Consider the following 56,640-nt stretch of genomic DNA (forward strand, 5'->3'; position numbering starts at 1 on the left):
TCCGTTGGCGGCGCCAGCAATCCTTCAATCGCGCCCCAGCCGCCGGCCACGGCCGCCACCGGTGAGCTACCGTCCAGATGGGCAAGCAGTTCCAGTGCAGCATCGACGCTTTTGTCAGTATCGGCAGAGAAGATCCGATCTTCCCGATACAGCTCCTTGACTTCGACACCACGACGATCATGGTCCAGATCGAACGGCGCAGCGGCGCCTGCCACCCATAGCTTGGGTAGCCGTTTCAATTGCTGGCCGGTCGCCAGCAATGCGCGGGCCGCGTAACGGTCCGATTCGCTACGCGCAAGCTGTGCCGCCCCTTCCAGGTCGCGCGCGCGCACTTTGAGAACGAGCGCCACCGGGGCACGGATTGCGGCGGTGTCGAAGCCGTGCGCCCTCAGCCAGTTGGTGACCTGCGGTCCTTGCAGCCAGCATGGCGGCACCCCGCTTACCAGCCGGGGGGGCGTCCCGAACGCGAGCAGCACGTCCCTATCGCGTGGCGGGCAGGCGATCATCTCCCGATGCAGATCGCTGCAAAGCTGCGCAAGCGAAAAGGGCGTGCTCTCCCGAATGCGTGCGTTGATGAAGTTGCGTAAGTGCTGTCCAGAGAATCCGGCATCAAGCAGGTGGCCTGCAACGCTGCGCGCAAAGAATTCCACAGTAAGATTGCCTGAAGCGACGACCCGCCCCCACCTCAGCAAGTAGTCGGCCGAGACCAAGGCGGACATCTGCCGGATGGTGTAATGGGCAACGCTTTCAGGGCGAGGAACCTGCTGAAGCTGCTGATGAAGCAACTTCTTCTCCGCACCCGTGAATCCCGGGTGCAAGCCAACGCGCTTGTTCAGCGAAGAGATAAGCCGCTTGACGGCAGCTTCGCTGAGATGCCCTTGGGCCATCACGGCACAGGCCTCATATAGCTCGTCGAGTGCCAACACGACGCCGATACCCCAGAGGGAGCGGTTCCACGGACTGCTGTCGGACAGGAACTCGAGCAGCCGTACCAGCGCGAGGTTTTCAAGTGGATTGACAGAGCTTGTCATCGGATGGAAAATAGGGATTCGGCGAGTCAGCTACCGACAACTTTCTTGCCCACCGTCTATGTGGGGTGCGACCCAAACCAGGGTGATAGTTTAACTGATCATTGTCATTGGCTCGTTCCCCCAGCTATAAAAAAGCCCTGCATCGCAGGGCTTTTTTGCGCGCTGCCGTCGGCTAGAAGCCCGACAGCACAATCTTCCCGATCGTGCTTCCCGCCTCCAGCGCCGCATGGGCGCGCGCCAGATTGGCGGCGTCGATCTTGCCGCCGCTTTCGCCCACGGTGGTTTGCAGGACACCGGCGTCGACCAGCGCCGCCACCTCGTTCAGCAAGTGGTGCTGCTCGATCATGTCGGCCGTGCCGAACATCGAGCGCGTAAACATCATCTCGAACACCACGGTGACGCTCTTGGCGAACACCAGGTCCATCGGCAGCGGCCGTTCATTGCGCACGATCGCGCAAATCTTGCCCTGCGGCGCGATCGCGGTCGCCATGGCCGCGAAATGCAGGTCGATATCGTTCAGGCACAAAATATAGTCGACTTGCGCCAGCCCCAGCGCGGCCAGTTGCGCCGGCATGTCGCCGTGGTGATCGATCACATGGTCCGCCCCCAGCGCCGTGCACCACTGGCTTGAGGCCGGGCGCGAGGCCGTCGCCACCACGGTCAGCCTGGCCAGTTTCTTGGCCAGCTGGATCGCGATCGAGCCCACCCCGCCGGCGCCGCCGATAATCAAGACCGACTTGCCCTCGTCGGCCCCGCTGCGCGAGACGCCCAGGCGCTCGAACAGCGCTTCCCAGGCGGTGATGCTGGTCAGCGGCAGGGCGGCGGCCTGCTCGGCGTTCAGGCTGGCCGGCTTGCGCCCGACGATGCGCTCGTCGACCGCATGGAACTCGCTGTTGGCGCCCGGACGCACCACGCTGCCCGCGTAATAGACCGCATCGCCCACCTTGAACAGGCTGGCCTGCGGACCGACGGCGCTGACGGTGCCGGCCACGTCCCAGCCGAGCAGCTGCGGTTCGCCATCGTGGGCGGCCCCCTGGCGCTGCTTGTAGTCGACCGGATTGACCGAAATCGCCTCGACCTTGACCACCAGGTCGCGCCCTTGCGGCTGCGGCTCGGGCAGGTTGACGTCGTGCAGGGCTCCGTTAATGACGGCGATGGCTTTCATGTTGTTTCCTTGTCTGGTTGCGAGAAGAGCCAGTGTAGACCGCCCCGATTCGATTGATAATTGGCATAATGATTGAATATCTCTTCACCAAAACAGAACAATGCACCTCGACCTGACCGATGTGGCGCTGTTCGTGCGGGTCTGCGCCACCCGCAACCTGTCGGCCGCCGGGCGCGAGTTCGGGCTGTCGCCGGCGGCCTCGAGCGCGCGCATGGCCCAGCTCGAACGCCAGCTCGGCGCGCGCCTGCTGCACCGGACCACGCGCCAGATCGCCCTGTCGCAGGATGGCGAAGTCTTTCTCGAGCGCGCCGTGGCCCTGCTCGACGCCGCCGAACAGGCGCGCGCCTCGGTCGGCGCCGGGCGAGAACCGCAGGGCTTGCTGCGGGTGGCGGCCTCGGTCTCGTTCGGGCGCCTGCACCTGATGCCGTGGCTGCCGCAATTCCTGGAACGCTATCCCGGCTTGCAACTCGACCTGCGCCTGTCGGACCGGGTGATCGACCTGGCCGCCAACGGCATCGACGTGACCATCCGCAACGGGCCGCTGCACGATTCGGCCCTGATCGCGCGCGTGCTGGCGCCCAGCCGCCTGCTGCTGGTGGCCTCGCCCGATTACCTGGCGCGGCACGGCACCCCGCAACGCCCGCAGGAGCTAAGCGAGCACCAGTGCCTGGTGCTGGAAGGCCTTAATCCATGGAATTTCAGGGATACTGACGGCAGCCTGATCAGCGTGCGGGTGGGCGGGCGGATGCGCAGCGATAACGGCGAAGCGATGCGCGACGCCGCCCTGGCCGGGCTGGGCATCGCGCTGCAATCGACCTGGGCGGTGTACCAGCAGCTCAAGAGCGGCGCCCTGCTGCCCCTGCTGGCGGCGTATCCGATGGCCTTGAATTCGGTGGTCTCGGCCCAATACCTGAACCGCAATTTCTTGCCGCCCAAGACGCAAGCGTTCATCGATTATTTTGCCGCCCGCTTCGGGCCGACCCCGTATTGGGACGAGGGCTTGCCCGGGATCGGCAATTAGGTGGCGACCTTGTTGTCCGCGCACAGGGCGTTGAGCAGGCGCAGCTGTTCATGCTGCATGTCGAGCAGTTGCTGCTTGAAGCCATCCATCTTTTCGTGCAGGGCTATGATTTCGAGCTCGGCCTTGAGGTTGATCTCGTAATCGTTCTGGGCGTTGAGGCGGTCGATTTCGCCCTGGCGGTTCTGCGACATCAGGATCACCGGCGCCTGGATCGAGGCCAGCATCGACAGGAACAGGTTCAGCAGGATGTAGGGATAGGGATCGAAAGGTTTGGCGCCGCCGCGCGTAAGCAGGAAGGAATTGAGCGCCACCCAGCACACCAGCACCAGCGCGAACAGCATGATGAAGGTCCAGGAGCCGCCGAAGCGGGCCACGGCGTCGGCCGCGCGCTGGCCGAAGGTGGGGTCGTCTTCCGGATCGGGCTGGCTGGGGGTGAGCGCGCGCCGTTCGGCGATGTGCTTGGCCACGGTGTCGTCGCTGCGTTTTTGCAGCTCTTCGATGTGCGCCAGATAGTCTTTGCGGGTGGTCCTCATGCTGTGTTCTTCGCTGGTGGTGCAGACCGGTTGTCTGCTCGATAACAGTGTATCCGCAAGTCACTTTTCAGCGCGCACAGATCGCTTGCGTTACCATCGCACTATCCGGGCTGCCATGCCCTTTACCGACGAGTCAGAGCACCATGAAATTTGAACACTTAATTGAAATTAACGATCCCTTGAACCCGCTGATCGACACCTTGACGCGCGAGCAACTGTGGCGTGGACTGGTGCTGTGCGCCGAAATGCCCAAGCTGTTCGTGCCGCATCTGGACGAGTGCACGATCGACGAGCGCGAGAGCGGCAGTTTCCGGCGCAGCCGGCGTTTCGGCGAGCTGGTGGTGCTCGACCGCGTGCTGCTCACGCCGCTGCAGGAAGTGCGCTACGAGGTGCCGGAACAGGGCGAGATCGCCGCCTCAAGCCTGACCGTGACCATCGAAACGCCGGCCGAGCACACCCTGTTCGTGCGCTTCAAGTACGACGACGGGCATGATGCCGAAACCGACAAGGTGAATGCCATGTATGACGAGTACAAGAAGTCGGCGTATCAGGAAGCCGATATCGACACCATCCGGATCGTGCGCGAGATGGCGGGGGCGGGACGGCTCGATGCCAGTTATTTGAACTAGGGGGCGACGGCCCCCAGGCTCACACGCCCGGCGTCGTGTCCGGCGCGCCACTGGCCTTCGGCGCGCCTTTTTCCAGCTCCAGCGCCAGGTCGCGCAGCGCGGTGCGCACGCCCTCCTCGATCACCGGATGGTAGAACGGCATGTCGAGCATCTGCGCCACCGTCATGCGCGCCTGGCAGGCCCAGGCCAGCAGGTGCCCCAGGTTCTCCGCGCGCGGCCCGATCATCTCGGCGCCCAAAAAGCGGCCGGTGCCGTACTCCCCATACACGCGCAGCATGCCGTGGTTCTGCAGCATCACCCGGCTGCGCCCCTGGTTCTCGAAGGACACCTTGCCGAGCGCAAACTTGGGCTTGCCTTCGGCACACAACTCCTTGTAGCTCTCGCCCAGGGTCGCGATCTGCGGCTCGGTAAACGCAATCGTGAGCGGCGTGCGGCGCAGGCCCGGGCGCACGTCGGGATAGCGGCCGGCGTTGTCGCCCGCAATCTTGCCGTGGTCGGCCGCCTCCGGCAGCACCGGACGCTCGTTGTTGGCGTCGCCGGCGATGAAAATGTGGCTGGTGCCGCACTGCATGGTGGTGGCGTCGAACAAGGGAATGCCGCGCTCGTCCAGCGCCAGGCCGGTGTGCTCGATGCCGATCCGGTCCACATTCGGCGTGCGCCCGGCCGCCACCAGCACATACGAAAAGCGGTCGGTATGCTCGGCGCCGGCGGCGTTACGCGTTGTCAAGACGACTTCCTCTCCCTGCTGCTCGGCGCCGATGATCCGTTGCTGGAAGCGCAGGTCGAGTTCGCGCCCGAGGGCCTTGGCGGCCACGTGCAGCACTTCCGGGTCGCTCAGCTGGGCCACGCTGCCGCCGCGCGCGAACACGCTCACGCGCACCCCCAGGCGATGCAGGGCCTGGCCCAGTTCCAGGCCGATCACGCCGGTGCCGATCACCGCCACCGATGCCGGCAGGTCGGTCCAGTCGAACACATCGTCGCTGACGATGACGCGCGTGCCCACCTCCTTGAGCTGGGGCAGCATGACCGGGGTGGAACCGCTGGCGATGACCACCCGCGACGCCTCGACCGTGGTGTGCTCGCCGACCTGCAGCGACTGCGGGCCGGTGAAGCGGGCGTGGCCGCGCAGCTTGTCCTGGTCCGGGATGTTGTCAACGCTCTCGAGCACGAAGCCGACGAAACGGTCGCGTTCGCTGCGCACGCGCGCCATCACGGCCTTGCCATCGATGCGCACGCCATCGGGATGGACCCCGAATTGCGGCGCCAGCGCCAGCATGTGGGCCGCCTCGCTGGCGGCGATCAGCAATTTGCTGGGCATGCAGCCGACGCGGGCGCAGGTGGTGCCGTAGGGGCCGCTCTCGATGAGGAGCGCGGTTTTCCCCTGGGCGCGGGCGGCGCGGTAAGCGGCGAGACCCGCGGTTCCGGTGCCGATGACGGCAACGTCGACGTGTAACTTGTTCATGGCGGACTCTTTTTCAACTGGACGTACAAAGGATGCGGGCGGGTGCCGTTTTCAGGCGTCAACGATACGCCAATTTTCGGTTTTCCGTGGGCTGGGGCTGTTGCGCGTTGGCAGCATGAGGCGAAGCGTATTAGTATCGCTAATCAATTTCACCATGGATAAGCTTAGCTGATGAGTAATCTCGACTATCGCGGCCTGGCCGTACTCGACGCGGTGGCGGCGAGCGGCAGTTTCGACAAGGCGGCGCTGCTGCTGGGAATAAGCCAGTCGGCTGTATCACAGCGCATCAAGGCGCTCGAAGACAGCTGCGGCCGCCTGCTGGTGGTACGCGGCGCACCCTCGGCGCCGACCGGGCTGGGGCAGCGGCTGGTGCTGCATTTCCGCCATGTGAAGCTGATGGAAGCGGCGCTCGACATCGACCTCGGGCGCGACACCAGCCTGCCGACCCTGGCCCTGGCGCTCGACGCCGACAGCCTGGCGACCTGGTTCGCGCAAGCGCTGCCGGCGCTGCTGTCACCGCCGCGCTGCCAGTTCAACATCGAACTGGCCGACGGCGAGCGTGCGCTGCGGCTGGTACGCGAAGGCGCGGCGTTCGCCTGCGTGGCCGAGGCCGATGGCGGCGGCGCCGGCGAAGCGGCGGTCGGCACCACCGCCACGGCGCTGGGATTGCTGCGCTACACCTGCGTAGCCACGCCCGCGTTTGCGGGGCACTGGTTCGGCGACGGCTTCATTGCCGAGGCGGTGGCGCTGGCGCCGGCGGTGGTCAGCGAGCGCAAGCAACTGGCGCGCTTCCTGGCGCGCGAGTTCGACGGCGAGGTCGCCTTCCCGCACCACACCATGCCGGTCTCGGCGGCGCTGGAGAACTGCATCCTGCACGGCGTGGCGTACGGCCTGATGCCGGAACTGAGCGCGCTGAGCAGGATTGCCGCCGGACAACTGGTCGACCTCGCACCGGGCCGCACCTGGAGCACGGCCCTATCGTGGCACGCCTGGAACATCGACACCCCCTTCACCCGCGCCTTGACCGAGCACATCGTCACCAGCGCCCGCCGCTACCTCCCGCAACCGGGGTCTGACCTCTGATTAGCAATTACTTGCCCAAAAGCCCTAAACACCCCCACCGGGGTCAGAGCTTTAACTTGCAATAGTTGCTGAACGGATCAACGTTACAGAGAAAACGGACGAATGCCGGTTCAGTTGCGGCAAACGGCGTAGAGAGCCACCGAAGCCGTCGTGATAAGCCAACAAAACGGTTGCGGCCAAGCTGTTTGTTGCTAGTTAAAGCTCTGACCCCGGTGTGGGGTTTGTTGCCGGCTGGATTTTTATTGCTAATCAGAGGTCAGACCCCGGTGGTGGGGGAACTGTTGCTTCAGATGTCGAGGGGGTCGACTTCGAGCGACCATTTGACCCGGCTTTTCATGGCGCGCAACAGGGCCAGCCATTCTTTGAGGAAGGCTTGCAGCGCCGGCCGCGAGGGACTTTCCACCAGCAGCTGCGCGCGGTCGACGTTGTGCACCCGCGTCATCGTCATCGGAATCGGGTCATTCAAGGTGATGCCGTCGAATACCAGCGCGTCGCGCGCACTCTCCAGGAAGCCAATCGCCGTTTCCAGCTCCGGCGCCTCGGCCCGCAACAGCGCCTGGTACAGGTACGGCGGCAGCGCGGCGGCGCGCCGCTCTTCCAGCAAATCGGTGGCGAAGCGGTCGTAGTCGTGGTTCACCACCGCCGTGTACAGCGGGTGGCTGGCGTAACGCGTCTGGATCAGCACTTCGCTCACGCTGCCGCCTTCCGTGCGCGCCGCCCTGCCCGCGCGCCCCGCCACTTGCATCAACTGCGCGAACAGGCGCTCGCTGGCGCGGTAATCCTGCGAGAACAGCGCGGTGTCGGGATTCAAAATCCCCACCAGGGTCAGTTTCTTGAAGTCGTGCCCCTTGGCGACCATCTGGGTGCCGATCAGGATATCGACTTCGCCCCGGTGCACCGTGTCGAACGCGGCTTGCGCACTGCCCTTCAGGCGCGTGGAGTCGGCGTCGATGCGCAGGATGCGCGCCTCGGGAAAAACCTGCTGCAAGCCTTCTTCCACGCGCTGGGTGCCGCGCCCGAGCGGCTGCAGGTCGACATTGCCGCAGTCCGGACAATGCCGGGGTATGCGCAGCTCCAGGCTGCAGTGGTGACAGCGCAGCCGGTGCTCGGGCTTGTGCAGCACCATGAACGAGGTGCAGCGGGTGCAGTTGCTGATCCAGCCGCACGATTCGCAGCAGATCACGGGCGCATACCCGCGCCGGTTCAAAAACAGCAGCGATTGTTCGCCGCGCTCGAGGCGCTGGCGCAGCGCCGCCATCAGGTGCGAGGTGATCCCGTCGACCGGCTTGTCGCGCTCCATGTCGAGCAGCTTCACGCGCGGCAGCACCGCGTCCTTGACGGCGCGCTCGCGCAGTTCGAGCTTGCGATAGCGCCTGGAGCCGGCATGGTGCCAGCTCTCGAGCGATGGCGTGGCCGATCCGAGCACGATCGGAATGCCGAGCTGGCGCGCGCGCCACACCGCCAAGTCGCGCGCGGAGTAGCGCAGCCCTTCCTGCTGTTTGTACGAGGGGTCGTGCTCTTCGTCGATGACGATCAGCTTCAGGTTCGGCAGCGAGGCCAGGATCGCCAGCCGGGTGCCGAGGATGATGCGGGCCTGCCCCTGGTGCGCGGCCAGCCAGTGCAGCATGCGTTCGCCCTCCGACAGGCTGCTGTGCAAGGTGGCCAGCATCACGCCCGGAAAGCGCGCGCGGATGTTCCCTTCCAGCTGCGGGGTGAGGTTGATCTCGGGGACCAGGATCAGGATCTGGCCGCCCTCTTCGCGCGCCAGCACCTGGGCGCAGGCCTGCAGGTACACCTCGGTCTTGCCGCTGCCGGTCACGCCATACAGCAGGATCGGCGTAAAGCCCCGGGCGCCGCCGATGGCGTCGGCCGCTTGCTGCTGCGCCTCGTTCAGGAGCGGCATGTCGAGCGGCGTGTGGTCGTGCGCGGGCGCGCTCTTGGCCAGCTTTTTCAGCGCGCGATCGAGCGCCACGGTGGTGAGCACGCGCAGGTTCTTGGGCAGCCCCGGCAAGGCCACTTCGCCGAGCGGACGCTGATAGTAGTCGGCCGCAAACGCGGCCAGCGCGATCCATTGCGGCGACAGGGGCGAGAGCTGGCTGCGCACGGCCAGCGCGTCTTTGAGCTTGTCGGCCGGGACCTCGGTGTCGTGCTTGATGGCGACGATGAGCCCGACTACCTCGCGGCGCCCGAAGCTGACCAGCGCCAGCTGGCCCACGCGCGGCTCGTCGCCGGGCGCGCACGGCCAGCGGTAATCGAAGCAGCTGGTGAGCGGCGTGTCGAGCGCGATGTTGAGGATGCAGTACGCCATCTGGGTCGGTTCGGTCAGGTTGAAGGAGGCGCGCAAAGCCCATCGCCATGAATGTCCAGGACATCGTTTCAAGCACGCTCAGCTTGTGGACAACTTTGTGGACAAACAATTTGTGCGAGGCCAAAAGCTTTGTGCTTGCACAATAGATGAGCCTAACAACTGAAAATCAAAGAAATTTAATCCTTAAGAATCAATCACTTGCGAAAAGAGCCTTGGGAAGGCGGGAAAACCAGGTTTTACCGCCGTTCTGTGCATAAGTAAGGCGCGGAGCACTGAAAATGTAGTCGGATTGGCCGCTTGCGGCTGTGTATAAACAGCTCCCGCAGCCGGCTGGCCGGGCCGCTGCGGGACCCGCCGCGCACCTTCGGCGAGTTGCCGCCGACACAGTCCGGCACCATCATGCAGCACAGCAAATCCTCAGGTAAAACCTTAACAATTGCGCTAAGTCGCGGTAAACGCGGGACTTTTCATTTTTATCCACACTGCCTGTTGATAACTTTGTGGACAATGCTTGAAAACCCGCGTTTTCCCTCTGTACCTTGTCCACATTTTCGCCAGCCATCTCGACAGGAAAATTTTATAACTCGTTTTAAATCAATGACTTAAAAGTTTGAGAAACTTTTCCTGGCCGCCTGATTTTTAATCAGTGATGTTCAGAAAAATTGTGAATAAGTGGGATATTGTCATTCAGAAAACGTCTTCCGCAGCGCAGCGACACCACCCTGGCAAGGGGGCGTCGCTGTAGCCAGACTACAGGCCGGCGCGTTGCTGGCGGCTGAAGCTGTGTACTGCCTCGACCATGGCGCTGACCGACTCGGGCGGGGTGAATTGCGAGATGCCATGCCCCAGGTTGAACACGTGACCTGAGCCGTCGGACGGCTTGCCGTAGCTGGTCAGGGTACGCTCGACTTCGGCGCGGATCTGTTCCGGGCTGGCGAACAGGATGGCCGGGTCCAGGTTGCCCTGCAGTGCAACCTTGTGGCCGACCAGCGCGCGCGCGCGGCCCAGGTTGACGGTCCAGTCCAGGCCGACCGCATCGGCGCCGATGTCGGCGATCTGGTCGAGCCACAGGCCGCCGCCCTTGGTGAAGACCACCGCCGGGATGCGCACGCCGTCTTTTTCGCGCTTGAGCTGGCTCATCACCTGGCGCATGTACTCCAGCGAGAAGGTCTGGTAGGCGCCGTCGGCCAGCGCGCCGCCCCACGAGTCGAATATCATCACGGCCTGGGCGCCGGCGTCGATCTGGGCGTTCAGGTAGGCCGCCACCGCCGCCGCGTTGGTCGACAGGATGTGGTGCATCAGGTCGGGGCGGTTGTACAGCATCTTTTTGATGGTGTGGAATTCCTTGGAGCCGCCGCCTTCGACCATATAGCAGGCCAGGGTCCACGGGCTACCCGAAAAACCGATCAGCGGCACGCGGCCGTTCAGGGCGCCGCGGATCTGGGTGACCGCCTTGAAGACGTAGTCGAGCGAGTCCAGGTCGGGCGCGCGCAGGGCCATGACATCGGTCTCGGTGCGCAGCGGACGCTCGAACTTGGGACCTTCGCCATCGACGAAGTACAGGCCCAGGCCCATCGCGTCGGGCACGGTGAGGATGTCGGAAAACAGGATCGAGGCGTCCAGCGGGTAGCGGTCGATCGGCTGCAGGGTCACTTCGGTGGCGTAATCGGGATTCTTGGCCAGGCCCAGGAAGGAACCGGCCCGCTCGCGCGTGGCGCGGTATTCCGGCAGGTAGCGCCCCGCCTGACGCATCAGCCACACAGGCGTGTAATCGGTCGGTTGGCGCAGCAGCGCGCGCAGGAATGTGTCGTTCTGGAGCGGGGCGAATTGGGGCATGGGGAACCGTCGAAAGCTTGGAGAAAGGCGCTATTATCGCATTCTCCCGCATTCTCACCCCCTGCGCCGCGCGAGCGCATTTGCACGGGCGCGGGGTATTAACTATCATGCCATACCGCCGCCAACCCAGAGAATCCCCCATGACAGCCTCCACCAGCCAACAGAACGCCGCTTTCGGCCTCTGGCCTTCCCCGATCAGCGCCGCCGTCGTGGCGGCCGGCGCCACCCCGCTGTCGCAGCCGCAGGCCGATGGCGGCGACGCTTACTGGCTGGCCGGACGCGCCAGCGAGGGCGGGCGCACCACCCTGCTGCGCCAGCGCGGCGCCGACCTGGTCGAGCTGACCCCGGCCCCGTTCAATGTGCGCAGCCGCGTGCACGAATACGGCGGCGGCGCCTACCTGGTGGCGGCGGGCACGGTGTACTTCTCGCATTTTGCCGATAACTGTATTTACGAAATCGCTCCCGGCGCGGCGCCGCGGGCGCTCACGCGTGCCGGCAGCGCGCGCTACGCCGACTTTGCCCACGATGCGGCGCGCAATCGGCTGGTGGTGGTGCGCGAAGACCATGCGGGCGCCAGCGGTGCATCGGATAACCAACCGGTCAATACGCTGTGCGCGATCGACGCCGACGGCAGCGAAACCGTGCTGGCCCAGGGCAGCGATTTTTACGCCGCGCCGCGCCTGTCGCCGGACGGCCAGTCGCTGGCATGGCTGAGCTGGGACCATCCGCGCATGCCGTGGCAGGGCACCGAACTGTGGCTGGCGCAGGTCAATCCGGACGGCTCGCTTGGCAGGCCGACGCTGGTCGCCGGCGGGCCTGAAGAAGCGATCTGCCAGCCCGAATGGTCGCCGGCCGGCGTGCTGCACTTTGTGTCGGACCGCAGCGGCTGGTGGAACCTGTACCGCCTGGCCGAGGGCGAGGTGCAGCCGCTGTGCGAGCGCGCCGCCGAATTCGGCTCGCCCCACTGGACCTTCGCGGTGTCGATGTACGGCTTTGCGGGCGACGGCGAGATTATCTGCACCTACATCGAAAATGGCGTCTCCCGCCTGGCGCAACTCTCGCCCGACACCGGCAAACTGGCGCCGATCACCAATCCCTACGAAGAAATCCGCGAGCTGCGCGTGGGCGGCGGCGTGGCGCTGATCCTGGGCGGCTCGCCGCACATCCCGCTGGAGCTGGCGCGTTTCGAGCTGGCCAGCGCCACGCCCCACGTGCTGGCGCGCTCGATCAGCGCGCTGCCGGCCGACGGCTACCTGTCGGTCCCCGAGAGCGTCACCTACGCCAGCGGCGCCAACGGCCAGCGCAGCGCGCACGCGTTCTATTACCCGCCCTGCAACGCCGACGTGAAGCCGGACCCCAGCGCCAGGCCGCCGCTGATGGTGATCAGCCACGGCGGCCCGACCGGCATGGCCACCAACACCCTCAAGCTGGCCACCCAGTACTGGACCAGCCACGGGTTCGCGGTGCTCGATGTGAACTACGGCGGCAGCAGCGGCTTCGGACGCGCCTACCGCGATGCGCTCAAGGGCCAGTGGGGCGTGGTCGACGTCGACGATTGCGTCGCCGGCGCGCGCTACGTGGCCACGCGCGGCCTGGCCGACCCGGAACGGCTGGTGATCCGCGGCGGCAGCGCCGGCGGCCTGACCACCCTGTGCGCCCTCACCTTCCATGATGTGTTCAAGGCCGGCGCCAGCTACTACGGCGTGTCGGACCTGAAGGGCCTGGACGACGACTCGCACAAGTTCGAGTCGCATTACAACGAGTACCTGATCGCACCAAAAGCGCAGTCGGAAAGCCTGTACCTGCTGCGCTCACCGATCAACCACGCCGACAAGCTGACGCGCCCGATGATCTTCTTCCAGGGCCTGGACGACAAGGTCGTGCCGCCGCAACAGTCGGAAGTGATGGTCACGGCGCTGCGCGCGTCCGGCGTGCCGGTGGCCTACATGACCCTGGAGGGCGAAGGCCATGGCTTTCGCAAGGCCGACAGCATCGTGCGCACGCTCGAAGCGGAGCTGTATTTCTACCTGCGCATCTTCGGTTTGACCACACAAGGCCAGCCGGCGGTGGTGGCGATCGAGAATCTGCCCGACGCTGCATGAACGAACGGGAAACAGCGACCATGCGCGAGCAATTCACGCACATGGACACGGTCGAGCAACATAGCGTCGCCATGCTGGCGATGGCGGGCGAGCCGATGGGCCGCATCCGCCTCCAGGAGCACCTCGCCGCCGCCGGTGTCGCGCTCGACAACGAGCGCATGGTGGCGGCGATGGATGCGCTGCGCGGCGCCGGCATGGCGAGCGAGTTGCAGCATCGCGGCTGGATCATCACGCCCGAGATCACCTGGCTGGCGCTGAGCACCGCGCTCGACGCCGGCACCTTCGGCGCGCTGGCCCTCGCCTACGACAAGCTGACCCCGCTGCGCCGCAACTGGGAAGGCTTTGCGATCTTGCGCAGCTACCGCCAGGGCGTGGCGCTGCTGCGCATCGCGCTGGCCAGCGGCCAGGGGCCGGCCCAGGTGGCGCCGCTGCTGGCGGCCTGCATGAACTGCCACGAGGCGGGCTACCTGCATCCGCTGGTCGATATCTGCGCGCGCCCGTTCGAGCCGGCGCTGTTTGCGCGCATCCACCCGCTGGTGCGCGACGAGGTGCTGACGGTGCTGCTGGAGAATGCCCAACGCGAACCGGCCAGCGCGGCGCAGTTGCGCGGCTTCGCCGAACGCCACCTGGCCCAGGGCGCGCCGTCGATGGCGCTGCGCATCGTCATGGCCGAACACCTGATTTTATGCGGCCGCCTGGACGACGCCTCGAACCTGCTGGCCGAGCTGGACGACTCGATGGCGCTGTTCTACCGCAGCGTGATCTTGCTGCTGCGCGATCACCACATGGAGGCGCTCACCGGGTTCGAGCAGGCGCTCAAGGCGCTGCGGCGCGAGACCGGCAAGCGCAAGATGGCCTTTCCCGGCATCGGCGGCCACCTGTACGTGCTGGCGCTGCTGCGCAGTCCCGATCCGAAGCATGCCAAGGCGGCCGAGGCCTATCTCGACATCGTCACGCGCACCGCGCAAAGCCACGACACGGCGGTCTACCAGCAACTGAACCTGCTGCGCCAGATCCGCGGCGGCACGGTCGACGCCGCGGTACTGCCCACGCGCAGTTGGGAAAGCGCGCTGCAACCGTTCATGTTCCGCGCGCTGCTGCACTACTGGCTGGCGTTGCCGCAGCTCGACGACAAGCGCGCGCAGCTCGAACAGATGATGACGCAGGCGTGCGAAGGTGGTTTTGACCTGGTGGCGGCGCAGCTGGGGGCCCTGCTGGGCCGCATCGGCGCCGTCTCGCGCGACCAGCAAGCGACCGCCCTGCGCCAGCGCCTGCGCTTTGCCGACATGAGCGTCTGGTTCGAGCGCGAGGAGCCGTGGGAACGCCAGCTCAATGCGCTGATCAACCTGCAGCCGGCGGTGAATGTCGAAGTCGTGAAAGAAGCGCGCCTGGTGTGGGGCCTGCGCTTCGATCCGCTGTACGGCGTGCAGGACATCGAAGCGCGCGAACAGAAGCGCGACGCCCAGGGCGGCTGGAGCCGCGGCCGCGCCATGGGCCTCAAGCGCCTGTCGGAGGACGCGGCCAGCTTCGACTTCTTGACCTCGCAAGACCTGCACGTGGTGGCGACCCTGAACGCCTATAAATACTACAGCGGCGGCGGGGTGCGTTACGAATTCGACATGGACAAGGCGGTGGCCGCGCTGATCGGCCACCCACTGCTGTTCTGGATCGATGCGCCGGGCACGCGCGTGGAACTGCTGCCGGGCGAACCGGAACTGATGATCAAGGCGCGCGCCGGGAATGTGACCATCACCCTGCAACCGCCCATCGTGGACAACACCGACGACGTGTGCGTAACGCGTGAAACGCCGACCCGCCTGCGGGTGGTGCGCATCAGCGACGAGCACCGCCGCATCGGCGCCATCGTCGGCAATGGCCTGGTGGTGCCGCTGCACGCGGAAAAGCAGGTGCTCAAGGCGATTGGCGCGATCTCGTCGATTGTCACGGTGCAGTCGGACATCGGCGGCAGCGCGGCCGACATCGCCCGGGTGGAGGCCGACAGCCGCCTGCACGTGCACCTGCTGCCCTATCAGCAGGGCCTGAAAATGCAGGTGCTGGTTCGCCCCTTGCCGGACGCCGGCGCCTATTACCCGCCCGGTTCGGGCGCCGAGAGCGTGATCGCCGATATCAAGGGCGCGCGGGTCGAAGCGCGCCGCAACCTGAACGCCGAACGCGAAGCCGAACGCCAGTTGGTCGGGGCGCTGCACGTGCTGGAGCAATCCGAAGCCGACCACGGCGAATGGCTGCTGGCCAATCCGATCGCGTGCCTGGAACTGCTGGCCGAATTGCAGGAGCTCGACCCGGTGAACGTGCTGCTGGCCTGGCCCGAGGGCGAGCCGTTCCGGCTGGCCAAGAAGGCCGATTCGGCGTCGGTGCGCCTGTCGATCAAGCGCGACAAGGACTGGTTCGCGGCCAGCGGCGAGGTGCAGATCGACGAGAACCGCATCATGGACCTGCGCACCCTGCTCGATATGCTCAGGGAGAACGGCAGCCGCTTCGTGGCGCTGGGCGACAACCAGTTCATGGCCCTCACGTCCGAACTGCACCGGCGCCTGATGGAGCTGTCGGCTTTTGGCACGCCCAGCGCGGACGGGGTCAAGGTGCATGCGCTGGCCAGCTTCGCCCTGGAAGACCTGGCGCAGGACGCCGGCAGCGTCACCACCGACAAAGCCTGGATCGCCCACCTGGCGCACATGGAGCGCAACGCGGCCTTCGTGCCGCAGATGCCGAGCACCCTGCAAGCCGAATTGCGCGACTACCAGGTCGAGGGCTTCGAATGGCTGGCGCGCCTGGCCCACTGGGGCGTGGGCGCCTGCCTGGCGGACGACATGGGGCTCGGTAAAACCTTGCAGGCGCTGGCGCTGCTGCTCTCGCGCGCGCCGCAAGGCCCGGCGCTGGTGATCGCGCCGACCTCGGTGTGCATGAACTGGATCAGCGAGGCGGCGCGCTTTGCGCCGACCCTGAACGTGAAGCTGTTCGGCAGCGGCGACCGCGCCGCCATGCTCGATGAGGCGGGGCCGTTCGACCTGGTGGTCGCCAGCTACGGCCTGCTGCAACTGGAAGCGCCGGCGTTTGCCAAGGTGCGCTGGAACAGCATCGTGCTCGATGAAGCGCAGGCGATCAAGAACACCGCGACCAAGCGCTCGCAGGCCGTGATGGCGCTGCAGGGCGAGTTCCGCATGGTGGCCACCGGCACGCCGCTGGAAAATCACCTGGGCGAGTTGTGGAACCTGTTCCGCTTCATTAATCCGGGCTTGCTCGGCACCAGCGACCAGTTCAACCTGCGCTTTGCCGGGCCGATCGAACGGGCACAGGACAAGCGCGCCGAAGCCGGGGCGCGCTTGCGCCTGCGCCGTTTGATCCAGCCGTTCATTTTGCGCCGCACCAAGGCGCAAGTGCTGTCGGAACTGCCGCCGCGCACCGAGATCGTGCTGCCGGTCGATTTGACCGAAGAAGAAACGGCGCTGTACGAATCGCTGCGGCGCGATGCGATCGCCAAGCTGGCCGCGCTGGAAGCGCCCGAGAGCCAGAAGTCGATCCAGATCCTGGCCGAGATGATGAAGTTGCGGCGCGCCTGCTGCAATCCGGCGCTGGTGGCGCCCGAGCTGGGCCTGCAAAGCAGTAAGCTCACCGTGTTCGCGCGCCTGCTCGACGACCTGCTCGACAACCGCCACAAGGTGCTGGTGTTCAGCCAGTTCGTCGATCACCTGACCCTGATCCGCAAGCATTTGGATGAGCGCGGGATCAAGTATCAGTACCTCGATGGCTCGACCCCGATGCAGGAGCGTAAAAAGCGGGTCGACGCGTTCCAGGCCGGCGAGGGCGATGTGTTCCTCATTTCGCTCAAGGCGGGCGGGGTCGGGATCAACCTGACGGCGGCGGACTATGTGATCCATATGGACCCGTGGTGGAATCCGGCGGTGGAAGACCAGGCGTCGGACCGCGCGCACCGCATGGGGCAGCAGCGGCCGGTGACCATTTACCGGCTGGTGGCACGGCACACGATCGAGGAAGGCATCGTCGACCTGCACAAGCACAAGCGCGACCTGGCCGACAGCCTGCTCGAAGGCAGCGACGTCTCGGCGCGCATGTCGCCGGGGGATATGCTGCGCATGCTGCAGGAGGGCTTGCGGTAGGCCGCCATGTCGTTCCCGCCTTCGGGAACGACGTGGTAGCGGTCGGAGTAGCGCCCTGCGCCATTCCATGACATCATGCGTTTTTATCAAGCGGCGCCAAAATCCATGGAAGAAGACAACGCATCGAGAAGCTCCCCCGACGCTCACGTGATCGGCGTGAAGTCATGGCTGGCCTACACCGGCGTCGTGATCCTCGCGGCCCTGCTGTTCGGCGTCGCGCTGCCGCTGGCGTTCAGCTACGGCAACGAGATCGCCGCCGCCGTCGTCTTCGCCATCTCGGCGATCGTGGTCGGCTACCGCTTCCTGCTGCTGCGCAGTATCCAGCTGTATTACGATGACGTGGGCGTGTGGCTCTATTCCGGCGTACTGCCCTGGAAAAAAGGCGTCACCGGCGTCAAATGGCGCGACATGGAAGACGCCAGCTTCGCGCAGGGCTTCTGGAGCTGGGTCACGCGCTCTTACACCGTGCGCATCGGCCACCGTTTCACCAAGTCGAGCGAGATTGTCCTGACCAATATCGCCAACGGCAAACACACGGTCGCCACCCTCAACGCGCGGCAGCAGGAAATGATCCGCGCCGGCGCCATCGACTGATCCCCCCTCTTCAACCCGACAAAAGCGCGCAAGCGGCGCGATTGATGCTAATCTGACGCCCCGCCGCATGCGTGCGGCTGCTCCTGTCCCTGTCACTACAAGGCCCAACACAATGTTGAAAACGAAAATTGCGCTGGCTGTTTTAATGACGTGCTTCGCGCTGGCGCCCGCAGGCGCTGCCAAGCCGAAAAAACAGTCCCAAGCACACAGCACCAAGACGGTGAAAGCCGCCAAGCCAGGCAAGCCAACCAAATCGGGCAAGGCCGCCAAGCCCGCCAAGGCCGCGGCCATCGCCGCGCCGGTCGCCGCCGCCGTTGTCGCCAGCGCGCCCGCCGCCGGCGCCGAACGCTCGCAGGACCGGCGCTTCAATACGGTCAGCATGCAGTTCCTCGGCGCGCTGTGGCGCATCGATCCGGAAAGCGCGATCTATTCCGGCAAATACGATGGCGCGGCCAACCTGACCATCCCGAGCGCCGCCACGCGCGCCGCGCAACTGGCGTTCGCCGACGAATGGCTGCAAAAGCTGGCCAAGCTCGATACGCGCCAGTTGTCGGTCAAGCAGCGCACCGACCACGTCCTGCTGGTCAACAAGCTCAATGCCGACCGCTTCTACCTGACCACCCTGCGCGAGTTCGAATGGAATCCGGCGCTGTATAACATCGCCGCGCCGATCGATTTGATCATGGGTTCCGAATACGCGGCCAAGCCGCAGCGCCTGCGCACCCTGCTCAAGCGCCTGACCAATGTGCCGGCCTATTACCAGGTGGCCCAGGCGAGCATCGTCAACCCGACCCACGAACACACGCAACTGGCCTTGCAGCAGGCGCCCGGCACCATGACGGTGCTGGCGGACCTGGGCAAGGCGGCGCAGGAATCGATCCTGAACCAGGCCGAAAAAGACTTGTTCGCGCGCCGCATCGCGGCCGCCGGCGATGCCCTGATCGGCTACGTCAACTTCCTCACCGATCTCGATAAAGCGCAGCAGGCCAACAACAGCGCGCGCTCGTTCCGGATCGGCAAGGCGCTGTACGAGCAAAAATTCGGCCATGACATCCAGGCCGGGGTGAGCGCGGAGCAGATGTACCAGAAGGCCTTGAGCGCGCGCGAGCAGCTGCTCACTCGCATGGATACCCTGTCCGACGAGCTGTGGACCAAGACCATGGGCGGCGCCGCCAAGCCGGCCGACCGCACCAAAAAAATCGGCATGGTGATCGACAAGCTGTCGGCCAAGCACGTCTCGCGCGAGGAGTTCTTCCCGGAGATCCGGCGCCAGATCCCGCTGCTGCAGGACTGGGTGGTGAAGAACAACCTGCTCACGCTCGACCCGAAAAAGCCGCTGGTGGTGCGCGAAACGCCGCTCTACCAGCGCGGCGTGGCGGGCGCCAGCATCGATGCGCCAGGGCCGTATCGCCCGCAGGACCGCACCTTCTACAATGTGACGCCGCTCGACGGCCTCTCGCCCGAACAGGCCGAGAGCACCCTGCGCGAATACAACCACTGGATTTTGCAGATCCTGAACATCCACGAAGCCATTCCGGGCCATTACGCGCAACTGGTGTATGCCAACAAGTCGCCATCGTTGATCAAGTCGTTGTTCGGCAACGGCGCCATGATCGAGGGCTGGGCGGTGTACGGCGAGCGCATGATGCTCGAATCGGGCTATGGCGACAATACGCCGGAAATGTGGCTGATGTACTCGAAGTGGAACCTGCGCGTGGTCACCAACACCATCCTCGACTACAGCGTGCACGTGCTGGGCATGAGCGAAGCCGATGCGATGGACATGCTGACGCGCCAGGCCTTCCAGACGCGCAGCGAGGCGAGCGAGAAGTGGCACCGCGCCAAAGTGAGCTCGGTGCAGTTGACCAGCTACTTCAGCGGCTACAGCGAGATCATGGACCTGCGCGAGCAGCGCAAGCAGGCGCTCGGCGCGCGCTTCGAGCTCAAGCAGTTCCACGAGCAGTTTCTCGGTTACGGCAGCGCGCCGGTGAAGATGATCAAAGAGTTGATGCAATAAGGAGAGCGCGATGCGCATAGTAATAGGTGTGATGCTTGCGGCGCTTGCCTTGTATGTCGTCGCCTGCGTCGGCCTGTTTCTGGCGCAGCGTTCCTTGATCTACTTTCCGCAGCCGCGCCGTTTCGGCACGCCCGACTCGGTCATCAAGCTGCCCGTGGACGGCGCCGTGCTGGACGTGTCGGTGCGGCTTGAAAGCGGGCCGCGCGCGCTCATTTACCTGGGCGGGAACGCCGAGGATGTCTCGGCCAGCCTGCCCTTCCTCGGCGAGACCTTTCCCGGACAGGCGGTCTATCTGCTGCATTACCGGGGCTACGGCGGCAGTACCGGCAAGCCGACCGAGGCGGCGCTGTTCGCCGATGCGCTGGCCCTGTTCGACATGGTGCGGGCGCGCCATCCGCAGGTGACCGTGATCGGGCGCAGCCTGGGCAGCGGCGTGGCGGTGCATCTGGCGAGCATGCGGCCGGTGGACCGGCTGGTGCTGGTGACGCCCTACGACAGCATCGTCGGCATCGCCGAACTGCAGTTTCCGTGGTTTCCGGTGACGCTGCTCTTGAGGGATAAGTTCGAGTCGGGTGTGTACGCCGCCAGGGTCAATGCCCCGACCACGCTGATCGTCGCCGGGAACGACGAGATGATCCCGCGCGCCAGTTCGGAACTGTTAATGACGCGCTTTAAACCCGGCGTGGCGCGCTATATCAATGTGCCGGAGACGGGGCATAACTCGATTTCGGACAGCCCGCTGTACGGGCCGGGGCTGGCCGGCGAGACGGTGCGCCAGCCTGCGCTGACGGCGAACTAGTGTGCGTTCGATGGGCAGCGTGAGCCCGTCGGGAGCGCGCCGCTATGTGCCCGCTTCGTTTTCCGGGAAGCGGGGCGTGGGGTCGGGCAGGCTCTTCAGGCACGCCGGAGCCGGACGCTCGCTCAGGCAGGCGCGCCACTGCGTGTCCCAGTAGGCGCCGGTGGCGCTTGCGCAGCCAGGTCCGGGCCGTTGATTGCACGCCTTCGTGGTCGCTTCGAATACCTTGTTGCCCCATTCATTCGATGCGAACTGGGCGCGTTTCCGGTCCACCTCGGTACTGGAAAAGACCGTGGGATCGACGCTGCCGCTTGGCCCGGTCCATGCCTTTCCGCCATCGGCCGAGACAAACAAGAGAAATTTGTCGAAACGGAGCGGGTCCGTGATCTCCAGCTGATATTGGCCGCCCACGACCCGGAAGCGCGATCGGTAGTAACCGATCGCTTGGAAAGCCGCATGGATCTGCTGGTTTCCGCCGGGCTTTTCAAGCGCATTGGGATGAATGTTCTCGCTGAAGGTATGGCCACCGTCTCCGCTGACGACCAGCACTGAGCCCCCGCGCTTGCCGTTCGCCGCCATGAAACGAAAGATGGCTTCATCGGTCAGCGCGTAGACGGTGTTTTCGCTGATGGCGTAATTGACGCAATCGGGGTGATCGTCGTTAAATGAGGTCAGGGTCGTGGAGACATTCTTGCCCTGGTATTTGACGTGAAACGCGGCAGCGAATGAATCCCTGATCCCGCCGCTGTGAAACGCATCGTGCTTGCCGAGGTTGGGGGCGTCGGCGGTCAAGACAAATTCGGAGCCGTCCGGTAAAGAACATGTCCGCCATCGCCCATCCTGCGAGCGTTTTTCCGTCTTGCTCTCGCCAGGCTGGAGCTCACCCTTGTCGAGCTTGCACGCAGCCAGGGACATCACACCGACGGTGACACATATTGCCAGTACAGCTTTTTTCACATGGTTCCCGGTTGTTGCTTTATCCACAGATCGCAATGATTTGATTGAGAGAGTCGCACGCCAGCGCAAAAACCTCTTCAGGCGCTTGCTTCATCGGATGCGGCTTCGCACCGCGCATCTTCCAATCAAACGATTTTGGCTGATGCGTCAGGATGTAACTGGCGACGCCTTTCATTCCCGAGAATTTCATCGCAAACGGATTCGTTTCGTTGGATGCGGCAGTCGTCATTGGTAGTCCTATCACGATGCCAGTCCGCTCATTGAACGCCTTCGGCGACAGCACCAGCAGCGGGTGGACGTCACGCATTTCTTTGCCGATTTGTGGATTGCAGTCGATCCAGATAACGTCGCGACGCTCAGGCACCCAAAATTTACCCGCAGCCATCAAACGACCTCGACGCCGACAGGGCCGCTCGCCATTGCCTCACCGCCGTGCCTGGCCGGATCGAATGCTTCCAGCTTCTGGGCGAGAGACAATTTCGGGGCACCGATACATTTCACGACGACCCCCTCATCCTGGAGGGACACCTCGACAGGCTGCCCAACAGTAAAGCGTGCCGACCTGGCGATAGCGGCGGGAATCCGCACAGCAAGACTATTGCCCCACTGCTGAACGGTAAGAATTGCTTTGGCCATCTCAATGCTCCCTGGGCAAATAATGTAGATACAAGTATATACATCGAAGCCAATGTGTCAACTTGACCACGATGACGCTTCCTGCCCGTGCCGGCGGGCTATCAACATGGACTGTGGTATTTCGCGCACCTTCCGCTTAAGTTGACTATAGGCAAGTTACTTGCCATATTGCATCGTTAGAATGTGTGAAGTTCTTGTTCAACTCCACGCAAAGGATACGCCATGACGCCAGGCCCAAACCCTGCCCTGCTCATCGCGCTGACAGCCATGGCCCTGGCCGGCTGCGCCAGCAAACCGCCTCCAGCCGCAGCGCCGCCCGCCGGCATCAAACCGCCCAACAGCCAGCTCGAACACTGCCCTGGCAGCCTGGGAACCCTGTCTTTCGGCAAAGATGCCGAGCAGTCCGGCACGCTGCCGCTGCTGCGCCTGATGGTGCGCGCATCGAACTGTTTCACGCTAGCCGATGCGGACCTCCATTACAGTAAGCGCACACTTACAGCATCCGATTACACCGCCACGCCCTCGCTCAGCTTCGGCGACGGCGCCGCGGTCGGGCGCCTCGGTTCCCTGCACGATATCGCCCTGCAACCGTCCACCCTACTCACGCTGACCGACAACCGCTCGGGCGCCGCACTGGCCGTGGCGCAGGGCAGCGCCAGCCACTGGCGTTTCGGCGCGGCGGGCGGCTTTTTCAATGGGGGATTCGCGGGCGCCGCCAGCTACACCGGCACGCCGCAGGGCAAGGTAGTGGTGGCCGCCATGGTCGATTCATACAATCAAATGGTGCGCTCGCTCAAGCGCCACGCGGCGCACGCCGACGCCGACGCGCTCAGGCCGGCGCAGGTGGCGCGGCATGATCCGCCACGTTCTCAATAAGCATCAACAAGTCGGTCACGCCGAGGTCGACGCCCGCCTGCGACAGCAAGGTGCTCGCTTGCCCCCGATGGTGGGTCTGGTGATTGAAAAAATGCAGCAACAGGTCGCCGAAGCGCTTTTGCGAGCGAATCCCTTTGGTGCTGGCGTAATGCAGCACATGGTCGAGGTCGGCGTCGGCCAGCTGCGCGACCCATCCCCCGATCAGCTCATCGAGCCAGCGCCGGTGCGCGGCCAGCACGGCCAGGTCGTCGCTGTAGACGGCGTCGAGCGCGCCTGGTGCGGGCAGCGCCAGCACCGCATCGAGCGCGGCAAAGCGCGCCGGATGGGTAGCGAAACGCCGCAGCCAGATGGTATCCGCCGCCACCAGGTGGTTGAGCGTGCCGAGCAAGGAGCCGAAGAACGCGCCACGCTCGGCCGCCAGTTCGTGCGCGGGCAGCGTGGCCGCGGCGTCGAGGATCTTCTGGTTCATCCAGCTGTTGTAGCTGGCCATCAATCGAAGGTGACTCAGTTCAGACATGGTAACCCCTCGCACGCAATTGTTGGAGGACGGCGCCGTGGCCGCTGAGCAGCACCGACAGGCGAATCACGCTGCCGCTGCGAAATGTCAGCACGTACATGGCGCAGTACGAACGGTAGCGCACGCTGCGCAGGTCGCGCCACGCCTCGTTGCGCCGGCCGCCCCACGGCGTGATGAACACGATGCCGCTATCGTCAACTTTGCCGCGTGTCATGATGCCCTCGCACAGGCAGTAGACGCCGCCGATGGCCAGCGCGAGCGCCAGCGCGATCAAGGCCGGATAATTGTCGTGCTCGCGCGAGAACGCCACCCAGGTCAGCGCAGCCACGCCCAGCAATTGCAGGATGCCGAGCCGTTCCAGGAAAGGCGCGAACACCAGGGAGCCGTCGCCGGCGCCAGTGCGCAGGCGCGCGCTGATCCAGCGCACGGCGAACCAGGCGGCAAAGGCACCGAACAGACCTGCGGCAAGCACCGACACAATCACTCCTCCAGGAAACGCAGCCTGTCATTGTGCCTCACATCGCGCGCGCCTGCTGTGGCCCTTGTGCAATTACGCACAAGCATCGTGCCGGGACGCTCAGCTGCACCAGGAAGATAATTGATGCCTGTCCGGTAGAATTATTTCCGGCTGTTACTTCCCGTGAACCGTCCCGAAGGCTGGCCGCCCAGCGCGGCACCCCCTCAACGCCCCGACCGAGCTCTTCCCTGCAAGCACTCGCAGCCTTCCCGTATTTCTAATACAAAAAAATGGAGACATCATGGACATCAAGCACTCTCTCGGCCGCCGCGCGGCTTCCTTAATGCTGTGCCTGCCAGCGTGCGCGCTGGCCCAGGTCCAGGCCGGTCCCGGCGCCTGGAGCGGCAACCAGACCTGGGGCGCGGACAGCGTCAACGGCGGCAACCTGAGCGGCTACTTTTACTGGCCCGCCACGCAACCGGTGCTGGGCGGCAAGCGCGCGCTGGTGATGGTGCTGCATGGCTGCCAGCAAACGGCGGCCGGCGACGTCATCGATTCCGGCGCGGACAAGGGCTTTAACTGGAAGGGCGTGGCCGACCAGTACGGGGCCGTGGTGCTGGCGCCTAACGCCACCGGCAATGTCTCCGGCAGCCATTGCTGGGATTACAGCCTCAGCAACCACAACCGCGCCAGCGGGCACGATGGCGTGCTGCTGAACCTGGTCAGCCGTTTCCTGGCCGATGCGCGCTACGCCATCGATCCGAACCAGGTGTACGTGACGGGCCTGTCCTCGGGCGGCGGCCAGACCATGGTGCTGGGCTGCCTCGCGCCGGATGTGTTTGCCGGCATCGGCATCAACGCGGGGCCGCCGCCGGGCACCACCATCATGCAGATCGGCAGCGTGCCGTCGGGGTTCAACGCGAACACGGCGGGCAACAAGTGCACGACCATGGCCGGCGCCCAGCAAGGCAAGTTCGCCACCCAGATCGCCAGCGTCATCTGGGGCACCAGCGATTACACGGTGGCGCCCGCCTACGGACCGATCGATGCGGCGGCCATGCGCATCGCCTATGGCGGCGTGTTCACCAAGGGCGCGCAGGTGCTGGTGCCTGGCGGGGGCAACAACACGCCCTACACCGACGGCAACGGCAAGCTGCGCACCTCGGAAATCGCGGTGACCGGCATGGGCCACGCGTGGCCGGCAGGTCCCGGCGGGCAGAACAACCACTTCGTCGACGCCACCAAGGTCGATTACCCGGCCTTTGTGATGGATTTCTGGTTCAGGAACAACCTGCGTGCGAGCGCCATTGCGGCGCCGCTGATGACGGCCTGCACGGCCAGCGTGTCGGGCAACACCGCCACCATCGGCGGCGCCGCCGTGGATGCGGCCGGGACCATCGGCAGCTACCGGGTGGCGCTCTCCGGCGCCACCCCGGTCAATGACGCGCAAGCGGGCAGCGGCGCCGCTTTCAGCATCGCTTACGCGCTGGCCAACGGCTACTACAGCGGCACGGTCACGGCCACCAGCGCAAACACCGGCCAGACGTCGGCGCCATGCACCCTGCCCCAGTTCCTGGTGGGACCGGTGCCGGCCGTGCAGCCGCCCGCCGGCTTGAAGGCCGGCAGCGCCAGCGCCAGCACCATCGCCCTGTCGTGGAGCGCGGCCCCCGGTGCCAGCGGCTACAACGTCTACCGCAACGGCGGCAAGGTCACGCCGACCCCGGTCACGGGCACCTCCTACACCGATACCGGGCTGGCGCCGTCCACCAGCTACACCTACCAGGCGTCGTCGGCGGCGGGCGCGCTGGAAAGCGGCTTGTCGGCCGGCGTGCGCGCCAGCACCAGCAGCGGCTTTAGCTGCAGCACGGTCACGGCCAGCAACTTTGCCCACGTGCAGGCTGGGCGAGCGCATGATAGCGGCGGCTTTGCGCTGGCCAACGGGTCGAACCAGAACATGGGCCTGAACAACTTGTTCTACACCCAGACCCTGGCGCAGACCTCGGCCGCGCATTACGTGGTCGGCAACTGCCCGTAAGGGCGGCGCGGACAGCGCCCGGCCGCGATTATCGCACCGTGATGGTTGACGTACCTCACGCGCGCGATCGCTGCGGCTCCTAATCTGGAAGTGCCAGGCAGGCGGTCATCATGGCGATGGCGGTCGCGCCTGGTTTCACTGCCAAGGAGCCGCCATGTCTACCCCTCTGCCAACTTTGCGCACCACCCGTCCTGCCCGCGTGGGAGCGGCGCTCACCGTGATCGCGCTGGCGCTTCCCGGCCTGGCGCTGGCCAGCAGCAACTGGTCGTCCGTGGGATCGACCGGCACACCCGATGAGTCGTGCAGCGGCCGGGTGTCGTTCAACAATAACGATGCCGGCCTCGTCAGTGGCGCCACGGTCCTGACCTGCACCATCCGTTACCAGGTGCACGATACCTGGGACGGCAACGGCATCTTGAGCGTGTATTCGGGCGCGCGGTTTACCGACAACGGTATCTATTCCGAAGTGCGCACGCGCCTGCGTTCGCACAATACCGCCACCGGCGCCTTGAGCACGCTGGCGACCCTGTCAAGCAACAGCTATGCGCCGGCGGCCACCCCGCAAACGCGCTACCTGAGCAACTGCGTGGCGCTGAACTTCAACGCCAACAGCTACTTCATCGAGGTCGACCTGGTGCGCACCGCCTCGCCCGTCGGCGCGATTCCCGGCTTGCCCGTGCTGGGACAACTGCGCCTGCTGCGCTGCCAGTAAGGCCATGCGCCCACCTGTACCGCACCGCCAATGCCCCAAGGGAGAGCAATGATGCGACTGATTCCCGACACCGCGCTGCTGGCCGTGATCGTCATGCTGGGCGCCTGCGGCGGCGACGACGACCCGCCCGCCGCGCCGGCGCAGGCGCCGCCAGTGCAAGTCGCCGCCGCTGCGCCCGAACCGGTGCGGCGCGCGCCGGCGCGCGCCGCACCGACGCCGCAGAGCGCGCCGGCGCCGCCAGGCACGGCGCCGTCGAACGACATCGCGCAGCTGAGGCAAGAAGTCGCCAGCCTGCGGCGCGAAGTGGCCGAGCTGCGCATGATATTGACGCGCGCGCCCCCCGTCGCGCAGAGCGCGGTTGCGCTGACGGCGGAGATAACGGCGGTGGCGCCGGCCGAGACCATGTTTCGCGCCGAACAGGTGGACCATGTGTGGAGCGGCCAGGCGTCGGCGGCCGTGCGCGCCGCGCTGGCGCGTGCCAATAGTGGGCTTGAATCGCAGGTCAGGCGGCTCGAATGCCGCACGAAAACCTGCCGCGTCGAGGTCAATCCAGCCAGCGCCGACCTGCTCGAAAGCGCCACGCCGGCCGTGCTGTTGAATCTGGGGGCAACGCTGCCGAACATGACGGCAACGCAGGTCGGGAGCGATGACGGCAGCGAGGCCACGGTGCTGTACCTGGCCCGTCAGACGCCCTGAGGGGGCGGCGGCGGCACGCCCACTTCGGCCTTGGCGATGACGTTCTGGTTCAGCAACAAGCCGCGTGCCAGGAGTCTGCGCGGCAGCAGGAGATTACATCGTCAGCACTTGTCCGTCAGGGCGCTTCAGGCGCCGCCCCAGGCCCGGCACCGGATTCTTGCCCTCGACCAGCTGGTAGCGCTTGCCGTCGAAAGCGTAGCGCGCGGATGCCTTGAGCGGGGTGATGATGGGGTCCGGGACGCCCTTGCGAAGGGCCGGATTGCGCGGTTTCCTCTGCCTGACGTGCATGCCGCTAAACTCGAACACCAGGTCGTCATAGGCGGCCTGCCTGGTCGGCGGCGCGAAGCGCCACTTGCCCCGCACGATCCAGCAGGGGTGTACCGGTTCATGTGCACAGTCATCCTGCCCGCCCGAGGCTACCCGCATGCCGCCGAGCTTGTGCATGACCTCGTCGGCAGGGTCGAACAAGGCCAGCCAGTGCATGAAGTAGCCGTCCCAGGCACCGTCCGTCAGCACGGCCATCCCCGGCTTGCCGGCCCCCAGCGTGACCCACTGGACCTCGCCGAACGAACCGAAGCTGCCCAGCTTTGCAATGTTCTCGTGACGCTTGAGCACGCTCCACTTGCCGTCTTCCTGGCGCAGGATGAAGACATTCAGGAATCCCGGCGACGCAACGCCGTCGAGGCGAACCCCGCCTTTGCCCATTTCGACCCCGTTCGCCACCAGTACCGTGTCGCCATTGGCCAGCAGGGAATGGCTGACCGCATCGATGAAAAAACGGCCGCTGGTGTCGACGTTGTTGCGCCGCAGCGGCATGCCGACCAGGGCATCGCGCGTGGCGGGGCGGTAGTACTCGCCGAAGATGGCTTGCATCAGCACCCCGCGTTCGTGTTCCTGCGGCGTCATCGGTGCAAGCGGCGCCGGCGTGACCGCTTGCGCAAGCGGCGGGGGCGCCATGCGCGCGGGCGGCGCTTGCGGCGGTTGTTCCTTGCCGACGCTGAAAGACGCGGCACACAGGAGGCCGACCATCAGGATGCCAGAGCGCATGCGAACCAGGCGAAGGGAATCCATGGTCAGTACTCCTGCGCCGGATTCTTGCCCTCGACCAGCACATAGCGCTTGCCGTCGTAGGCATAGCGCGCCGATCCCTTGTGGCTGGTCATGTCCGCCGCCAGGACCGGGCCTTGCTTGCCCTTCCTGCGCCCGTCTTTCTTGCCGTCGTCCTGGCCCGTGAAGGTGAACACCAGGTCGTCATACGCGGCCCCGCTGGCGGAGGCGGCGAAGCGCCAGTTGGCGGCGATCTCGTAGCAGGTTTCCAGCTCTTCCGGAACGCAGCCGGGACTGCTGGCGGCCACCGCGATGCCCTCGCCGGTCAGCGGGCGGATCGGGTCGGCGCCAAGGTCGAACAAGCCGATCGCGCTCTCCGACATTTGCTGGAAGCCGCTGCCGAAGCGCATGGCCAGTCCGGGCTTGCCGGCCGCGAGGTTGACGAATTCGGCCTTGCCGATGCGCTCCCAACTGCCCATGCGCGCGATGTTGGCATGGTGCTTGAGCAAGGTCCAGCGGCCGTCCGTCTTGCGCACGATGAAGATGTTGAGCAGCCCGCCTTCGGTATGGACGCGGTGTCCGTCGCGGTCCGGCTGCTCGACCAGGGCGTTGGCCACCAGCACGGCGTCGCCGTTGGGCAGGAAGGTATGGGCCACCGGTTCGATGGCGTACATGCGCTCGCCCGGCTGGTCCGGATCGGCGAGCTTCATCGGGGCGTCGTTGCTGGCGGGGTTGAACAGGTCGCCGAAGATGGCGTGCATCAGCACCACGCGCTCGCGCGCGGCGGCGGCCCCGGCTTCCAGCTGCTCCGGCGTCGGTGCCGGCGGCCTGGCTGCGACCGCGACCGCGACCGGGCCGGCTGCGCTGGCGCTGGCATGCGGCGCGGCGGCAAGCGCCGGCCTGGGCGCGCTCGTGGCCGGCTTGCGCTCGCCGCAGGATGCCAACAGCAGCGGAAGAAGGACACTCGCAAACAAAACAGTTGAACGCATCGGCTCGATCCGTCAGACGCCCTGAGGGGGCGGCGTGTTTACGCCGATTCTTCCGGCGCCTGGGTGGCGCGCACGAAGGCCGGGGCGACCAGCAGGCCGAGTTCGAACAGCACGCACATCGGCAGGGCCAGCGCAAACTGGCTGACGATGTCGGGCGGGGTGACGATGGCGGCGATCACGAACGCGCCCACGATCACGTAGGGACGAAATTCCTTGAGCTTGGCCACGCTGACGATCCCCATGCGCACCAGGATCACCACCACCACCGGCACCTCGAAGGTGGCGCCGAAGGCCAGGCACATCGACATGACGAAATCGAGATAGTTTTCGATGTCCGGCGTGACCGCGATCGAGGTCGGAGAAAAGTCGGAAATGAACTTGAACACGCGCCCGAACACGAAGAAGTAGCAGAACGCCACGCCGCTCATGAACAGGAACGAGGACGACACCACCAGCGGCAGCACCAGGCGTTTTTCGTGCTGGTACAGGCCGGGCGCGATGAAGGCCCACATCTGGTAGAACACCCACGGCAGCGCCAGGATAATCGACAGCACCAGGGTCACTTTCATCGGCACCAGGAACGGCGAGATGACGCCGGTGGCGATCATCTTCGAGCCGACCGGCAGCGAAGCGATCATCGGCTGGGCGATGATGTCGTAAATATGGGCCGGTCCGGGCCCGAGCATCAGCAAGGCGCACACGACGGCGATGCCGATGGTGGCCTTGACCAGGCGGTTGCGCAATTCGACCAGATGAGAGATAAAGGTCTCTTCGCCCGCTGCTTTATCTGTCATTGAGGATTCAAGGAGTGTTTAGAAGAAGGACGAGGTGGACGACGAGCGCGGGCGGAATTTTTTCACGCGCGCGGCGCCCGACATGATGTGGGCCTTGCCGCCGTGGCGCTGCTTGTACCAGCCCGGCACCGCCGAATTGCGCACCAGCTTCTTGCGGCGGAAGTCGCGCGCCTTGCGTTCCAGGTCGCTCATGGTGGCGCTGGGCGCGCTTGAGGAGGGCAGGTCGCGCCAGGCGGCGTCGACATCGTCGATGTTCTGGGCGATGGTGTTTTCGACGCTGTCCTTGATCGACTGGGCTGTTTCCTGCACTTCCTTTTGCAGGTTGCGCAGTTCATCGAGCTCGATCTCGCGGCTCACCTCGGACTTGACCTCATGCAGGTAGCGCTGGGCGCGTCCATACAGGGTGCCCGCCATGCGCGCCACCTTGGGCAGCTTTTCAGGGCCGATGACAATGAGTGCAACCACGCCGATGATGGCGAGTTTAGAGAGTCCAAGATCGATCATGGCGTCTGGAAGTATCGGACAAGGCGCGTGCCGGGGCACGCACGGTCATCAGAACTTCGTTTTCTCTTTCGCTTCGCCATCGATGGTGGTCTTGTCCGTCACCTGCGAAGGAGCCACAGGCTTGCCGTCCTCGTCGCCGCGCACGCCATCCTTGAAGCCTTTGACGGCCTTGCCAATATCGCCACCCATGTTGCCGAGTTTTTTGGTTCCGAAAACCAACACAACGACAAGCAACACGATCAGCCAATGCCAAACACTCAGTCCACCCATCATTTTCTCCTGTCGAGGCGCACGCGCCCGAATTCGCGAAAGCTTACGCCGCGTATTCTACGCGATGCCGGGCATTCCTGCCGCTTTGTCAGCGTTGGCCGGCCCACGGACGGGCGCCGCCGATCATGTGCAGGTGCAGGTGATAAACTTCCTGGCCACCGTCCGGACCGCTGTTGATGAGTGTCTTGTAACCGCCGGCCGGCTTGCCGTCGGCATCGTAGCTGACTTCGCAACCATGCTCTTTGGCAAGTTTTGGCGCCAGCGCCAGCAGCTTGCCAAGCAGCGCGCCGTGCGATTCGTTGCATTCGGACAAGGTCGCAACGTGCACCTTGGGAATGACCAGCAGGTGCACCGGTGCGGCCGGGTGGATATCCTTGAATGCCAGCAACTCTTCATCTTCGTAGACTATGCTCGAAGGGATTTGCTTGGCGGCGATTTTGCAGAACAGACAGTCGGTCATGGGCGGTTTCCGTAGAGTTGAATATCAGTCCGGGCGGGCGGCTTTTTCGTCCAGGCCCGAAAGGCCTTCGCGGCGCGCCAGCTCGTCGAGCACCTGTTGCGGGGAGAGGTCGAATTTAGCCAGCAGCACCATTGAATGGAACCACAGGTCGGCGCATTCGTACAGCACCTTGGCAGCATCGCCATCGACGCGCGCATCCTTGGCGGCCATCACCAGCTCGGTGGCTTCTTCGCCGATTTTTTTCAGGATCGCGTCGTCGCCCTTGGAAAACAGGCGCGAGACGTAGGAGGTGGCGGGGTCGCCGCCATTTTCCAGCTTGCGCGATTCGATCGTTTGCGCCACGCGGGCGAGGGTCTGGCTCATGGGCTGCTCTTCTTGGGATTGGTGTAAATCGTTTCCGGATCCTGCAGCACCGGTTCGACCACCTGCCAGTCGCCGCTCTTGGCGTCGCCGCCGAACTTTTGGTAGAAGCAGGAATGGCGGCCGGTATGGCAGGCGATGGAGCCGGCCTGCTCGATCTTGAGCAGGATTACGTCTTCATCGCAGTCGAGACGGATTTCCAGCACCTTCTGGGTATGGCCCGACTCTTCGCCCTTGTGCCACAGCTTCTTGCGCGAGCGGCTCCAGTACACCGCCTCGCCCAGTTCCACCGTGCGCGCCAGCGCGTCGCGGTTCATCCAGGCGAACATCAGCACATCGTTCGAACCGGCTTCCTGGGCGATCACCGGCACCAGCCCGTTCTCGTCCCACCGGACTTTTTTCAGCCAGCTGAAATTGGCCGCGCTACTCGTTATCGTTGGTGTCATGTTCAATCCAGACGCATGGGAATGCCCTGCGCGGCCATGAAGCGCTTCGCTTCGCCGACCGTGTGCTGGCCGTAGTGAAAAATACTCGCCGCCAGCACCGCGTCGGCCTTGCCGATCTTGACGCCGTCGGCCAGGTCTTGCAGGCCGCCCACGCCGCCCGAGGCGATGACGGGAATGCCGATCGCGTTCGACACGGCGGCCGTCAGGCCGAGGTCGAAACCGATCTTGGTGCCGTCGCGGTCCATGCTGGTGAGGAGGATTTCGCCGGCGCCGAGGCGCTCCATGTTCATCGCCCATTCAACCGCATCGAGCCCGGTGGCGCGCCGTCCGCCGTGGGTGAACACTTCCCACTTGCCGGGCGCGCTCTGCTTGGCGTCGATGGCCACCACGATGCACTGCGAACCGTGCTTTTGCGAGGCTTCGAACACCAGTTCGGGATTGGTCACGGCCGAGGAGTTCATGCTGACCTTGTCGGCGCCGGCGTTGAGCAGGCGGCGCACGTCGTCGACCTTGCGTACGCCGCCACCGACGGTGAGCGGGATGAACACGGTGGAGGCCACCGCTTCGATGATGTGCAGGATCAGGTCGCGCTCGTCCGAAGACGCCGTGATGTCGAGGAAAGTGATCTCGTCGGCGCCCTGCTCATCGTAGCGGCGCGCGATTTCGACCGGGTCGCCGGCGTCGCGCAGTTCGGTGAAATTGACGCCCTTGACGACGCGCCCGCCGGTCACGTCGAGGCAGGGAATGATGCGTTTTGCGAGCATGGTGTGTCCGTCCGGCTTACGCCGGGTCGCCTTCGGTGAGTTCGTCGGCGCGCGCCTGGGCCTGGCCCAGGTTGATCGTGCCCTCGTAGATCGAGCGGCCGCAGATCACGCCTTCGATGCCTTCTTCCTGCACCGCGCACAGGGCCTCGACATCGCCCAGGTTGTGCAGGCCGCCGGAAGCGATGATCGGAATGCGCACGGCCTGGGCCAGCTTGACGGTCGCTTCGATGTTAATCCCGCCCATCATGCCGTCGCGGCCGATGTCGGTGTAGATGATCGATTCGACGCCATAGGCTTCGAACTTGGTGGCCAGGTCGATCACTTCGTGGCCGCTCATCTTGCTCCAGCCGTCGGTTGCGACCTTGCCATCCTTGGCGTCCAGGCCGACGATGATGTGGCCGGGGAAGGCGCCGCAGGCGTCGTGCAAAAAGCCCGGGTTCTTGACGGCGGCGGTGCCGACGATGATGTAGGTGATGCCGTCGTCGAGATAGCGCTCGATGGTGTCGAGATCGCGGATGCCGCCGCCCAGCTGGACGGGGATCTCGTCGATATCGTTATCGACGGCGAACTCCTGCACCACCTGCAGGATCGACTTGACGGCGGCTTCGTTTTTCGGCTTGCCGGCGAAGGCGCCGTTCAGGTCCACCAGGTGCAGGCGGCGCGCGCCCTGCTTGAGCCAGTGCAGCGCCATTTCGGCGGGGTCTTCGGAGAAGACGGTGGCAAGTTCCATATCGCCCTGTTTGAGGCGAACGCAGTGACCGTCTTTGAGGTCGATGGCAGGAATGAGCAGCATGATCGGTTATCGCTTAGTTGGGTTGGGTGATTGGGTGACCGGATGACAATCAGGGATTCCAGTGGACGAAGTTCTTGTACAGCTGCAGGCCCGCGCCGGCGCTTTTCTCCGGGTGGAACTGGGTCGCGAAAATATTATCGCGGGCGACCGCGCAACAGAACGGCGCGCCGTAATCGGTTTCGCCGGCGGTGAGGCTGGTATCGTCAGGCTGGACATAGTAGCTGTGCACGAAATAGAAGTAGCTATCGTCGAGGATACCCTGCCACAGCGGATGCTGGCGCACTTGTTTGACGCGGTTCCAGCCCATCTGCGGCACCTTGAAGCGCGAGCCGTCCGGCTGCAGGCGGCCATCGAGCCGGAAGCGCACGACTTTGCCGGGCAACAGGGCCAGGCCGGGCGTATCGCCCTCCTCGCTCACGTCGAACAGCATTTGCTCGCCGACGCACACGCCCATGATGGGACGGGTCTTGGCGGCGCGCAGCAAGGCTTCCTCGACGCCGGACTGGCGCAGGCTGGCCATGCAGTCGCGCATGGCGCCCTGGCCGGGCAGGACGATCCGGTCGGCCGAATCGATATCGGCGACGGCGCCGGAGATAAGTACGTCGGCTTCAGGAGCGACGGCGCGTAGGGCTTGCGCCACCGAGCGCAGGTTGCCCATGCCGTAGTCGACCACAACAATTTTATTCATAGCAATTCAAATGTGTCGTCGTTCCCGCGAAGGCGGGAACCCAAGTTATGTCGGCTAAGCCGCGAAACCTTGGGTTCCCGCCTGCGCGGGAACGACGGAGAGGATGACGTTACAAACTACCCTTGGTCGACGGAATCGTGCCAGCCGAACGCGCGTCAAGCTCCGCAGCCATGCGCAGCGCCCGCCCAAAAGCCTTGAACACCGTCTCGCACTGATGATGCGCGTTCTCGCCGCGCAGGTTATCGATGTGCAGCGACACCAGCGCGTGATTCACAAAACCCTGGAAAAACTCATGCGCCAGGTCGACGTCGAAGCTGCCGATCATCGAACGCTTCCAGGGTACGTGCATCTCCAGCCCCGGACGACCGGAAAAATCGATCACCACGCGCGAGAGCGCTTCGTCCAGCGGCACGTAGGCGTGGCCGTAACGGCGGATACCCTTCTTGTCGCCGATCGCCTTGGCCACCGCCATGCCGAGCGTGATGCCGGTATCTTCCACCGTGTGGTGGGCGTCGATATGCAGGTCGCCCACGCATTCGATATCGAGGTCGATCAGGCCGTGGCGGGCGATCTGGTCGAGCATGTGGTCCAGAAAAGGCACGCCCGTGTTGAGCTTTTGCTGGCCGGTGCCATCGAGGTTGATGGCGACCCGGATTTGCGTCTCGTTGGTGTTGCGCGTTATGTTTGCGGTGCGGTCTGCGATGTTCATGGGGAGGCTCGGTTAGTGCGAAGTCAGCGATGCCTTGACGGCATCCAGGAAAACAGCATTTTCTTCAGGTGTGCTCACGGTCACGCGGATGCACCCGCCCAATCCGTTCATTTTACTCACATTTTTGATCAGTACCTTGGCCGCGTCGAGCCGTGCGACGGTGGCGTCGGCGTCCGGCAGGCGCACCAGCAGGAAATTGGCGGCCGACGGGAACACGGTCACGCCGGGCAGCGCGGCCAGGTCGGTCGCCATGTGTTCGCGCGCTTCGATCAGCAGGGTGGCCTGGTCGTTCAGCACCTCGATATGATCGAGCGCAAATTCGGCGGCGGTCTGGGTCAGCACATTGATGTTATACGGCGGGCGTACCTTTTCGAACTGCGCCAGCAGCTTGGGCGCGGCGGTCATGTAGCCGAGGCGGATGCCGGCCAGGCCCAGTTTCGAGACGGTGCGCATGACGACCAGGTTCTCGAACTCGGGCAGGCGCTCCATGAAGGAGGTGCGCGCGAACGGGCCGTAGGCTTCGTCGACGACGACGATGCCGGTGTCGCCGACGGCGTGGATGATCTCGACCATCTCGGCCGGGTCGAACAGGTTGCCGGTCGGGTTGTTCGGGTAAGCCAGGAACACCAGCGCCGGCTTGTGCTCGGCGATCTTGGCGAGCATGGTCGCTTTGTCGAGCGTCATGTCGGCGCGCAGCGGCACGCCCACGAACGTAGCGCCGGCCAGCATGGCCGAACGCGAAAACATCACGAAGCCGGGCGTCGGCGCCAGGATCACCGGGCGGCGCGCGCCGCCCGAGACGGCGGTGGCCATGATCGAGATCAGTTCATCGGAGCCGTTGCCGAGGATGACGTCGTAACCGCCTGGTACGCCCAGGCGCGTGCAGATTTTATGTTTGAGCGTGGCGTTGCTGGCCAGCGGATAGCGGTTCAGGACCGCGGCGGCCAGGCGCTGGCCCAGTTCTTCGCGCAGGTGGGCAGGCAGCGAGTACGGGTTCTCCATCGCGTCGAGTTTGATGAAGCCGTCGGCGTCGGCAACGACGTAGGCGTGGTCGGCCTGGACCTCGGGACGGATCGTGTTGGCGATCAGCGTGTCGATGAAACTCATGCTGCTTTGCTCCTTAAGTTACCGTCATTCCCGCGCAGGCGGGAATCCAAGTTCGTACCGTAGCTGTCGGCGGCTCGACGAAATTGGGTTCCCGCCTGCGCGGGAACGACGGCGGTGGCGGTGGTGGTGGGAATGACAGTTCTAAGCATTTTCAGCCTGCGCAGTCTTTTTGGGCGGCTTGCGCTTCTTGACCATTTCCTGCTCCGGCGGCGAAGCCAGGCGCGCGGCGATGATCTCGCAGTACGCGGCATTGAGCTCGAAGCCGACAAAATTGCGCCCGCAGCGCTTGGCCGCCATGGCCGTGGTGCCGCTGCCCATGAACAGGTCCATCACCACGCCGTCCGGCGGGCACGAGGCCTTGACCATGCGCTCGATGATCTCGAGGGGTTTTTGGGTCGGGTGATCGGCGCGCTCCGGATGTTCCTTGTGCAGGCGCGACACGCTCCACAGATCCTTGGGGTTGTAACCCACTTCGAGCCACTTGGCGCCGACGAAAATGGAACGCGAACGGGCCTTCTTGGTCGCCGCGTCGTACGCAATCCTCACCGCGTCCAGGTCGAAATAGTAATCCTTGCGGTTCACAAAGAAGCCGATCGTGTCGTGCACCGAACTGAAACTCCTCACGCTGCCGCCCATCGACGGTACCCGGCGGTCCCAGATAATCTCGTTCATCATCGTCATGCGCTGCTTGAGCATGACGAAAATCTCGGGCGAAAAGCGCCACGTCAGGAAGATGTACAGGCTGCCGTTGGGTTTGAGCTTGGGCAGCGCCTTCGAAATCCACTGCTCGGTCCAGGCCAGGTAATCGGCCACGCTTTGCTGGTCGGAGTCGTTGCCGTAGTCCTTGCCCAGGTTATACGGCGGGTCAGTCAGAATCAGGTCGATGGAACCGTCCGGGATGCGCGCCAGTCCAACCAGCGCATCCTCGCAAAATACCTGATTGAGCCAGTCGCTCATGCCGCCGGTCGCAATCGCAGTTCGGCGCTGCGCGCGTGCGCCTGCAAGCCTTCGCCGTAGGCCAGTTCGGCCGCGACCTTGCCCAGGGTTTGCGCGCCGGCTTCGCTCACGAAAATCACCGACGAACGCTTCTGGAAGTCGTACACGCCCAGCGGCGACGAAAAGCGCGCGGTGCGCGAGGTCGGCAGCACGTGGTTCGGGCCGCAGCAGTAGTCGCCCAGCGACTCGGACGAAAAACGCCCGAGGAACATGGCGCCGGCATGGCGGATCTTGTCGGCCCACCGCTGCGGGTCCTCGGCCGAAATTTCCAGGTGCTCGGCGGCGATGGCGTTGGCGATGTCGCACGCTTCCTGCATGTCGCGCACCTTGACCAAGGCGCCGCGGTCGGTCATCGAAGTACGGATGGTGTCCGCGCGCGGCATGCTCGGCAGCAGCTTGTGGATGCTCGCCTCCACCCGTGCGATGTAGTCGGCGTCGGGGCACAGCATGATGGCCTGCGCCAGTTCGTCGTGCTCGGCCTGCGAGAACAGGTCCATCGCGACCCAGTCCGGGTCGGTAGTGCCGTCGCACAGCACCAGGATTTCGGACGGGCCGGCGATCATGTCGATGCCGACGGTGCCGAACACGCGCCGCTTGGCCGCCGCCACGTAGGCGTTGCCGGGGCCGACGATCTTGTCGACCGGGGCGATGGTGGCGGTGCCGTAGGCCAGCGCGCCGACAGCCTGGGCGCCGCCGATGGTGATCACGCGCGTCACGCCCGCAATGGCGGCGGCGGCCAGCACCATCTGGTTTTTCACGCCGTCCGGGGTCGGCACCACCATGATAATTTCAGGCACGCCGGCCACCTTGGCCGGCACCGCGTTCATCAGCACCGACGAGGGATACGCCGCCTTGCCGCCCGGGACGTAGATGCCGACCCGGTCGAGCGGGGTGATTTTCTGGCCCAGGACCGTGCCATCGGGCTCGGTGTAGGTGAAGCCGCGCAGTTCTTCTTTTTGCCGCTCGTGGAAGACGCGAATCCGTTCGGCGGCCGTTTCCAGCGCCGCGCGCTGGGCTGCAGGCAGCGCATCGAGTGCGGCCTGCAATTCGGCTTGCGGCACGTCGAAGGCGGCCATGCTGGCGGCGCCTCCGGGAATGCGGTCGAATTTGTTGGTGTACTCAAGGACGGCGGCGTCGCCACGATGTTTGACGTCATGCAGGATCGCCGCCACCGATTTTTCAATCGCTTCATCGGTGGACGCTTCGAAGGCCAGCAGGGTATCGAGGCGTTGCTTGAAGTCCGGCTGGGCCGAATCGAGGTGGCGGATCTGGATGGTCATGATAGTCGTTTCTAACTCTTTAGTTGTTCAGGCGCGACGCGCGTTCGAAGGCGTCGAGAATCGGTTGCAGGCGCTCGCGCTTGAGTTTGAGCGCGGCCTGGTTCACCACCAGGCGCGATGAAATATCCATGATCTCTTCGACTTCGACCAGGTTGTTGGCGCGCAGGGTGCTGCCGGTGGAGACCACGTCGACGATCGCGTCCGACAGGCCGACCAGGGGCGCCAGTTCCATCGAACCATACAGCTTGATCAGGTCGACGTGCACGCCCTTGGCGGCGAAATGCTCGCGCGCGGTCTGGACGAACTTGGTGGCCACGCGCAGGCGCGCACCCTGGCGCACCGCCTTGTCGTAGTCGAAGCCGGCGTTCACCGCCACCGACATGCGGCATTTGGCGATGTTCAGGTCGATCGGCTGGTACAGGCCTTCGCCGCCGTGCTCGAGCAGCACGTCCTTGCCGGCCACGCCGAAATCGGCGGCGCCGTACTGCACGTAGGTCGGCACGTCGGACGCGCGCACGATGATGACGCGCACGTTCGGATCGTTGGTCGCCAAAATCAGCTTGCGCGAGGTCTCCGGGTTTTCGGTGACGGTGATGCCGGCCGCTTCCAGCAAAGGCATGGTGTCGTCGAAGATGCGGCCCTTCGACAGCGCCAGGATCAGCTGGGAGTTGGCCGGGTTACTGAATGTGCTCATCGTGTCTTCTTTATTTGATGCGGACGATATCGGCGCCCACCGCCGACAGCTTCACTTCCATGCGGTCGTAGCCGCGGTCGAGGTGATAGATGCGGTCGATGATGGTGGTGCCTTGCGCGGCCATGGCGGCGATCACCAGCGAGGCCGAGGCGCGCAGGTCGGTCGCCATCACAGGCGCGCCCACCAGCTTGTCGACGCCCTTGACGTGGGCGGTGTTGCCCTCGGTCTGGATCGAGGCGCCGAGACGGTTCATCTCCTGCACGTGCATGAAGCGGTTTTCGAAGATCGTTTCGGTAATGCGACTGCTGCCCGAGGCGATGGTATTGACGGCCATGAACTGGGCCTGCATGTCGGTCGGGAAGCCCGGATACTCGGTGGTGCGGAACGACACCGGCTTCGGACGGCCGCCCATCTGCGCGCGGATCGAATCGGGACCCATCGTCATGACCAGGCCGATCTCGCGCAGCTTGTCGAGCGCCACGTCAAAATAGTCGGTGCGGGTGTTCTTGAGCAGGATGTCGCCGCCGGTGGCCGCCACCGCGCACAGAAAAGTAGCCGCTTCGATGCGGTCGGAGATCACCGCGTGCTTGGCGCCGTGCAGTTCGGCCACGCCCTGGATCACCAGGCGGTCGGTGCCGATGCCCTCGATTTTCGCGCCCATGGCCACCAAGAGGTTGGCCAGGTCGGTCACTTCCGGCTCGCGCGCGGCGTTTTCCAGAATCGTTTCGCCGTCGGCCAGGGTGGCCGCCATCAGCAGGTTCTCGGTGCCGGTGACGGTGATCATGTCGGTGCGGATGCGGGCGCCCTTGAGCTTCTTGCACTTGGCGTAGATGTAGCCGCCTTCGATGGTGATCTCGGCGCCGAGCGCCTGCAAGCCCTTGATGTGCTGGTCGACCGGGCGCGAACCGATGGCGCAGCCGCCCGGCAGCGAGACCTTGGCTTCGCCGAAGCGCGCCAGCAAGGGACCGAGCACCAGGATCGAGGCGCGCATGGTCTTGACCAGCTCATACGGCGCTTCCAGGGTGGTGATGGCGCTGCCGTTGAGGGTCACGCGCTCGTCGTCCTGGGTCACCTTCAGGCCGGTCTGGGCCAGCAGCTTGAGGATGGTCTTGACGTCGTGCAGGCGCGGCACGTTCGACAGTTCAAGGTCGCCCGAGGTGAGCAAACCGGCGCACAAAATCGGCAGGGCCGCGTTCTTGGCGCCCGAGATGACGATTTCCCCTTCGAGGCGCTTGCCTCCGACCACTTGGAGCTTGTCCATGCTTGTTTATCCTTTTAACCTTGGTATTCTTCTGGAGTGAGCGTTTTCATCGACAGCGCGTGGATTTCTTCGCGCATGCGGTCGCCCAGCGCCGCATAGACGATCTGGTGACGCTGGATCGGGCGCTTGCCGGCAAACGCCGGCGAAACGATGACGGCGGTGAAATGCTGGCCGTCGCCGTCCACTTCGAGGTGGGTGCATTCGAGACCGGCGCTGATGTAGCCGTGAATAAGTTCTGGTGTGGTAGCCACGATGATTCCTCTGATGAATGACGCATTAATGGCGCAGGTTGTAGCCGCGCTTGAGCAGGTTGATGGCGATACCCGCGAGTACCGCGAAGAAGGCCGACACGATCGCAAGGCTGGTCCACGGCGAGACGTCGGACTGGCCGAAGAAGCCGTGACGGAAGCCGTCGATCATGTAGAAAAACGGATTGAAGTGCGACACGGTGAGCCAGAATGGCGGCAGCGAGTGGATCGAGTAGAACACGCCGGAGAGGAAGGTGGCGGGCATGATCAAAAAGTTCTGGAAGGCGGCCAGCTGGTCGAATTTTTCGGCCCAGATGCCGGCAATGACGCCCATGGTGCCGAGGATGGCCGCGCCCAGCAGCGCAAACGCCAGTATCCACAGGGGCGCGGAGAACGACAGCTTGGCGAACCACACGGTGGCGATGAACACGCCGGCGCCAACGGTCAGGCCGCGCACCACGGAAGCGAGCACGTAGGCCGACAGGATCTCCCAGTGCGACAGCGGCGGCAGCAAAATGAAGACCAGGTTGCCGGTGATCTTGGACTGGATCAGCGAGGACGAGGAGTTGGCGAAGGAATTCTGCAATACGCTCATCATCACCAGGCCGGGAATGAGGAAGGCGGTGTAGTTCACGCCGCGCACGTTGACGTGACCTTCGAGCACGTGGCCGAAGATCAGCAGGTACAGCATGGCCGTGAGCACGGGTGCGAGCACGGTTTGCGTGGCCACCTTCCAGAAGCGCAGCATTTCCTTGTAGAGCAGGGTCTGGAAGCCCACCGAGAACATGTTCATAGCGTGCCCTTGTCCATAATCTGCAGGAAGATGTCTTCCAGGTCGGCCTGCTGCAGCTGCATTTCGTCGATGACGGCGCCGGCTTCGCGCAGGCGCGCCAGGATCTGTTCGACTTCGCCGTATTCATTCACGCGCAGGCTGTATTTCATGCCGCCGCCGTTGCCATTACCGTTGTCTGTTTCGTCGTGCGACACCAGGTGGCGCAGGTCTTCCGGCAGGCTGCCGCTGGCCAGGTGCACGATCAACTGCGAACCGGAGATGCGGCGGATCAGGGCCGACATGGTGTCGAGCGCGACCACCTTGCCGCCCTTGAGCATGGCCACGCGCTGGCACATGGCTTGCGCTTCTTCCAGGTAGTGGGTGGTCAGCACCACCGTGTGGCCTTCCTTGTTCAAACGCGAGATGAACTTCCAGAGCGTCTGGCGCAGTTCAACGTCGACGCCGGCGGTCGGCTCGTCGAGCACGATCACGGGCGGCTTGTGGACCAGCGCCTGGGCCACCAGCACGCGCCGCTTCATGCCGCCGGACAGAGCGCGCATGTTCACGTCGGCCTTGTTGGTCAGGTCGAGGTTGCCCATGACTTCATCGATCCACTTGTCGTTGTTTTTCAGGCCAAAGTAGCCCGATTGCAGGCGCAAGGTTTCGCGCACCGTGAAGAAGGGATCGAACACCAGTTCCTGCGGCACCACGCCGAGCTTCTTGCGCGCTTCGCGGAAATCGGTGACGACATCGTGGCCGTGAATGGCGACCGTGCCCGCATCGGGGCGGATCAGGCCGGCGATGGTGGAGATCAGGGTGGTCTTGCCGGCGCCGTTGGGGCCGAGCAGGCCAAAGAACTCGCCTTCTTCAATCGTCAGGGAGACGCCACCCAAGGCTTTGAGGGCCTTGTAGCTTTTCTCGACGTTGGTAATTTGAATCGCTGTCATGCGTCTTTTTGGGTGAGCAAATGTCTATACAGCATGCAGAGACATTGCGGGGTGAGCCGTCAATTATAGGGGAAATCGGGAGAAACAGAGTTGCCCAGGGTTACAGGCAGGGGGAGTGGAGAGGCGCGGGCGCCTCCCCAAAGGCAGGATCAATGGTGGTGCAGGTTGGCGGGAGTGTCCACCAGGAAGGCATCGACGCCGTACAGCGCGGCCAGGCTTTTCAGGCTGTCCGGAAGATTGACATAGGACAGCACCACGCCGGCGCTGCGCGCGGCGCGCTGCCAGGCCAGCAGGACCGCGACGGCGGACGAATCGGCGACCTTGACGGAGCCGAAATCGAACACGGTCTGGCCCGCCTTGATCGCATCGTAACCCTGCACCAGTGCCGCCTTGGCGTTGTGCACGGTCAGGGTATCGATGTTCTCGAGCTTGTTGGTTTGAACCATATTATTTGATGGGCTTGGCCAGCGGCTTGGCGGCCAGCTTCTTGTTGCGCTCGGCCAGGGTCTTGATCAGGCCATCGATGCCGGACTTGTTGATTTCGGATGCGAAGGTGCCTTTGTAGGTTTCCACCAGCCACGCGCCGAGCACGTTGATGTCGAAAATCTTCCAGCCGCTTGGGGTTTGCGCCAGGCGATAGTTCAGGGTGACCGGCTCGCCGCGGGCCACGTTCACTTGCGAACGCACTTCGACTTCCTTGTCTTCCGGCGCGGCGCGCAGCGGCTTGAACTCGACGGTTTCATTCTTGATCTGCGACAGCGCGCCCGAGTACGTAAAGATCAGCAGGGTGCGGAACTCGTTCGAGAGTTGCTTTTGCTGTTCAGGCGAGGCATCGCGCCAGGCGCGACCGGCGGCCAGCTGGGTCATGCGCATGAAGTCAACGTGCGGCAAGATCTTGCTTTCGACCAGGTCCATGACCCTTTTCTGGTTGCCGGCCTGGATATCCTTGTCGGCTTTGGCGGTGTCGATGACGTCGGCGCTGATGCGCTTGACGAGCGCGTCCGGCGCTTCGGCAGGGGCGGCGGCGATGGCGCTGGTGGCAATGGTCACTGTCGCGAGGGCAATAAGGTGTTTGATCAGTTTCATAAGCTCTTTTCGAAAAGGTTGCGTTTGTACCGGCTGGACCGTGCGTTGACGGTCCAGTTTAGCGGTTAACTACTTCGAGGGCGTTTCGGATGACACAGCCGGTGTTGCCGCCGGCGTCGGTGCAGGGGCGGTCGGCGTGGCCGCCGGCGCCGTGGCCGCAGCGCCAGGCGACGCGCTAGGCGACGCGCTAGGCGAGGCGCTGTCATCGTCGGCGTAGGCGGCGCGGATGCTCTTGGCGTCGGCCGGTCCTTCGTTGGCTTCTTTCAGCGCCTTGCGCGAGGCTTCGCCATCGAAGACCTGGCCCTGGCGACGCTGCAGGAAGCCGTCGCGGATGAATTCGTAACGGTCGAGTGCGGCTTCTTCCATCAGGTTCGACGCGTCCAGGATGTTGGCGCGGGCGTCGATCACGCGGATCGCGGTGCCGATGTTGCGGGTCGACGAGGGATCGACATAGGACCAGCCATTGGCGGCCATGTCAACCGGCAAGCCGGAGGTGTCGCGCACGGTGGACGGTCCCAGCAGCGGCAGCATCAGGTAGGGGCCGCTCGGCACGCCCCAGTAACCGAGGGTCTGGCCGAAGTCTTCATTGTGCTTTTTCAAGCCCGCTTCGGAAGCGATGTCGAACAGGCCGCCGATGCCGAAGGTGGAATTGAGCGCAACGCGGGTCCAGTCGGACATGCCTTGCTCGCCCTTGCCTTGCATCAAGTTGTTAGCGCCGGTCCAGACATCGGACAGGTTGCCGAAGAAGTTGTTCACCCCCGTTTGCACGAAGCTCGGCAGCACCTTCTTGTAGGCGGTGGCGGCTGGCTTGAGCGCGGCCTGGTCGATGGTGTCGTTAAACTTGAACATCGTGCGGTTGAACGGCTCGAGCGGATCGCGCGGGTTGTTGGTGGCGCAACCGCTCAGGGTGGCAATGGCCACCAGGGCGGCAGCGCTGGCGCGCCAGGTCGGGGCGCGGTTCGGCTTCATGAATGTCATTGCTCTTATTCCTTTCCGTCAGCTGCCTTGCTGTAGATGAACTGATTAATCAGGTCTTCCAGCACGGTGGCAGATTGGGTCGTGTTAATCCGGTCACCATTGACCAGCTTGTTGGCATCGTCGTTACCTGCCTGAATACCGATGTACTGTTCACCGAGCAGGCCGGCAGTAAGGATTTTGAGCGAGCTATCTTTCGGGAAGTTATAGCCCGTCTCCAGTTCCAAGGTTACCAGCGCCTGATAAGTTTTGTCATCAAACTTGATATCGCCCACGCGCCCGACCACCACGCCGGCGCTTTTCACCGGTGCTTGCGGCTTGAGCCCGCCGATATTGTCGAACTTGGCCTGGACCAGGTAGGTCTTGCCGAACGACAATGTGCTCATGTTACCGGCCTTGAGGGCCAGGAACAGCAGCGCTGCCAGGCCCAGCAGAACAAACAGGCCGACCCAGACGTCGATGGATTTACGATGCATTTGATTTCCTAACTCGTGTTATGCGGCGCTGTGTGCCGCCAGATTCAATAGTTGAACGGTATTTAGTTAAACATCATCGCGGTCATCACGAAGTCCAGACCCCAGACGGTCAGCGACGCGATCACAACGGTACGGGTGGTGGCGCGCGACACGTCTTCCGGCGTCGGCTGGGCCTGGTAGCCCTGGAACAGCGCGGTGAAGGTGACGGCGATGCCGAACACGAAGCTCTTGATGATGCCGTTGACGACGTCGTGCTGCACATCCACGTTCGCTTGCATCTGCGACCAGAAGGCGCCTTCGTCGACGCCGATCAGCTGCACGCCGACCAGGTAGCCGCCGAGCACGCCGACAGCGCTGAAGATGGTGCCGAGGATGGGCATGGCAATCACGCCGGCCCAGAAACGCGGTGCCAGCACGCGCTGCACCGGGTTAATCGCCATCATTTCCATGGCCGAGAGTTGCTCGCCGGCTTTCATCAAGCCGATTTGCGCGGTCAGCGAGGTACCGGCGCGGCCGGCGAACAGCAGGGCGGTCACGACCGGCCCGAGTTCGCGCACCAGCGCCAGCGCGACCACCTGGCCGAGCTTTTGTTCGGCGCCGTAGGGCGTGAGGGTGATATAGCCCTGCAAACCGAGCACCATGCCGACGAACAAGCCGGAGACGATGATGATCACCAGCGAATAATTGCCGATGAAGTGAATCTGTTCGGAAATGAGTCCGGGACGGCGCAGCGCGCCCGGGGTCACGCCCAGCAGGGTGAAGAAGGAGCGCGTGGCGAAGCCGACGCTGGCAATGTTTTCGCGCACGGACTGGCCGATGGCGCCCAGGAAGTTAGCGATCACTTGCGCTCTCCCAGGCCCAGGTCCTCGGCCAGCGACTTGCCGGGGTAATGGAAAGGCACGGGGCCGTCGGGCGCGGCGTTGACGAACTGCTTCACGTAAGGATCCTCGGAGACGCGCATATCGGCCGGCGTACCCTGGGCGACAATCTTCCCGGCGGACATAAAGTACACATAATCGGCGATCGCAAAGCATTCATGCACATCGTGCGACACCAGGATCGAGGTGGAGCCGAGCGCATCGTTGAGCCTGCGGATCAGGTTGGCGGTCACGCCCATCGAAATCGGGTCGAGGCCGGCGAACGGTTCGTCGTACATGATCAGTTCCGGATCGAGCGCGACGGCGCGGGCGACGGCCACGCGGCGCGCCATGCCGCCGGAAATCTCGGCAGGTTTCAGCCTGGCGGCATTGCGCAGGCCGACCGCGTTGAGCTTCATGAGCACCAGGTCGTGGATCAGCTCTTCGGGCAGGTCGGTATGTTCGCGCAGCGGAAAGGCGACGTTTTCGAAGACGCTCAGGTCGGTGAACAAGGCGCCGAACTGGAACAGCATGCCCATCTTGCGGCGCAGGCGGTACAGATTATCGGTATCGAGTTCGTGGACGGTTTCGCCGGCGACGGTGACGAAGCCTTTTTGCGGGCGGATCTGGCCGCCGATCAGGCGCAGCACCGTGGTCTTGCCACAGCCGGAACCGCCCATGACGGCCACGACCTTACCGCGTGGGAAGTCCATCCGGAGGTTCGACAAGATCGAACGGTCGCCGTAAGAAAAATGTAGATCGCGGATTTCGACAAGATTAGACACGGCGCTGTTCATATTTGGGAATGGCGTATTGTAGTGCAGAAAGGGCAATCTCTGCTGAGAGGCCCCCGATCCACAATGGGTGCGCGCGGCCAGAATACAACACTACTGAACGGCGGGTCAGATATTTCCGAAGCTAAGTGCTTGTTTTTGCTCGGATAGTGGGGCGGAAGAAATTGGTTCGAAGGCGGACTTATTACTCATGCTCAACAATGCGTTTATGTAACTTTACATTACTTCATGCATACAACGAAGGTGAAATCGGTCAAAAAAGAGACAGATTTAGAACCGCAGGACCGCTGCGCCGTCTCCCCCGCGAAGGCGGGGGTCCATAGCACCTATGATCAAAGGTGCTATGGGCCCCCGCCTTCGCGGGGGAGACGGTTCTAAGTTCTCTGGCCGCAATCAGCGCGGCAGGACCGATTCACCCATCAGGAACTCATCGACCGCCCGTGCGCACTGGCGCCCTTCGCGAATCGCCCACACCACCAGCGATTGTCCGCGGCGCATATCGCCCGCCACGAACACTTTCGGCACCGAGGTCGCGTAGCAGCCGTCGCCATCGGTCGTGGCCTTGGCGTTGCCGCGCGCATCTTTTTCGACACCGAAGGCGTCCAGCACCTGTTGTACCGGCGACACAAACCCCATCGCCAGCAGCACCAGGTCGGCTTTCATCTCGAATTCCGAATTCGGCACTTCGATCATCTTGCCGTCTTTCCACTCGACTCTGCAGGCGATCAGCTTCTCGACCTTGCCGCCCTTGCCTTCGAAACGCTTGGTCGCCACCGCCCAGTCGCGATCGCACCCTTCTTCGTGCGAGGACGAGGTGCGCAGCTTGGTCGGCCAGTACGGCCATACCAGCGGCTTGTTTTCCTGCTCGGGCGGCTGCGGCATCAGTTCGAACTGGGCCACCGACGTCGCGCCGTGGCGGTTCGAGGTGCCCACGCAGTCGGAACCGGTATCGCCGCCGCCGATCACGACCACGTTCTTGCCGCTGGCCTTGATCTGGTCCTTGAGCTTGTCGCCGGCGTTGACCTTGTTTTGCAGCGGCAGGAAATCCATGGCGAAATGCACGCCCTTGAGCTCGCGCCCGGGCACCGGCAAGTCGCGCGGTTGCTCGGCGCCGCCGGCCATGACGATGGCGTCGAAGTCTTTTGCCAGGTCTTCCGGGAAAATCGTTTCCTTGGCCCAGTTGTTGACCGAGGCCGGGAAGTCTTTGCCGACCAGCACGCTGGTGCGGAAGGTCACGCCTTCGGCTTCCATCTGCTTGACCCGCAGGTCGATGTGGGTCTTTTCCATCTTGAAGTCGGGAATGCCGTAGCGCAACAGGCCGCCGATCCGGTCGCTCTTTTCAAACACGGTGACGGCATGGCCGACGCGCGCCAGTTGTTGCGCCGCCGCCAGGCCGGCCGGACCGGAACCGATGATGGCCACTTTCTTGCCGGTCAGTTTTTCCGGCGGCTGCGGCAGCACCCAGCCGTGCTCCCAGCCGGTGTCGATGATCTTGTGCTCGATCGACTTGATGCCGACCGGGTCGTTGATGATGCCCAGGGTACAGGCCGACTCGCACGGCGCGGGACAGACCCGGCCAGTGAACTCGGGGAAATTGTTGGTCGAGTGCAGGTTGTCCAGCGCGGCGCGGTAGTTGCCGTGAAAGACCAGGTCGTTCCAGTCGGGGATGATGTTGTTGACGGGACAGCCGCTATTGCAGAAAGGGATGCCGCAATCCATGCAGCGCGCCGCCTGCACCTTCGCTTGCGGATCGCTCAGGTGCAAGACGAATTCCTTGTAGTTCTTGACGCGCGCCGCAGGCTCGAGATAGCCCTCGTCCTGACGCTTGAATTCCATGAAGCCGGTGATTTTACCCACGATGTTTTTCCTTGTGTTCTATGCGGCGGGCAACTTGGTGCCCGCCCGGACTGTCTTAGGCAGCGATCTTGGCGACGGATTTTTCAACAGCGTCGATCTTGTCGTTCGCTTCTTCCATGCTGCTGTTGTGCAGTTCTTCCAGCGCCCGCTTGTATTCGGTCGGGAAGACTTTGACGAACTTGGCGCGGCCGGTCGCCCAGTCGTCCAACAGGTTGCGCGCGCGGGTCGAACCCGTGTGCTTGAAGTGGCGTTCGATCAAGCGCTTGAGGATGGCTTCGTCCGATTCCGGGTTGCTGGCGCGGCTCTGGCTGTGCCAGCCGGCGCGGTCGCCCTGCTCCTTGGTGCTGAGCACGCGCTCCAGGTTGACCATGGCGGTGTTGCATTTCTTCTCGAAATCGCCCAGCGGATCGTAGACATACGCCACCCCGCCCGACATGCCCGCCGCAAAGTTGCGGCCCGTGGCGCCCAGCACCACGACCGTGCCGCCAGTCATGTATTCGCAGCCGTGATCGCCGCAGCCTTCGACAATCGCCGTCGCCCCGGAGTTGCGCACGGCAAAACGTTCGCCCGCCACGCCATTAAAGAAGGCTTCGCCGGCAATCGCACCGTACAGCACCGTATTGCCGACGATGATGTTATCTACCGCCCAGCCCCGGAACTCGGTATTCGGACGCACGATGATGCGCCCGCCAGACAAGCCCTTGCCGACGTAATCGTTGCCCTCGCCCACCAGGTCCAGGGTGATGCCGGCGGCCAGGAAGGCGGCGGCCGACTGGCCGGCCGTGCCTTGCAGCTGGATGTGGATGGTGTCGTCCGGCAAACCGGCGTGGCCGTAGCGCTTGGCCACTTCGCCCGAGAGCATGGTGCCGACGGTGCGGTTGACGTTGCGCACCGGCGAGATAAAGGAGACGCGCTCGCCTTTTTCCAGGGCCGCCTTGGCTTGGGCGATCAGCTTGTGGTCGAGCGCTTTTTCCAGGCCGTGATCCTGCTCTTCGACCTGGCGCACCGCGCCGCCGACCGGCACTTCCGGCTGGTAGAAAATGTTACTGAAGTCCAGGCCACGGGCTTTCCAGTGGCTGATGGCTTTCGATTTGTCGAGCAGGTCGACCCGGCCGATCAGTTCGTCGTAGCTGCGGATGCCGAGCTGGGCCATCAGTTGACGCGCTTCTTCGGCCACGAAGAAGAAATAGTTCACCACGTATTCCGGTTTACCCGAGAACTTGGCGCGCAGGATCGGGTCCTGGGTCGCCACGCCGACCGGGCAGGTGTTCAAGTGGCATTTGCGCATCATGATGCAACCTTCGACCACCAGCGGGGCCGTGGCGAAACCAATCTCGTCGGCGCCGAGCATGGCGGCAATCACCACGTCGCGCCCGGTTTTCATCTGGCCATCGGCCTGCACGCGGATACGGCTGCGCAAGCCATTCAAGACCAGGGTTTGCTGGGTTTCCGCGAGACCCAACTCCCACGGCGTGCCGGCGTGCTTGACCGACGACAAGGGCGAGGCGCCCGTGCCGCCGTCATGGCCGGCAACGACCACGTGATCGGCCTTGGCCTTGGTCACGCCGGCCGCGACCGTGCCGATACCCACTTCCGACACCAGCTTGACCGAGATCGAGGCGCGCGGATTGGCGTTTTTCAGGTCGTGAATCAATTGCGCCAGGTCTTCGATCGAATAAATATCGTGGTGCGGCGGCGGCGAAATGAGGCCCACGCCCGGCACCGAGAAGCGCAGGCTGGCGATGTATTCGGTCACTTTGTGGCCCGGCAACTGGCCGCCCTCGCCCGGTTTGGCGCCCTGCGCCATCTTGATCTGGATCTGGTCGGCCGAGTTCAGGTACTCGGCGGTGACGCCGAAGCGGCCCGACGCAACCTGCTTGATGCGCGAACGCAGGGAATCGCCTTCCTGCAAAGGAATATCGACCACCACGTTCTGCTCGCCGATGACGGAAGCCATCGTTTCGCCCTGCTTGATCTTGATGCCTTTCAATTCCTTGGTGTAGCGGAACGGATCTTCGCCGCCTTCGCCCGTGTTCGACTTGCCGCCGATGCGGTTCAGGGCGATGGCGAGCGTGGCGTGGGCTTCGGTGCTGATCGAGCCCATCGACATGGCGCCGGTGGCGAAACGCTTGACGATCTCCTTGGCCGGTTCGACTTCGTCGAGCGGAATGGCTTTGGTCGGATCGAGTTTGAACTCGAACAGGCCACGCAGTGTCAAATGACGACGGCTCTGGTCATTGATGATCTGCGCGTATTCCTTGTAGCTCGAAAAATTGTTGCTACGGGTAGAGTGTTGCAGCTTGGCGATGGCGTCAGGCGTCCACATGTGTTCTTCGCCACGCACGCGGAAGGCGTATTCGCCGCCGGCGTCCAGGGCGTCCTCCAACAGCGGATCGTTGCCGAAGGCCAGGTTGTGCAGGCGCAGCGCTTCTTCGGCCACTTCGAACACGCCGATGCCTTCGACATTCGACGAGGTGCCTTTGAAGTACTTGTCGACCAGCGACTTGTTCAGGCCGATGACTTCGAAAATCTGCGCGCCGCAGTACGACATATAGGTCGAGATGCCCATCTTGGACATCACCTTCATCAAGCCCTTGCCGACGGCCTTGGTGTAGTTATAGATGGCGGTGTCGCCGGACATCTCGCCGCTCATGCCCTGGGCCAGTTCGATCAGGGTTTCCATGGCCAGGTACGGGTGCACGGCTTCGGCGCCGTAGCCGGCCAGCAGGGCGAAGTGGTGGGTTTCGCGGGCCGAGCCGGTTTCCACGACCAGGCCGGTGGAGGCGCGCAGGCCGCGCGCCACCAAATGCTGGTGGACGGTGGAGGTCGCCAGCAGGGCCGGAATGGCGACCTGCTCGGCCGACACGGCGCGGTCGGAAACGATCAGGATGTTGTGGCCGGACTTGACCGCGTCCACCGCTTCGGCGCACAGCGAGGCGAGCGAGGCTTCGATACCTTCCTTGCCCCAGGCGACCGGGTAGCAAATGTTCAGCTCGTACGACTTGAACTTGCCGCCGGTGTGGGCGCTGATCGTGCGCAGGCGCGCCATGTCGTCGAAGCCGAGCACCGGCTGCGACACTTCAAGGCGCATCGGCGGATTGACGTTGTTGGTGTCCAGCAAATTCGGCTTGGGGCCAATAAACGACACCAGCGACATGACCATGGCTTCGCGGATCGGGTCGATCGGCGGATTGGTCACTTGCGCGAACAGTTGCTTGAAATAGTTGTACAGGGGCTTGAGCTTGTTGGACATGACCGCCAGCGGCGAATCGTTGCCCATCGAACCGGTGGCTTCTTCGCCGAGCACGGCCATCGGGGCCATCAGGAATTTCAGGTCTTCCTGGGTGTAGCCGAAGGCTTGCTGGCGGTCGAGCACGGACGCCGGGGTTTTTTCGCCCTGGGCGGAGCTACCGTCCTTGGCGCGGTTGTGGCCGAGCTGGCTTTCCTTGAGCTTGATTTCGTTCAGCTTGATGCGCACCGAGTTAATCCACGCCTTGTACGGCTTGGCGTTGGCGTAGGTGTCTTTCAATTCCTTGTCGTCGATGATGCGGCCCGCTTCCAGGTCGATCAGGAACATCTTGCCCGGCTGCAGGCGCCATTTCTGGATGATTTTCGATTCCGGAATCGGCAGCACGCCCGATTCGGAGGCCATCACGACCAAATCGTCGTCCGTGACGATGTAGCGCGCCGGACGCAAGCCGTTGCGGTCCAGGGTGCCGCCGATGTGGCGCCCGTCGGTAAACGCCATGGCGGCCGGGCCGTCCCACGGTTCCATCATGGCGGCGTGGTATTCGTAGAAAGCGCGGCGGTTGTCGTCCATCATGGTGTGATTTTCCCAGGCTTCCGGGATCATCATCATCATGGCCTGGGCGATCGGGTAGCCGGCCATGATCAGCAGTTCGAGGGCGTTGTCGAAGCAGGCGGTGTCGGACTGGCCTTCATAGATCAGCGGGAACAGCTTTTGCAGGTCTTCGCCCAGCACGGCCGACTTCATCACGCCTTCGCGCGCGCGCATCCAGTTGAAGTTGCCTTTGACGGTGTTGATTTCGCCGTTGTGGGCGATCAGGCGGTAGGGGTGGGCCAGCGGCCATTCCGGGAAGGTGTTGGTCGAAAAACGCTGGTGCACCAGCGCAAGCGCCGAGATGCAACGCGGATCTTGCAGGTCCTTGTAATAGACACCGACCTGGTCGGCCAGCAGCAAGCCTTTATAGACGATGGTGCGGGCCGACATCGATGGCACGAAAAATTCTTTGCCGTGCAGCAGTTTGAGGGCCTGGATCGCGTGCCCGGACGACTTGCGGATCACGTACAGCTTTCGTTCGAGCGCGTCGGTGACCATGATGTCCGGGCCGCGGCCGATGAAAATCTGGCGGATCACCGGTTCCTTGCCGCGCACGGTCGGCGACATGGGCATGGTGTCGTCCAGCGGCACGTTGCGCCAGCCGAGCACGACTTGGCCTTCGATGCGCACCGCGCGCTCGATTTCTTGCTCGCAGGCGATGCGGGAAGCATTTTCTTTCGGCAGGAACACCATGCCGACGCCGTATTCGCCCGGCGGAGGCAGTTCCACGCCCTGCTTCGCCATTTCGTCGCGGAAGTATTGGTCCGGGATCTGGATCAGGATGCCGGCGCCGTCGCCCATCAGCTTGTCGGCGCCGACAGCGCCCCGGTGATCGAGGTTCTTCAGGATCAAAAGGCCCTGCTCGATGATGGAGTGGCTCTTGTTGCCCTTGATATGGGCGATGAAACCGACGCCGCAGGCATCGTGTTCATTGGACGGATCGTACATTCCTTGGGCAATCATGCGCATTCTCCACAGCTTTTTAAAATCGAACACCAACATTAGTGCAATGCAGCAGAATGGGCAAGTGGATTAATTAGGGTCAGAGTCGCATTAATTCGCATGGCGTCGCTCAGAAAATTAAATAGGGACATAGTGAGCGGAATTTGAGGTTTATGCTGTGCGGCTAGCTGGGAAAGGGTTTTTGGCGGTTTTGACAGCCGAAAAAAAAAAACGCCCGGCGGGCGTTTTCAGGGGGCGGGAGGCTTGATTTTGAACGGTCTGCCGCGCTTGGCGGGTAGTACCTGGCGTTTGGCGCGGTGTTGCAATTCTGTCTTAAAGGCATCGGAACCGAGCGGCCAGCCCTTGAGCACGGCGGCGTCGATCTGGTCGAGCTGCTCGCGCGTCAGGGCCGGCCGGCTCAATTCGATGTAGGCGGCTTCGCGCTGGAAGGGGGTGTTTCCCAGCGCCCAGTACAGGGCGTGGTCGGTGATGACGTTGTCGGGCTGGGCGCCGGCGTGGTGGGCGTAGCTCGACCACGGGTAGTCCAGGGCATCGGCAACGAGCTCGTTGCGCACCGGGTTGTGTTCTATATAGCGGCTGCACAGCAGGAAGTAGGCGGCGGCGTCGATCAGCGCCGTTTTGAAGCGGCCCTGGAACAGGCTGCCGCTGCGGCCATACTTGGCGTTGAACCAGGGCACATAGTAACGGCCGACGCGCTGCATGGTCTGGGCCAGGCCTTCCACGGTCGAGGGCGATGCCAACAGGTGCAGGTGGTTGGGCATCAGCACGTAGGCGTGGATGGCGACCTTGAATTCCTTGGCGCTGTCTTTCAGCCAGCCGAGGAAGCGCTGGTAATCTTCAGCTTCGCGGAAAATCAGCTGGCGGTCGTTACCGTGCTGGATGATGTGATGCGGCTGGTTGGGGAGGACGAGACGGGGAAGGCGGGCCATGGCAGTATGAAAAACGACGGAATCACGTCATTTTACTGAATCGGCATGGCCCTGTCCCTAATTAAATACAGACCAATGCTCAGATCGCATGACTGTGTCCCTATTTTCGATGCGTGCTTGACCTACGCCCTGCCCAGGCCCGTTCGCTCATGGCGAACAGCCGGGTATCCTCCGCCGCGCCGCAATGTAACCGGTTACGCGAGGGTGAAACCGGCGGACAGGCTGTAGCCTTCGCCATAGGCACTGCGCAGCGGCAAGTCCTGGCCGAGGCCGGAGCGGGCTTTCTTGCGCAGGCGGTACACGAGCATGTCGACCCGGCGGCTGGCGTCCGGGTCGTCGCCGCCCATGCCGGCCACGATCACCTGGCGCGGCACCGGACGGGTGTTGAGCGTGAGCAGGTGCAGGAAGTTGCATTCCTTTTCGGTCAGGTCGATCACCGCACCCATCAGTTCGAGCTGGCGCGCACTGACGCGCAAGGTCCACTTGCTCGGCAGCTGGGCAGCCGGCTCGGGCGGACGCACGCGCCGGTCGAGCGCCTCGATATGCGCTGCCAGTTCCGGAAACTTGATCGGCTTGGTCAGGTAATGGTCGGCGCCCAGGCGCAAGCCCAGAATGCGGTTGTCGAACGCGACGCGTCCGGTCAGCACCAGCAGGCCGATTTCGGGATACAGCTGGCGCATGCGCGGAATCACATTGAAACCGTCTTCGTCCGGCAAGCCGAGGTCGAGCACGACCACGGCGGTCGGGGTCTTGGTCAGGGCCGCCCACATCTCGGCGGCGGTGGTCGCAATCATTACTTCATGGTTGAGTTCCGTCAGAAACTCCGCCATATCGCCGGCATAGTCGCCGTTGTCCTCAACAATCAATATTTGCGTCATGGGTTGGCCATTTTCTTCATTTCATTACCCCGTGCATAGCAGCCTGTCGCACTTGGGATCGTCGGCTGCAAAAATCCCTGGACGGTCCATATTTCGCCGCTTTCTCGGCCAATAGTTCACTATTGGCACTGCGAAATCGTCGCAATCTGGCCTCGCCCAGCTATTTTTTCGCTTCGACTCCCCAAGTCCGGCAGGCTGCCCGAATCCCTACTTGCGCGCGGTGCCTTCCCTAGTGTGTTGATTACCGGAATTATCACTGCTGCTACCTTCCGGCGCAACTCTTTTCCCCGCCGCACGTTGCGCGGGGAGCCAGATTTTGAACACCGGGCCCGACATTGGCACGTTTTGAACATCGATCGTGCCTCCATGCACCTCGACGACGGAGCGCGCCATGTACAGGCCGAGTCCGGAACCCGCACCCACGGCATTACTTCCACGACAACCCTTGCCGAAAATCATGGCCATGTCGGCTGGCGGCACGCCCTGGCCGTGGTTGCGCACGGACAGCTCGATGCCGTCGGCCGTGGCGTGCCCGGCCAGGATGATGGCGTGTCCCGGCGGCGAATATTGCAGCGCGTTGTCCACCAGCACTTTCAACGCCAGGCGCAAGGCGTTCGGCTGGGCGCGGATCAGGGGCGGCAAACCGCTCGATTCGATGCGCGCGCTGCCCCCTGCCGCGCTGACTTGGGCCGCCGCTTCCTGCAACAGCAGTGCGGGCGCGATGGTGTCGGGCTGGCGCGCGCTGCCGATCTCGTCCATGCGGTCGGGCGACAGGTACTCGTCGAGCATGCCGATCAGCCGGTCCACGGCCGCCTGGATCTTGCGATAGCGCTGGCGGGTCGGCTCGTCGGCGTGCGTTGCGGTCGCCTCCAGGCGCTGGATGGCGCCGTCGATGGTCGACAAGGGCGTGCGGAATTCATGGTTCAGCATGCTCGCAAAGCGGCGCTTTTCCTCGGCCCGCGCGCGCTCGCCACTGGCGTCGATCAGCACGCCGACCAGCGCGCATGGCTTGCCGCTGGCGTCGGTCAGCAAGGTCGAGCGCACCTCGAGCGGGACCGTGCCGCCATCCGCATGCAGTTGATCAACATGGCGCAACAAGGTGCGCCGGCTCTGGTCGCCGCCGTTGAAACGGGCGAGGCGATCGGGCAAGCCCGCGCACAAAGCGGCCAGCGGCGACGCGGCTTGCTGGCTGGACAGTTGCTTGATGAAATCCGCAGCCTCGTAGCCGAGCAAGTCCCGCACCGACGGACTGATGT

The 56,640-nt window shown here is 64.0% G+C and carries 54 protein-coding genes (2 of these 54 only partly in view); 12 read left to right on the top strand and 42 right to left on the bottom strand.

Annotated elements, in window-relative coordinates:
• Together F0185_RS05825 and F0185_RS05830 are read right to left on the bottom strand one after the other, a co-directional pair.
• Nucleotides 1–1,031: the 5' portion of an integrase gene (locus tag F0185_RS05825; RefSeq protein WP_167222453.1), read on the bottom strand. 535 nt of this gene lie to the left of the window's left edge; the window shows 1,031 of its 1,566 coding nt (coding positions 1–1,031); the start codon lies at nt 1,029–1,031; its stop codon lies beyond the left edge, outside the window.
• 172 nt (nt 1,032–1,203) lie between these two features.
• Nucleotides 1,204–2,196, bottom strand: coding sequence for a zinc-binding alcohol dehydrogenase family protein (locus F0185_RS05830; protein ID WP_167222455.1), 993 nt, complete (start codon nt 2,194–2,196; stop codon nt 1,204–1,206).
• Between the two features lie 100 nt (nt 2,197–2,296).
• Between F0185_RS05830 and F0185_RS05835 the strand changes: the two genes are divergently transcribed.
• Nucleotides 2,297–3,217: a LysR family transcriptional regulator gene (locus F0185_RS05835; RefSeq protein ID WP_167222457.1), complete on the top strand. Its 921-nt coding sequence runs from the start codon at nt 2,297–2,299 to the stop codon at nt 3,215–3,217.
• Here F0185_RS05835 and F0185_RS05840 read toward each other — a convergent pair.
• The gene (locus F0185_RS05840; RefSeq protein WP_167222459.1) at nt 3,214–3,750 is read right to left on the bottom strand and encodes a DUF1003 domain-containing protein; all 537 of its coding nucleotides are present in this window, start codon (nt 3,748–3,750) and stop codon (nt 3,214–3,216) included. The two genes, F0185_RS05835 and F0185_RS05840, sit on opposite strands and share 4 nt — an antisense overlap.
• Before the next feature lie 143 nt (nt 3,751–3,893).
• Between F0185_RS05840 and F0185_RS05845 the strand changes: the two genes are divergently transcribed.
• Nucleotides 3,894–4,379, top strand: a complete 486-nt coding sequence (locus F0185_RS05845) for an SRPBCC family protein (protein WP_166885596.1) — start codon at nt 3,894–3,896, stop codon at nt 4,377–4,379.
• Between the two features lie 19 nt (nt 4,380–4,398).
• Here F0185_RS05845 and F0185_RS05850 read toward each other — a convergent pair whose 3' ends face one another.
• Entirely contained in the window at nt 4,399–5,841 is a 1,443-nt protein-coding gene (locus F0185_RS05850) for a dihydrolipoyl dehydrogenase (protein WP_167222461.1), read from the bottom strand.
• 171 nt (nt 5,842–6,012) lie between these two features.
• Between F0185_RS05850 and F0185_RS05855 the strand changes: the two genes are divergently transcribed.
• Complete coding sequence (locus F0185_RS05855) at nt 6,013–6,924, top strand: ArgP/LysG family DNA-binding transcriptional regulator (protein ID WP_167222463.1); 912 nt, start codon at nt 6,013–6,015, stop codon at nt 6,922–6,924.
• 286 nt (nt 6,925–7,210) lie between these two features.
• On the opposite strand, the gene F0185_RS05860 is transcribed toward F0185_RS05855, so the two are convergent.
• Together F0185_RS05860 and hemE are read right to left on the bottom strand one after the other, a co-directional pair.
• Nucleotides 7,211–9,232: a primosomal protein N' gene (locus F0185_RS05860; RefSeq protein ID WP_167222859.1), complete on the bottom strand. Its 2,022-nt coding sequence runs from the start codon at nt 9,230–9,232 to the stop codon at nt 7,211–7,213.
• A 750-nt stretch (nt 9,233–9,982) separates the two neighbouring features.
• The gene (hemE, locus tag F0185_RS05865; protein WP_167222465.1) at nt 9,983–11,068 is read right to left on the bottom strand and encodes a uroporphyrinogen decarboxylase; all 1,086 of its coding nucleotides are present in this window, start codon (nt 11,066–11,068) and stop codon (nt 9,983–9,985) included.
• A 140-nt stretch (nt 11,069–11,208) separates the two neighbouring features.
• Between hemE and F0185_RS05870 the strand changes: the two genes are divergently transcribed.
• The 5 genes from F0185_RS05870 (at nt 11,209) to F0185_RS05890 (ending at nt 20,716) form a co-directional block, all read left to right on the top strand.
• A complete protein-coding gene (locus F0185_RS05870) occupies nt 11,209–13,170 on the top strand; it encodes a prolyl oligopeptidase family serine peptidase (RefSeq protein WP_167222467.1) in 1,962 nt (653 codons plus the stop codon).
• A 20-nt stretch (nt 13,171–13,190) separates the two neighbouring features.
• A complete protein-coding gene (locus F0185_RS05875; RefSeq protein ID WP_229476771.1) occupies nt 13,191–17,306 on the top strand; it encodes a DEAD/DEAH box helicase in 4,116 nt (1,371 codons plus the stop codon).
• 75 nt (nt 17,307–17,381) lie between these two features.
• On the top strand, nt 17,382–17,900 hold the full coding sequence (locus F0185_RS05880; protein ID WP_229476773.1) for a hypothetical protein: 519 nt from the start codon (nt 17,382–17,384) through the stop codon (nt 17,898–17,900).
• Nucleotides 17,901–18,012: 112 nt separating this feature from the next.
• Entirely contained in the window at nt 18,013–19,917 is a 1,905-nt protein-coding gene (locus tag F0185_RS05885) for a DUF885 domain-containing protein (RefSeq protein ID WP_167222473.1), read from the top strand.
• A 10-nt stretch (nt 19,918–19,927) separates the two neighbouring features.
• Nucleotides 19,928–20,716, top strand: a complete 789-nt coding sequence (locus tag F0185_RS05890; RefSeq protein WP_167222475.1) for an alpha/beta hydrolase — start codon at nt 19,928–19,930, stop codon at nt 20,714–20,716.
• Nucleotides 20,717–20,758: 42 nt separating this feature from the next.
• Here the strand turns inward: F0185_RS05890 and F0185_RS05895 are convergent, their stop codons facing one another.
• The 3 genes from F0185_RS05895 to F0185_RS05905 are packed head-to-tail and all read right to left on the bottom strand — an operon-like array spanning nt 20,759 to nt 22,306.
• Nucleotides 20,759–21,670, bottom strand: a complete 912-nt coding sequence (locus F0185_RS05895; RefSeq protein WP_167222477.1) for a hypothetical protein — start codon at nt 21,668–21,670, stop codon at nt 20,759–20,761.
• A gap of 19 nt (nt 21,671–21,689) precedes the next feature.
• A complete protein-coding gene (locus F0185_RS05900; protein WP_167222479.1) occupies nt 21,690–22,055 on the bottom strand; it encodes a type II toxin-antitoxin system PemK/MazF family toxin in 366 nt (121 codons plus the stop codon).
• Nucleotides 22,055–22,306, bottom strand: a complete 252-nt coding sequence (locus F0185_RS05905; protein WP_167222481.1) for an AbrB/MazE/SpoVT family DNA-binding domain-containing protein — start codon at nt 22,304–22,306, stop codon at nt 22,055–22,057. The genes F0185_RS05900 and F0185_RS05905 overlap by 1 nt, the downstream gene beginning before the upstream one ends.
• A 222-nt stretch (nt 22,307–22,528) precedes the next feature.
• Here F0185_RS05905 and F0185_RS05910 point away from each other — a divergent pair, with 222 nt between their 5' ends.
• Nucleotides 22,529–23,182 (top strand): hypothetical protein, encoded by a 654-nt coding sequence (locus F0185_RS05910; RefSeq protein WP_167222483.1) that lies wholly within the window; start codon nt 22,529–22,531, stop codon nt 23,180–23,182.
• On the opposite strand, the gene F0185_RS05915 is transcribed toward F0185_RS05910, so the two are convergent.
• Both F0185_RS05915 and F0185_RS05920 read right to left on the bottom strand, forming a co-directional pair.
• Entirely contained in the window at nt 23,136–23,699 is a 564-nt protein-coding gene (locus F0185_RS05915; RefSeq protein ID WP_167222485.1) for a DinB family protein, read from the bottom strand. The two genes, F0185_RS05910 and F0185_RS05915, sit on opposite strands and share 47 nt — an antisense overlap.
• Nucleotides 23,692–24,177: a hypothetical protein gene (locus tag F0185_RS05920; RefSeq protein WP_167222487.1), complete on the bottom strand. Its 486-nt coding sequence runs from the start codon at nt 24,175–24,177 to the stop codon at nt 23,692–23,694. The genes F0185_RS05915 and F0185_RS05920 overlap by 8 nt, the downstream gene beginning before the upstream one ends.
• Nucleotides 24,178–24,457: 280 nt before the next feature.
• Between F0185_RS05920 and F0185_RS05925 the strand changes: the two genes are divergently transcribed.
• The 3 genes from F0185_RS05925 (at nt 24,458) to F0185_RS05935 (ending at nt 27,599) form a co-directional block, all read left to right on the top strand.
• Nucleotides 24,458–26,191 carry an extracellular catalytic domain type 1 short-chain-length polyhydroxyalkanoate depolymerase gene (locus F0185_RS05925; protein ID WP_167222489.1) on the top strand — a complete coding sequence of 578 codons (1,734 nt, stop codon included), beginning with the start codon at nt 24,458–24,460 and terminating at the stop codon, nt 26,189–26,191.
• A 154-nt stretch (nt 26,192–26,345) separates the two neighbouring features.
• On the top strand, nt 26,346–26,903 hold the full coding sequence (locus F0185_RS05930; protein WP_167222491.1) for a hypothetical protein: 558 nt from the start codon (nt 26,346–26,348) through the stop codon (nt 26,901–26,903).
• Between the two features lie 48 nt (nt 26,904–26,951).
• Nucleotides 26,952–27,599: a hypothetical protein gene (locus F0185_RS05935; protein ID WP_167222493.1), complete on the top strand. Its 648-nt coding sequence runs from the start codon at nt 26,952–26,954 to the stop codon at nt 27,597–27,599.
• 93 nt (nt 27,600–27,692) lie between these two features.
• Here the strand turns inward: F0185_RS05935 and F0185_RS05940 are convergent, their stop codons facing one another.
• The 31 genes from F0185_RS05940 to F0185_RS06090 all read right to left on the bottom strand — a co-directional run.
• Nucleotides 27,693–28,670, bottom strand: a complete 978-nt coding sequence (locus F0185_RS05940) for a hypothetical protein (RefSeq protein ID WP_167222495.1) — start codon at nt 28,668–28,670, stop codon at nt 27,693–27,695.
• Between the two features lie 2 nt (nt 28,671–28,672).
• Nucleotides 28,673–29,635 (bottom strand): hypothetical protein, encoded by a 963-nt coding sequence (locus tag F0185_RS05945; protein ID WP_167222497.1) that lies wholly within the window; start codon nt 29,633–29,635, stop codon nt 28,673–28,675.
• 38 nt (nt 29,636–29,673) lie between these two features.
• Nucleotides 29,674–30,429: a twin-arginine translocase subunit TatC gene (gene tatC, locus F0185_RS05950; protein WP_167222499.1), complete on the bottom strand. Its 756-nt coding sequence runs from the start codon at nt 30,427–30,429 to the stop codon at nt 29,674–29,676.
• An 18-nt stretch (nt 30,430–30,447) separates the two neighbouring features.
• Complete coding sequence (gene tatB, locus F0185_RS05955) at nt 30,448–30,933, bottom strand: Sec-independent protein translocase protein TatB (protein WP_167222501.1); 486 nt, start codon at nt 30,931–30,933, stop codon at nt 30,448–30,450.
• A 48-nt stretch (nt 30,934–30,981) separates the two neighbouring features.
• A complete protein-coding gene (gene tatA, locus F0185_RS05960) occupies nt 30,982–31,203 on the bottom strand; it encodes a Sec-independent protein translocase subunit TatA (RefSeq protein WP_166885635.1) in 222 nt (73 codons plus the stop codon).
• Nucleotides 31,204–31,291: 88 nt separating this feature from the next.
• Nucleotides 31,292–31,663, bottom strand: coding sequence for a histidine triad nucleotide-binding protein (locus F0185_RS05965; protein ID WP_167222503.1), 372 nt, complete (start codon nt 31,661–31,663; stop codon nt 31,292–31,294).
• A 24-nt stretch (nt 31,664–31,687) separates the two neighbouring features.
• Nucleotides 31,688–32,026: a phosphoribosyl-ATP diphosphatase gene (locus tag F0185_RS05970; protein ID WP_167222505.1), complete on the bottom strand. Its 339-nt coding sequence runs from the start codon at nt 32,024–32,026 to the stop codon at nt 31,688–31,690.
• Nucleotides 32,023–32,469: a phosphoribosyl-AMP cyclohydrolase gene (gene hisI / locus F0185_RS05975; RefSeq protein WP_167222507.1), complete on the bottom strand. Its 447-nt coding sequence runs from the start codon at nt 32,467–32,469 to the stop codon at nt 32,023–32,025. The genes F0185_RS05970 and hisI overlap by 4 nt, the downstream gene beginning before the upstream one ends.
• A 2-nt stretch (nt 32,470–32,471) precedes the next feature.
• A complete protein-coding gene (hisF, locus tag F0185_RS05980; RefSeq protein WP_167222509.1) occupies nt 32,472–33,233 on the bottom strand; it encodes an imidazole glycerol phosphate synthase subunit HisF in 762 nt (253 codons plus the stop codon).
• A gap of 16 nt (nt 33,234–33,249) precedes the next feature.
• Entirely contained in the window at nt 33,250–34,026 is a 777-nt protein-coding gene (gene hisA, locus F0185_RS05985; protein ID WP_166885644.1) for a 1-(5-phosphoribosyl)-5-[(5-phosphoribosylamino)methylideneamino]imidazole-4-carboxamide isomerase, read from the bottom strand.
• Nucleotides 34,027–34,075: 49 nt separating this feature from the next.
• On the bottom strand, nt 34,076–34,714 hold the full coding sequence (gene hisH / locus F0185_RS05990; RefSeq protein WP_167222511.1) for an imidazole glycerol phosphate synthase subunit HisH: 639 nt from the start codon (nt 34,712–34,714) through the stop codon (nt 34,076–34,078).
• A gap of 109 nt (nt 34,715–34,823) precedes the next feature.
• Nucleotides 34,824–35,423: an imidazoleglycerol-phosphate dehydratase HisB gene (gene hisB / locus F0185_RS05995; RefSeq protein ID WP_167222513.1), complete on the bottom strand. Its 600-nt coding sequence runs from the start codon at nt 35,421–35,423 to the stop codon at nt 34,824–34,826.
• A 12-nt stretch (nt 35,424–35,435) separates the two neighbouring features.
• The gene (hisC, locus tag F0185_RS06000; protein WP_167222515.1) at nt 35,436–36,530 is read right to left on the bottom strand and encodes a histidinol-phosphate transaminase; all 1,095 of its coding nucleotides are present in this window, start codon (nt 36,528–36,530) and stop codon (nt 35,436–35,438) included.
• Nucleotides 36,531–36,671: 141 nt separating this feature from the next.
• Nucleotides 36,672–37,487: a DNA-methyltransferase gene (locus tag F0185_RS06005; protein WP_167222517.1), complete on the bottom strand. Its 816-nt coding sequence runs from the start codon at nt 37,485–37,487 to the stop codon at nt 36,672–36,674.
• A complete protein-coding gene (gene hisD / locus F0185_RS06010; RefSeq protein WP_167222519.1) occupies nt 37,484–38,806 on the bottom strand; it encodes a histidinol dehydrogenase in 1,323 nt (440 codons plus the stop codon). Before hisD ends, F0185_RS06005 begins: the two co-directional genes overlap by 4 nt.
• 19 nt (nt 38,807–38,825) lie before the next feature.
• Nucleotides 38,826–39,500 (bottom strand): ATP phosphoribosyltransferase, encoded by a 675-nt coding sequence (gene hisG / locus F0185_RS06015; protein WP_166874830.1) that lies wholly within the window; start codon nt 39,498–39,500, stop codon nt 38,826–38,828.
• Between the two features lie 10 nt (nt 39,501–39,510).
• Nucleotides 39,511–40,761, bottom strand: a complete 1,251-nt coding sequence (gene murA / locus F0185_RS06020; RefSeq protein WP_167222521.1) for a UDP-N-acetylglucosamine 1-carboxyvinyltransferase — start codon at nt 40,759–40,761, stop codon at nt 39,511–39,513.
• Between the two features lie 14 nt (nt 40,762–40,775).
• Nucleotides 40,776–41,012 (bottom strand): BolA family protein, encoded by a 237-nt coding sequence (locus tag F0185_RS06025; protein ID WP_167222523.1) that lies wholly within the window; start codon nt 41,010–41,012, stop codon nt 40,776–40,778.
• A gap of 25 nt (nt 41,013–41,037) precedes the next feature.
• Nucleotides 41,038–41,802, bottom strand: coding sequence for an ABC transporter permease (locus F0185_RS06030; protein ID WP_167222525.1), 765 nt, complete (start codon nt 41,800–41,802; stop codon nt 41,038–41,040).
• Entirely contained in the window at nt 41,799–42,728 is a 930-nt protein-coding gene (locus F0185_RS06035; protein WP_167222527.1) for an ABC transporter ATP-binding protein, read from the bottom strand. The genes F0185_RS06030 and F0185_RS06035 overlap by 4 nt, the downstream gene beginning before the upstream one ends.
• 149 nt (nt 42,729–42,877) lie before the next feature.
• On the bottom strand, nt 42,878–43,174 hold the full coding sequence (locus F0185_RS06040) for an STAS domain-containing protein (RefSeq protein ID WP_166885661.1): 297 nt from the start codon (nt 43,172–43,174) through the stop codon (nt 42,878–42,880).
• Nucleotide 43,175: 1 nt separating this feature from the next.
• The gene (locus F0185_RS06045; protein ID WP_166885663.1) at nt 43,176–43,814 is read right to left on the bottom strand and encodes an MlaC/ttg2D family ABC transporter substrate-binding protein; all 639 of its coding nucleotides are present in this window, start codon (nt 43,812–43,814) and stop codon (nt 43,176–43,178) included.
• A 69-nt stretch (nt 43,815–43,883) separates the two neighbouring features.
• Entirely contained in the window at nt 43,884–44,792 is a 909-nt protein-coding gene (locus F0185_RS06050) for an MlaA family lipoprotein (protein WP_167222529.1), read from the bottom strand.
• 5 nt (nt 44,793–44,797) lie between these two features.
• Nucleotides 44,798–45,265, bottom strand: a complete 468-nt coding sequence (mlaD, locus tag F0185_RS06055) for an outer membrane lipid asymmetry maintenance protein MlaD (RefSeq protein ID WP_166885667.1) — start codon at nt 45,263–45,265, stop codon at nt 44,798–44,800.
• 62 nt (nt 45,266–45,327) lie between these two features.
• Complete coding sequence (mlaE, locus tag F0185_RS06060) at nt 45,328–46,107, bottom strand: lipid asymmetry maintenance ABC transporter permease subunit MlaE (protein WP_166885669.1); 780 nt, start codon at nt 46,105–46,107, stop codon at nt 45,328–45,330.
• Nucleotides 46,104–46,907 carry an ABC transporter ATP-binding protein gene (locus F0185_RS06065; protein WP_166885671.1) on the bottom strand — a complete coding sequence of 268 codons (804 nt, stop codon included), beginning with the start codon at nt 46,905–46,907 and terminating at the stop codon, nt 46,104–46,106. Before F0185_RS06065 ends, mlaE begins: the two co-directional genes overlap by 4 nt.
• A 402-nt stretch (nt 46,908–47,309) precedes the next feature.
• Nucleotides 47,310–48,773 (bottom strand): glutamate synthase subunit beta, encoded by a 1,464-nt coding sequence (locus tag F0185_RS06070; RefSeq protein WP_167222531.1) that lies wholly within the window; start codon nt 48,771–48,773, stop codon nt 47,310–47,312.
• A 55-nt stretch (nt 48,774–48,828) separates the two neighbouring features.
• Nucleotides 48,829–53,577 (bottom strand): glutamate synthase-related protein, encoded by a 4,749-nt coding sequence (locus tag F0185_RS06075; RefSeq protein WP_167222533.1) that lies wholly within the window; start codon nt 53,575–53,577, stop codon nt 48,829–48,831.
• Between the two features lie 227 nt (nt 53,578–53,804).
• Entirely contained in the window at nt 53,805–54,506 is a 702-nt protein-coding gene (locus F0185_RS06080; RefSeq protein ID WP_167222535.1) for a transposase, read from the bottom strand.
• 194 nt (nt 54,507–54,700) lie between these two features.
• Entirely contained in the window at nt 54,701–55,384 is a 684-nt protein-coding gene (locus F0185_RS06085) for a response regulator transcription factor (RefSeq protein ID WP_126074850.1), read from the bottom strand.
• A gap of 207 nt (nt 55,385–55,591) precedes the next feature.
• Nucleotides 55,592–56,640, bottom strand: partial view of a PAS domain-containing sensor histidine kinase gene (locus F0185_RS06090; RefSeq protein WP_167222861.1) — the 3' portion only. Its footprint extends 85 nt past the window's final position; 1,049 of the gene's 1,134 nt are visible here — the last part of the coding sequence; its start codon lies off the right edge, out of view — the gene reads right to left on this strand; it ends in the stop codon at nt 55,592–55,594.

It is taken from the genome of Massilia rubra (genome assembly GCF_011682065.1).
Taxonomy (GTDB): Bacteria; Pseudomonadota; Gammaproteobacteria; order Burkholderiales; family Burkholderiaceae_D; genus Telluria_A; species Telluria_A rubra.

What these genes read in the sequence shown, in the direction of transcription:
- F0185_RS05830 (WP_167222455.1), bottom strand. Translation starts at nt 2,196, where the DNA reads ATGAAAGCCATCGCCGTCATTAACGGAGCCCTGCACGACGTCAACCTG.
- F0185_RS05835 (WP_167222457.1), top strand. Translation starts at nt 2,297, where the DNA reads ATGCACCTCGACCTGACCGATGTGGCGCTGTTCGTGCGGGTCTGCGCC.
- F0185_RS05840 (WP_167222459.1), bottom strand. Translation starts at nt 3,750, where the DNA reads ATGAGGACCACCCGCAAAGACTATCTGGCGCACATCGAAGAGCTGCAA.
- F0185_RS05845 (WP_166885596.1), top strand. Translation starts at nt 3,894, where the DNA reads ATGAAATTTGAACACTTAATTGAAATTAACGATCCCTTGAACCCGCTG.
- F0185_RS05850 (WP_167222461.1), bottom strand. Translation starts at nt 5,841, where the DNA reads ATGAACAAGTTACACGTCGACGTTGCCGTCATCGGCACCGGAACCGCG.
- F0185_RS05855 (WP_167222463.1), top strand. Translation starts at nt 6,013, where the DNA reads ATGAGTAATCTCGACTATCGCGGCCTGGCCGTACTCGACGCGGTGGCG.
- F0185_RS05860 (WP_167222859.1), bottom strand. Translation starts at nt 9,232, where the DNA reads ATGGCGTACTGCATCCTCAACATCGCGCTCGACACGCCGCTCACCAGC.
- hemE (WP_167222465.1), bottom strand. Translation starts at nt 11,068, where the DNA reads ATGCCCCAATTCGCCCCGCTCCAGAACGACACATTCCTGCGCGCGCTG.
- F0185_RS05870 (WP_167222467.1), top strand. Translation starts at nt 11,209, where the DNA reads ATGACAGCCTCCACCAGCCAACAGAACGCCGCTTTCGGCCTCTGGCCT.
- F0185_RS05875 (WP_229476771.1), top strand. Translation starts at nt 13,191, where the DNA reads ATGCGCGAGCAATTCACGCACATGGACACGGTCGAGCAACATAGCGTC.
- F0185_RS05880 (WP_229476773.1), top strand. Translation starts at nt 17,382, where the DNA reads ATGCGTTTTTATCAAGCGGCGCCAAAATCCATGGAAGAAGACAACGCA.
- F0185_RS05885 (WP_167222473.1), top strand. Translation starts at nt 18,013, where the DNA reads ATGTTGAAAACGAAAATTGCGCTGGCTGTTTTAATGACGTGCTTCGCG.
- F0185_RS05890 (WP_167222475.1), top strand. Translation starts at nt 19,928, where the DNA reads ATGCGCATAGTAATAGGTGTGATGCTTGCGGCGCTTGCCTTGTATGTC.
- F0185_RS05900 (WP_167222479.1), bottom strand. Translation starts at nt 22,055, where the DNA reads ATGGCTGCGGGTAAATTTTGGGTGCCTGAGCGTCGCGACGTTATCTGG.
- F0185_RS05905 (WP_167222481.1), bottom strand. Translation starts at nt 22,306, where the DNA reads ATGGCCAAAGCAATTCTTACCGTTCAGCAGTGGGGCAATAGTCTTGCT.
- F0185_RS05910 (WP_167222483.1), top strand. Translation starts at nt 22,529, where the DNA reads ATGACGCCAGGCCCAAACCCTGCCCTGCTCATCGCGCTGACAGCCATG.
- F0185_RS05915 (WP_167222485.1), bottom strand. Translation starts at nt 23,699, where the DNA reads ATGTCTGAACTGAGTCACCTTCGATTGATGGCCAGCTACAACAGCTGG.
- F0185_RS05925 (WP_167222489.1), top strand. Translation starts at nt 24,458, where the DNA reads ATGGACATCAAGCACTCTCTCGGCCGCCGCGCGGCTTCCTTAATGCTG.
- F0185_RS05930 (WP_167222491.1), top strand. Translation starts at nt 26,346, where the DNA reads ATGTCTACCCCTCTGCCAACTTTGCGCACCACCCGTCCTGCCCGCGTG.
- F0185_RS05935 (WP_167222493.1), top strand. Translation starts at nt 26,952, where the DNA reads ATGATGCGACTGATTCCCGACACCGCGCTGCTGGCCGTGATCGTCATG.
- F0185_RS05940 (WP_167222495.1), bottom strand. Translation starts at nt 28,670, where the DNA reads ATGGATTCCCTTCGCCTGGTTCGCATGCGCTCTGGCATCCTGATGGTC.
- F0185_RS05945 (WP_167222497.1), bottom strand. Translation starts at nt 29,635, where the DNA reads ATGCGTTCAACTGTTTTGTTTGCGAGTGTCCTTCTTCCGCTGCTGTTG.
- tatC (WP_167222499.1), bottom strand. Translation starts at nt 30,429, where the DNA reads ATGACAGATAAAGCAGCGGGCGAAGAGACCTTTATCTCTCATCTGGTC.
- tatB (WP_167222501.1), bottom strand. Translation starts at nt 30,933, where the DNA reads ATGATCGATCTTGGACTCTCTAAACTCGCCATCATCGGCGTGGTTGCA.
- tatA (WP_166885635.1), bottom strand. Translation starts at nt 31,203, where the DNA reads ATGGGTGGACTGAGTGTTTGGCATTGGCTGATCGTGTTGCTTGTCGTT.
- F0185_RS05965 (WP_167222503.1), bottom strand. Translation starts at nt 31,663, where the DNA reads ATGACCGACTGTCTGTTCTGCAAAATCGCCGCCAAGCAAATCCCTTCG.
- F0185_RS05970 (WP_167222505.1), bottom strand. Translation starts at nt 32,026, where the DNA reads ATGAGCCAGACCCTCGCCCGCGTGGCGCAAACGATCGAATCGCGCAAG.
- hisI (WP_167222507.1), bottom strand. Translation starts at nt 32,469, where the DNA reads ATGACACCAACGATAACGAGTAGCGCGGCCAATTTCAGCTGGCTGAAA.
- hisF (WP_167222509.1), bottom strand. Translation starts at nt 33,233, where the DNA reads ATGCTCGCAAAACGCATCATTCCCTGCCTCGACGTGACCGGCGGGCGC.
- hisA (WP_166885644.1), bottom strand. Translation starts at nt 34,026, where the DNA reads ATGCTGCTCATTCCTGCCATCGACCTCAAAGACGGTCACTGCGTTCGC.
- hisH (WP_167222511.1), bottom strand. Translation starts at nt 34,714, where the DNA reads ATGAATAAAATTGTTGTGGTCGACTACGGCATGGGCAACCTGCGCTCG.
- hisB (WP_167222513.1), bottom strand. Translation starts at nt 35,423, where the DNA reads ATGAACATCGCAGACCGCACCGCAAACATAACGCGCAACACCAACGAG.
- hisC (WP_167222515.1), bottom strand. Translation starts at nt 36,530, where the DNA reads ATGAGTTTCATCGACACGCTGATCGCCAACACGATCCGTCCCGAGGTC.
- F0185_RS06005 (WP_167222517.1), bottom strand. Translation starts at nt 37,487, where the DNA reads ATGAGCGACTGGCTCAATCAGGTATTTTGCGAGGATGCGCTGGTTGGA.
- hisD (WP_167222519.1), bottom strand. Translation starts at nt 38,806, where the DNA reads ATGACCATCCAGATCCGCCACCTCGATTCGGCCCAGCCGGACTTCAAG.
- hisG (WP_166874830.1), bottom strand. Translation starts at nt 39,500, where the DNA reads ATGAGCACATTCAGTAACCCGGCCAACTCCCAGCTGATCCTGGCGCTG.
- murA (WP_167222521.1), bottom strand. Translation starts at nt 40,761, where the DNA reads ATGGACAAGCTCCAAGTGGTCGGAGGCAAGCGCCTCGAAGGGGAAATC.
- F0185_RS06030 (WP_167222525.1), bottom strand. Translation starts at nt 41,802, where the DNA reads ATGAACATGTTCTCGGTGGGCTTCCAGACCCTGCTCTACAAGGAAATG.
- F0185_RS06035 (WP_167222527.1), bottom strand. Translation starts at nt 42,728, where the DNA reads ATGACAGCGATTCAAATTACCAACGTCGAGAAAAGCTACAAGGCCCTC.
- F0185_RS06040 (WP_166885661.1), bottom strand. Translation starts at nt 43,174, where the DNA reads ATGGTTCAAACCAACAAGCTCGAGAACATCGATACCCTGACCGTGCAC.
- F0185_RS06045 (WP_166885663.1), bottom strand. Translation starts at nt 43,814, where the DNA reads ATGAAACTGATCAAACACCTTATTGCCCTCGCGACAGTGACCATTGCC.
- F0185_RS06050 (WP_167222529.1), bottom strand. Translation starts at nt 44,792, where the DNA reads ATGACATTCATGAAGCCGAACCGCGCCCCGACCTGGCGCGCCAGCGCT.
- mlaD (WP_166885667.1), bottom strand. Translation starts at nt 45,265, where the DNA reads ATGCATCGTAAATCCATCGACGTCTGGGTCGGCCTGTTTGTTCTGCTG.
- F0185_RS06075 (WP_167222533.1), bottom strand. Translation starts at nt 53,577, where the DNA reads ATGATTGCCCAAGGAATGTACGATCCGTCCAATGAACACGATGCCTGC.
- F0185_RS06080 (WP_167222535.1), bottom strand. Translation starts at nt 54,506, where the DNA reads ATGGCCCGCCTTCCCCGTCTCGTCCTCCCCAACCAGCCGCATCACATC.
- F0185_RS06085 (WP_126074850.1), bottom strand. Translation starts at nt 55,384, where the DNA reads ATGACGCAAATATTGATTGTTGAGGACAACGGCGACTATGCCGGCGAT.